The sequence below is a fragment of the Pseudomonas sp. 2822-15 genome (assembly GCF_002742515.1).
Classification (GTDB): domain Bacteria; phylum Pseudomonadota; class Gammaproteobacteria; order Pseudomonadales; family Pseudomonadaceae; genus Aquipseudomonas; species Aquipseudomonas salomonii.
In genome coordinates this window covers 1-56,111 of record NZ_LJRY01000377.1, presented here as the reverse complement: position 1 = coordinate 56,111, position 56,111 = coordinate 1, and the positions used below count along the sequence as shown (strand labels likewise).

58 protein-coding genes (1 of these 58 running past the window's edge) are annotated in these 56,111 nt (G+C 60.2%); 43 read left to right on the top strand and 15 right to left on the bottom strand.

All coding sequences use genetic code 11. The annotated features are described in order from the left end of the window. From AOA59_RS29190 to AOA59_RS29180, 3 genes are all read left to right on the top strand, one after another. Positions 1–132: the 3' end of a 2-hydroxyacid dehydrogenase gene (locus AOA59_RS29190; RefSeq protein ID WP_099489879.1), read on the top strand. Its footprint begins 858 nt before the window's first position; the window shows 132 of its 990 coding nt (coding positions 859–990); its start codon lies off the left edge, out of view; the stop codon is at positions 130–132. 71 nt (positions 133–203) lie between these two features. Next, on the top strand, positions 204–644 hold the full coding sequence (locus tag AOA59_RS29185) for a hypothetical protein (protein WP_065930996.1): 441 nt from the start codon (positions 204–206) through the stop codon (positions 642–644). Next, positions 641–1,042 (top strand): META domain-containing protein, encoded by a 402-nt coding sequence (locus AOA59_RS29180; RefSeq protein WP_058419873.1) that lies wholly within the window; start codon positions 641–643, stop codon positions 1,040–1,042. Before AOA59_RS29185 ends, AOA59_RS29180 begins: the two co-directional genes overlap by 4 nt. Positions 1,043–1,160: 118 nt before the next feature. Here the strand turns inward: AOA59_RS29180 and AOA59_RS29175 are convergent, their stop codons facing one another. Further along, positions 1,161–1,622, bottom strand: a complete 462-nt coding sequence (locus tag AOA59_RS29175; RefSeq protein ID WP_065930997.1) for a TlpA disulfide reductase family protein — start codon at positions 1,620–1,622, stop codon at positions 1,161–1,163. A gap of 117 nt (positions 1,623–1,739) precedes the next feature. On the opposite strand from AOA59_RS29175, the gene arsC reads away from it, so the two are divergent. From arsC to AOA59_RS29160, 3 genes are read left to right on the top strand one after another with little or no spacing between them, the layout of a single operon-like run. After that, positions 1,740–2,093 carry an arsenate reductase (glutaredoxin) gene (gene arsC, locus AOA59_RS29170; protein WP_065930998.1) on the top strand — a complete coding sequence of 118 codons (354 nt, stop codon included), beginning with the start codon at positions 1,740–1,742 and terminating at the stop codon, positions 2,091–2,093. After that, complete coding sequence (wrbA, locus tag AOA59_RS29165) at positions 2,090–2,704, top strand: NAD(P)H:quinone oxidoreductase (RefSeq protein ID WP_099489878.1); 615 nt, start codon at positions 2,090–2,092, stop codon at positions 2,702–2,704. Before arsC ends, wrbA begins: the two co-directional genes overlap by 4 nt. Next, on the top strand, positions 2,688–3,107 hold the full coding sequence (locus AOA59_RS29160; RefSeq protein ID WP_099489877.1) for a DUF2069 domain-containing protein: 420 nt from the start codon (positions 2,688–2,690) through the stop codon (positions 3,105–3,107). Before wrbA ends, AOA59_RS29160 begins: the two co-directional genes overlap by 17 nt. 103 nt (positions 3,108–3,210) lie before the next feature. On the opposite strand, the gene AOA59_RS29155 is transcribed toward AOA59_RS29160, so the two are convergent. Then, positions 3,211–3,882, bottom strand: coding sequence for a DNA-3-methyladenine glycosylase I (locus AOA59_RS29155; RefSeq protein WP_065930999.1), 672 nt, complete (start codon positions 3,880–3,882; stop codon positions 3,211–3,213). Between the two features lie 67 nt (positions 3,883–3,949). After that, entirely contained in the window at positions 3,950–4,774 is an 825-nt protein-coding gene (gene ttcA, locus AOA59_RS29150) for a tRNA 2-thiocytidine(32) synthetase TtcA (protein WP_099489876.1), read from the bottom strand. Between the two features lie 388 nt (positions 4,775–5,162). On the opposite strand from ttcA, the gene AOA59_RS29145 reads away from it, so the two are divergent. Both AOA59_RS29145 and AOA59_RS29140 read left to right on the top strand, forming a co-directional pair. Then, positions 5,163–5,765 carry a Yip1 family protein gene (locus AOA59_RS29145; protein ID WP_056861713.1) on the top strand — a complete coding sequence of 201 codons (603 nt, stop codon included), beginning with the start codon at positions 5,163–5,165 and terminating at the stop codon, positions 5,763–5,765. A gap of 127 nt (positions 5,766–5,892) precedes the next feature. After that, positions 5,893–6,387, top strand: coding sequence for a SprT family zinc-dependent metalloprotease (locus tag AOA59_RS29140; RefSeq protein ID WP_056861886.1), 495 nt, complete (start codon positions 5,893–5,895; stop codon positions 6,385–6,387). Between the two features lie 100 nt (positions 6,388–6,487). Here AOA59_RS29140 and AOA59_RS29135 read toward each other — a convergent pair whose 3' ends face one another. Next, positions 6,488–7,663 carry a CaiB/BaiF CoA-transferase family protein gene (locus AOA59_RS29135; protein WP_099489875.1) on the bottom strand — a complete coding sequence of 392 codons (1,176 nt, stop codon included), beginning with the start codon at positions 7,661–7,663 and terminating at the stop codon, positions 6,488–6,490. A gap of 159 nt (positions 7,664–7,822) precedes the next feature. Between AOA59_RS29135 and tusD the strand changes: the two genes are divergently transcribed. The 6 genes from tusD to AOA59_RS29105 all read left to right on the top strand — a co-directional run bounded on the left by tusD (position 7,823) and on the right by AOA59_RS29105 (position 11,259). Then, positions 7,823–8,215: a sulfurtransferase complex subunit TusD gene (tusD, locus tag AOA59_RS29130; protein ID WP_056861885.1), complete on the top strand. Its 393-nt coding sequence runs from the start codon at positions 7,823–7,825 to the stop codon at positions 8,213–8,215. 1 nt (position 8,216) lies between these two features. Then, positions 8,217–8,567 carry a sulfurtransferase complex subunit TusC gene (tusC, locus tag AOA59_RS29125; protein ID WP_065931002.1) on the top strand — a complete coding sequence of 117 codons (351 nt, stop codon included), beginning with the start codon at positions 8,217–8,219 and terminating at the stop codon, positions 8,565–8,567. Then, a complete protein-coding gene (tusB, locus tag AOA59_RS29120; RefSeq protein WP_065931003.1) occupies positions 8,567–8,845 on the top strand; it encodes a sulfurtransferase complex subunit TusB in 279 nt (92 codons plus the stop codon). The genes tusC and tusB overlap by 1 nt, the downstream gene beginning before the upstream one ends. Further along, positions 8,842–9,177 carry a TusE/DsrC/DsvC family sulfur relay protein gene (locus AOA59_RS29115; protein ID WP_099489874.1) on the top strand — a complete coding sequence of 112 codons (336 nt, stop codon included), beginning with the start codon at positions 8,842–8,844 and terminating at the stop codon, positions 9,175–9,177. Before tusB ends, AOA59_RS29115 begins: the two co-directional genes overlap by 4 nt. Then, on the top strand, positions 9,174–10,175 hold the full coding sequence (locus tag AOA59_RS29110; protein WP_099489873.1) for a glycosyl transferase family protein: 1,002 nt from the start codon (positions 9,174–9,176) through the stop codon (positions 10,173–10,175). The genes AOA59_RS29115 and AOA59_RS29110 overlap by 4 nt, the downstream gene beginning before the upstream one ends. 88 nt (positions 10,176–10,263) lie before the next feature. Next, a complete protein-coding gene (locus AOA59_RS29105) occupies positions 10,264–11,259 on the top strand; it encodes a glutathione S-transferase family protein (RefSeq protein WP_099489872.1) in 996 nt (331 codons plus the stop codon). 47 nt (positions 11,260–11,306) lie between these two features. On the opposite strand, the gene cysG is transcribed toward AOA59_RS29105, so the two are convergent. From cysG to AOA59_RS29075, 6 genes are read right to left on the bottom strand one after another with little or no spacing between them, the layout of a single operon-like run. Then, positions 11,307–12,701, bottom strand: coding sequence for a siroheme synthase CysG (gene cysG / locus AOA59_RS29100; protein ID WP_065931007.1), 1,395 nt, complete (start codon positions 12,699–12,701; stop codon positions 11,307–11,309). Continuing rightward, positions 12,702–13,982, bottom strand: coding sequence for a serine--tRNA ligase (gene serS / locus AOA59_RS29095; RefSeq protein ID WP_017137498.1), 1,281 nt, complete (start codon positions 13,980–13,982; stop codon positions 12,702–12,704). It lies immediately after the preceding gene. 16 nt (positions 13,983–13,998) lie between these two features. Then, positions 13,999–14,373, bottom strand: coding sequence for a fluoride efflux transporter CrcB (gene crcB / locus AOA59_RS29090; protein ID WP_017137499.1), 375 nt, complete (start codon positions 14,371–14,373; stop codon positions 13,999–14,001). Beyond that, positions 14,373–15,695 carry a replication-associated recombination protein A gene (locus tag AOA59_RS29085; protein ID WP_099489871.1) on the bottom strand — a complete coding sequence of 441 codons (1,323 nt, stop codon included), beginning with the start codon at positions 15,693–15,695 and terminating at the stop codon, positions 14,373–14,375. The genes crcB and AOA59_RS29085 overlap by 1 nt, the downstream gene beginning before the upstream one ends. A gap of 23 nt (positions 15,696–15,718) precedes the next feature. Next, positions 15,719–16,342 (bottom strand): outer membrane lipoprotein chaperone LolA, encoded by a 624-nt coding sequence (lolA, locus tag AOA59_RS29080; protein ID WP_065931010.1) that lies wholly within the window; start codon positions 16,340–16,342, stop codon positions 15,719–15,721. Between the two features lie 54 nt (positions 16,343–16,396). Next, the gene (locus tag AOA59_RS29075; protein ID WP_065931011.1) at positions 16,397–18,802 is read right to left on the bottom strand and encodes a DNA translocase FtsK; all 2,406 of its coding nucleotides are present in this window, start codon (positions 18,800–18,802) and stop codon (positions 16,397–16,399) included. A gap of 494 nt (positions 18,803–19,296) precedes the next feature. Between AOA59_RS29075 and aat the strand changes: the two genes are divergently transcribed. From aat to infA, 3 genes are all read left to right on the top strand, one after another. Next, positions 19,297–19,977 (top strand): leucyl/phenylalanyl-tRNA--protein transferase, encoded by a 681-nt coding sequence (aat, locus tag AOA59_RS29070; RefSeq protein ID WP_069788234.1) that lies wholly within the window; start codon positions 19,297–19,299, stop codon positions 19,975–19,977. Positions 19,978–20,033: 56 nt separating this feature from the next. Next, complete coding sequence (locus AOA59_RS29065) at positions 20,034–20,741, top strand: arginyltransferase (protein ID WP_065931013.1); 708 nt, start codon at positions 20,034–20,036, stop codon at positions 20,739–20,741. Between the two features lie 100 nt (positions 20,742–20,841). Further along, positions 20,842–21,060 (top strand): translation initiation factor IF-1, encoded by a 219-nt coding sequence (gene infA / locus AOA59_RS29060; protein WP_002553999.1) that lies wholly within the window; start codon positions 20,842–20,844, stop codon positions 21,058–21,060. Between the two features lie 218 nt (positions 21,061–21,278). On the opposite strand, the gene clpA is transcribed toward infA, so the two are convergent. Further along, positions 21,279–23,549 carry an ATP-dependent Clp protease ATP-binding subunit ClpA gene (clpA, locus tag AOA59_RS29055; RefSeq protein WP_056861703.1) on the bottom strand — a complete coding sequence of 757 codons (2,271 nt, stop codon included), beginning with the start codon at positions 23,547–23,549 and terminating at the stop codon, positions 21,279–21,281. A 29-nt stretch (positions 23,550–23,578) separates the two neighbouring features. Next, positions 23,579–23,947, bottom strand: a complete 369-nt coding sequence (gene clpS / locus AOA59_RS29050) for an ATP-dependent Clp protease adapter ClpS (RefSeq protein ID WP_005789091.1) — start codon at positions 23,945–23,947, stop codon at positions 23,579–23,581. A 219-nt stretch (positions 23,948–24,166) separates the two neighbouring features. Here clpS and cspD point away from each other — a divergent pair, with 219 nt between their 5' ends. Next, complete coding sequence (gene cspD, locus AOA59_RS29045; RefSeq protein ID WP_305886616.1) at positions 24,167–24,484, top strand: cold shock domain-containing protein CspD; 318 nt, start codon at positions 24,167–24,169, stop codon at positions 24,482–24,484. 78 nt (positions 24,485–24,562) lie between these two features. Here the strand turns inward: cspD and icd are convergent, their stop codons facing one another. Then, positions 24,563–25,819 carry an NADP-dependent isocitrate dehydrogenase gene (gene icd / locus AOA59_RS29040; RefSeq protein WP_065931181.1) on the bottom strand — a complete coding sequence of 419 codons (1,257 nt, stop codon included), beginning with the start codon at positions 25,817–25,819 and terminating at the stop codon, positions 24,563–24,565. 493 nt (positions 25,820–26,312) lie between these two features. On the opposite strand from icd, the gene AOA59_RS29035 reads away from it, so the two are divergent. From AOA59_RS29035 to AOA59_RS28915, 24 genes are all read left to right on the top strand, one after another. After that, positions 26,313–28,538 carry an NADP-dependent isocitrate dehydrogenase gene (locus AOA59_RS29035; RefSeq protein WP_099489870.1) on the top strand — a complete coding sequence of 742 codons (2,226 nt, stop codon included), beginning with the start codon at positions 26,313–26,315 and terminating at the stop codon, positions 28,536–28,538. A gap of 149 nt (positions 28,539–28,687) precedes the next feature. Continuing rightward, the gene (locus tag AOA59_RS29030; protein WP_056861700.1) at positions 28,688–29,134 is read left to right on the top strand and encodes an NUDIX hydrolase; all 447 of its coding nucleotides are present in this window, start codon (positions 28,688–28,690) and stop codon (positions 29,132–29,134) included. A gap of 59 nt (positions 29,135–29,193) precedes the next feature. Further along, positions 29,194–30,318 (top strand): tRNA 2-thiouridine(34) synthase MnmA, encoded by a 1,125-nt coding sequence (mnmA, locus tag AOA59_RS29025; protein ID WP_099489869.1) that lies wholly within the window; start codon positions 29,194–29,196, stop codon positions 30,316–30,318. After that, on the top strand, positions 30,315–30,938 hold the full coding sequence (gene hflD / locus AOA59_RS29020; protein ID WP_017137510.1) for a high frequency lysogenization protein HflD: 624 nt from the start codon (positions 30,315–30,317) through the stop codon (positions 30,936–30,938). Before mnmA ends, hflD begins: the two co-directional genes overlap by 4 nt. A 125-nt stretch (positions 30,939–31,063) precedes the next feature. Continuing rightward, entirely contained in the window at positions 31,064–32,434 is a 1,371-nt protein-coding gene (gene purB, locus AOA59_RS29015) for an adenylosuccinate lyase (protein ID WP_099489868.1), read from the top strand. 84 nt (positions 32,435–32,518) lie between these two features. After that, on the top strand, positions 32,519–33,685 hold the full coding sequence (locus AOA59_RS29010) for a cupin domain-containing protein (protein ID WP_065931017.1): 1,167 nt from the start codon (positions 32,519–32,521) through the stop codon (positions 33,683–33,685). Further along, positions 33,678–34,100, top strand: coding sequence for a GNAT family N-acetyltransferase (locus tag AOA59_RS29005; protein ID WP_069788237.1), 423 nt, complete (start codon positions 33,678–33,680; stop codon positions 34,098–34,100). The genes AOA59_RS29010 and AOA59_RS29005 overlap by 8 nt, the downstream gene beginning before the upstream one ends. Before the next feature lie 213 nt (positions 34,101–34,313). Continuing rightward, a complete protein-coding gene (locus AOA59_RS29000) occupies positions 34,314–35,051 on the top strand; it encodes a secretin N-terminal domain-containing protein (protein WP_099489867.1) in 738 nt (245 codons plus the stop codon). A 495-nt stretch (positions 35,052–35,546) separates the two neighbouring features. Continuing rightward, positions 35,547–36,872: an isocitrate lyase gene (gene aceA / locus AOA59_RS28990; RefSeq protein WP_003219577.1), complete on the top strand. Its 1,326-nt coding sequence runs from the start codon at positions 35,547–35,549 to the stop codon at positions 36,870–36,872. A gap of 553 nt (positions 36,873–37,425) precedes the next feature. Beyond that, positions 37,426–37,839 (top strand): NADH-quinone oxidoreductase subunit A, encoded by a 414-nt coding sequence (locus AOA59_RS28985; RefSeq protein WP_003219575.1) that lies wholly within the window; start codon positions 37,426–37,428, stop codon positions 37,837–37,839. Positions 37,840–37,849: 10 nt separating this feature from the next. After that, positions 37,850–38,524 (top strand): NADH-quinone oxidoreductase subunit B family protein, encoded by a 675-nt coding sequence (locus AOA59_RS28980; protein ID WP_012724951.1) that lies wholly within the window; start codon positions 37,850–37,852, stop codon positions 38,522–38,524. A 71-nt stretch (positions 38,525–38,595) separates the two neighbouring features. Next, the gene (nuoC, locus tag AOA59_RS28975; RefSeq protein WP_017137515.1) at positions 38,596–40,380 is read left to right on the top strand and encodes an NADH-quinone oxidoreductase subunit C/D; all 1,785 of its coding nucleotides are present in this window, start codon (positions 38,596–38,598) and stop codon (positions 40,378–40,380) included. A gap of 2 nt (positions 40,381–40,382) precedes the next feature. Continuing rightward, on the top strand, positions 40,383–40,880 hold the full coding sequence (gene nuoE, locus AOA59_RS28970) for an NADH-quinone oxidoreductase subunit NuoE (RefSeq protein ID WP_056861694.1): 498 nt from the start codon (positions 40,383–40,385) through the stop codon (positions 40,878–40,880). Continuing rightward, the gene (gene nuoF, locus AOA59_RS28965) at positions 40,877–42,232 is read left to right on the top strand and encodes an NADH-quinone oxidoreductase subunit NuoF (RefSeq protein WP_099489865.1); all 1,356 of its coding nucleotides are present in this window, start codon (positions 40,877–40,879) and stop codon (positions 42,230–42,232) included. Before nuoE ends, nuoF begins: the two co-directional genes overlap by 4 nt. A gap of 135 nt (positions 42,233–42,367) precedes the next feature. Then, positions 42,368–45,082, top strand: coding sequence for an NADH-quinone oxidoreductase subunit NuoG (nuoG, locus tag AOA59_RS28960; protein WP_099489864.1), 2,715 nt, complete (start codon positions 42,368–42,370; stop codon positions 45,080–45,082). Further along, a complete protein-coding gene (nuoH, locus tag AOA59_RS28955) occupies positions 45,079–46,086 on the top strand; it encodes an NADH-quinone oxidoreductase subunit NuoH (RefSeq protein WP_017137518.1) in 1,008 nt (335 codons plus the stop codon). Before nuoG ends, nuoH begins: the two co-directional genes overlap by 4 nt. A gap of 11 nt (positions 46,087–46,097) precedes the next feature. Continuing rightward, entirely contained in the window at positions 46,098–46,646 is a 549-nt protein-coding gene (gene nuoI, locus AOA59_RS28950) for an NADH-quinone oxidoreductase subunit NuoI (RefSeq protein ID WP_003174725.1), read from the top strand. A 9-nt stretch (positions 46,647–46,655) separates the two neighbouring features. Next, positions 46,656–47,159, top strand: a complete 504-nt coding sequence (gene nuoJ / locus AOA59_RS28945; RefSeq protein ID WP_017137519.1) for an NADH-quinone oxidoreductase subunit J — start codon at positions 46,656–46,658, stop codon at positions 47,157–47,159. 2 nt (positions 47,160–47,161) lie between these two features. Next, the gene (gene nuoK, locus AOA59_RS28940; protein ID WP_017137520.1) at positions 47,162–47,470 is read left to right on the top strand and encodes an NADH-quinone oxidoreductase subunit NuoK; all 309 of its coding nucleotides are present in this window, start codon (positions 47,162–47,164) and stop codon (positions 47,468–47,470) included. Further along, a complete protein-coding gene (gene nuoL / locus AOA59_RS28935; protein WP_069788243.1) occupies positions 47,467–49,320 on the top strand; it encodes an NADH-quinone oxidoreductase subunit L in 1,854 nt (617 codons plus the stop codon). The genes nuoK and nuoL overlap by 4 nt, the downstream gene beginning before the upstream one ends. A gap of 64 nt (positions 49,321–49,384) precedes the next feature. Then, the gene (nuoM, locus tag AOA59_RS28930; RefSeq protein WP_017137522.1) at positions 49,385–50,917 is read left to right on the top strand and encodes an NADH-quinone oxidoreductase subunit M; all 1,533 of its coding nucleotides are present in this window, start codon (positions 49,385–49,387) and stop codon (positions 50,915–50,917) included. 7 nt (positions 50,918–50,924) lie between these two features. After that, complete coding sequence (nuoN, locus tag AOA59_RS28925) at positions 50,925–52,388, top strand: NADH-quinone oxidoreductase subunit NuoN (RefSeq protein WP_017137523.1); 1,464 nt, start codon at positions 50,925–50,927, stop codon at positions 52,386–52,388. 238 nt (positions 52,389–52,626) lie between these two features. Then, positions 52,627–52,977, top strand: coding sequence for a toxin (locus AOA59_RS28920; protein WP_026013737.1), 351 nt, complete (start codon positions 52,627–52,629; stop codon positions 52,975–52,977). Beyond that, positions 52,967–53,281 (top strand): DNA-binding transcriptional regulator, encoded by a 315-nt coding sequence (locus AOA59_RS28915; RefSeq protein WP_065931182.1) that lies wholly within the window; start codon positions 52,967–52,969, stop codon positions 53,279–53,281. Before AOA59_RS28920 ends, AOA59_RS28915 begins: the two co-directional genes overlap by 11 nt. 281 nt (positions 53,282–53,562) lie before the next feature. Here the strand turns inward: AOA59_RS28915 and AOA59_RS28910 are convergent, their stop codons facing one another. Beyond that, the gene (locus AOA59_RS28910; protein ID WP_056861692.1) at positions 53,563–54,315 is read right to left on the bottom strand and encodes an outer membrane beta-barrel protein; all 753 of its coding nucleotides are present in this window, start codon (positions 54,313–54,315) and stop codon (positions 53,563–53,565) included. Positions 54,316–54,439: 124 nt separating this feature from the next. After that, positions 54,440–55,273 (bottom strand): arylamine N-acetyltransferase, encoded by an 834-nt coding sequence (locus tag AOA59_RS28905; protein WP_099489863.1) that lies wholly within the window; start codon positions 55,271–55,273, stop codon positions 54,440–54,442. 120 nt (positions 55,274–55,393) lie between these two features. Here AOA59_RS28905 and AOA59_RS28900 point away from each other — a divergent pair, with 120 nt between their 5' ends. Continuing rightward, complete coding sequence (locus tag AOA59_RS28900; protein WP_017137532.1) at positions 55,394–55,630, top strand: DUF6555 family protein; 237 nt, start codon at positions 55,394–55,396, stop codon at positions 55,628–55,630. Positions 55,631–56,111: the final 481 nt, after the last annotated feature.

The window sequence follows — 56,111 nt, the reverse complement described above, 5'->3', positions numbered from 1 at the left end:
TTCCCTAACGTGATCATCACCGCCCACCAGGCGTTCCTGACCCGTGAAGCGCTGGCGGCAATCGCAGCCACCACGCTGGCCAACATTGCCGCGTGGGCCGATGGCCAGCCGCAGAACCTGGTGCAAGGTTGATCAGCGGTCATATACCAGGCCCATGATAGGCCGGCACCCGTGATAGGATGCCGCGCCTATTTGGAGGATCCATGGCCGAACACGATTTCCGCTTCAGCTTGCTGAGCCCGCAACACACCCTGATCGAATGCCGCGCCCTGGTGCCGGGCCGTTACCAGGTCACCGGCAACGGTGGTTCGATCAAGCATGGCGACGTCTTGATCGTCACCCTGCGCGGCAGTAAAACCCTGTCGATGCGCCTGACCGTCGAAGGTGACGCGCGCTATTCCATCCGCCCGGCGGGCCAGTGGGTCGCGATGGCCCTGGGGCCGAAATTCGGCGAGCTGGAAATCCACACTTGGAAGGTCAACTGCGACAGCTGCGACAGCGTGCTGGAGTTTGAATTCGCCGTGGAAACCAAGCTGACCAAAGAGCCACTACCACCGGCCGCCAATGCGCGCATCAAGGAGCTGGGCTGGGCCAGCGAAGGCGACAAGCACCGTTGCCCGAAATGCCAGCAGGCTGCGCAATGAAAGGCCTGCTGCTCGCCGCCCTCGGTGTGGCCCTGACGGGCTGCGCCGCTGACGCGGTCAAGCTCAAGCAAGACCACAGCTACGTGGTGGAGTGGATTGGTGAGCGGCCATTGATGGATTACGCGCACCTGACCGTCACCCTCGGCGCCGATGGCCGCGCCTACGGCAATGGCGGCTGCAACCACTGGTTTGCGCCGTACACCGTCGAAGGCCGGACACTCAGTTTCGGCAAGATCGGCAGCACTCGCAAACTCTGCGCCGAAGCCTTGATGGAGCAGGAGCAGCGCTTCTTCCAGGCCCTGCAAGGCGTGCAGCGCTGGGATATCTCACCGATCGAGCAGACCCGCTTCTGGCCGGCTGAAGGCAAGCCGATTCGCCTGTGGCTGGAAGAAGGCTGATCCTAAGTCAGACTGGATCGGCTTTTCTGTGGGAGCTGGCTTGCCTGCGATAGCATCACCGCGGTGTACCTGATACAACCACGCCAGCCGCATCGCAGGCAAGCCAGCTCCCACAGGTTTAACCACGCAAGGCTTTGAGCTTGGCCAACACACCTTCCGCCGTCTGTTCCCCCATCAACTGTTCACGCACCTTGCCCTTGTCATCAATGATGTAGGTCACCGGCAGCGCCTCGCTGCGTGGAATATCGAAAATCTCTTCCGGGTTCTGCGCCAGCACGGTGAACTTGATCCCCAGCTTCTCGCTGGCGGCCTTGAGCTCCTCACCCTGTACGTTGTCGAAATTGACCCCGAACACGCCCACATTCTGGCCTTTCAGCTGTTCGGCCAAGGCATTCAGTTCCGGAATTTCCGTGCGGCACGGGCCACACCATTCGGCCCAGTAGTTGACCACCACCCATTGTTTGTCCAGGCGTTCGGCCGCCACTTTCCTGCCATATTGGTCAACGCCGTAATCGTTACCGCAGCCGCTGAGCAGCAGGGTTGTGATGATCGCCAATGCACCGATCAGTCGCCTAGTCATGGGGTAATCCTTCGCAAAAAAATGAACGTTGGCTGCGACCTATCGCCTCTTACGGTTTAAGGACGGGTCGCCGCGCAGGTAGAATACCCGCCACCTTACGCAAGATGCGACCCGCACATGACCGATCTGACGCTTTATCACAACCCGCGCTGCTCGAAATCGCGCGGTGCGCTCGAGCTGCTGGAAGCCCGCGGCCTGACCCCGACCGTGGTGCGCTACCTCGAAACCCCGCTGGACGCCGCGCAACTCAAGGCCTTGCTCGGCAAGCTGAACATCAGCGCGCGCCAATTGCTGCGCACCGGCGAAGATGAATACAAAACCCTCAACCTGGCCGACGCCAGCCTCAGCGAAGCGCAGTTGATTGCCGCGATTGCCGAGCACCCGAAGCTGATGGAACGCCCGATCCTGGCAACCGCCGACAAAGCCATCATCGGCCGCCCACCGGAAAACGTGCTGGAGTTGCTGCCGTGACCGCGCCCTATGTGCTGGTGCTGTATTACAGCCGCAATGGCTCGGTCAGCGAAATGGCTCGGCAGATTGCCCGCGGCATCGAGCAAGGCGGCCTCGAAGCCCGCCTGCGCACCGTACCGGCGATTTCCACCGAGTGTGAAGCCGTGGCGCCGAGCATTCCGGACGAGGGCGCGTTGTATGCAAGCCTGGATGATCTGAAGAATTGCTCCGGCCTGGCCTTGGGCAGCCCGACGCGCTTTGGCAACATGGCCGCGCCGCTCAAGTACTTCCTCGATGGCACCAGCAACCTGTGGCTCACCGGCGCACTCGTGGGCAAACCGGCTGGCGTGTTCACCTCCACCGCCAGCCTGCACGGCGGCCAGGAAACCACGCTGATGTCGATGCTGCTGCCGCTGCTGCACCACGGCATGCTGATCACCGGCCTGCCCTACAGCGAACAGGCCTTGCTGGACACCCAGGGCGGCGGCACGCCGTATGGCGCCAGCCATCATTCCGGGCCGGACGGCAAACGCATGCTCGATCAACACGAAATCACCCTGTGCCGCGCCCTCGGCCTGCGCCTGGCCACCACCGCCATGCTGCTGAAGAACGGCCGTGGCCAGAAAGCCTAAGGTCCTGCCGCCCCAGGCGTGGCTGGAACCACGGGTCAGGGCGGCACGCGTACTGAGCCTGTTGGCTTTTTCAGGGCTGGTGGCCTTGCTGTGCGTGTATTACCTGTTCATCGCCGACCTGCACGGCGCACGCCCGTGGGTGATCCTGCTGATCGAGCTGGTGCCGCTGCTGGTGCTGGCGCCGGGCATGCTATTGGGCAGCGCGCGCGGGCATTCGTGGATGTGCTTTGTGGTGAACCTGTATTTCATCAAGGGCGCACTGGCGTCGTATGACCCGAACCGCCAGTGGTTCGGGGTGCTGGAGATGCTGGCGAGTCTGGCAGTGTTTTGTACCGCGCTGTTGTATGTGCGGTGGCGGCATCAGTTGAATCGGCGGCTGGCTGCAAATTTGCAGCCTGCCTGAAGACCGCTATCGCAGCGATGCGGCGACCCGACAAGCCAGCTCCCACATTTGGAATGCATTCCCCTGTGGGAGCTGGCTTGCCTGCGATAGCCTCACCTCGGTCTCAATGATTCACCGTGTAAGCCAGCATCATCGACAGCTGGCACATCGGCCGCCCACTCTCGGCATGCCATTGGTTAAACGCGCCCTGCACCGTCGCCAAGTCCCGCAGGCTGGTCGGCGCCTTGTCGACGATCTTCTGTGCATTCAAGGCCGCGACCACGTCATCGCTCGGCACAAACGTGTCCTTGCCCACCATGCGCAAAAAGCGCGGCGCCGACAGCCCGCCCAACTGGTGCCCGTGTTTGCTCAGGTACTTCCACAAGCTGACGATATCGGTCACCGGCCAGTCGGCGACAAACGCGCCGAAGCTGCCCTTTTCCTGCTCGATGTCCAGGATCATCTGCGCATTGCGCGGCACACTTTTGAGCTTGCCCAGGTGGCGAATGATGCGCGTGTCCTGCATCAGGCGCTCCAGGTGCTCGGCGCCCATCAGCACGACTTTTTCCGGGTCGAAGCCGAAGAACACCTGCTCGAACGCCGGCCATTTGGCATCCACCACGCTGTGCTTCAAGCCCGCGCGAAATACGCGCAGCGCCAGAGTCGACAGGTAGCGGTCATCACTGATCTTGCGCAATTGCGCCGGGGTCTTGGGTACAGGCAGGTGGGCTTCCAGCTCGGCCGCTGAACCAAAGCGGTTCAGACAATATTCGTGCAGCCACTTGTAATCGCGCATGCCCTCTCCTGGCAGTTGAATGGAAAACGGCGCCCGTAAGCGCCGTCTTTCAGAGCGTTGAAACGTCTTAGAGGTTCACCACATTGACGAAGCGCGACGCGGCGCTTTCGTCGATTTTCAGGCTGGTGAAATCGAACAGGTTGCGGTCGGCCAGCTGTGATGGCTGCACATTCTGCAAACTGCGAAAGATGCTTTCGGTGCGGCCCGGGGTCTTGCGCTCCCAGTCCACCAGCATGTCCTTGACCACCTGGCGCTGCAGGTTTTCCTGGGAGCCGCACAGGTTGCAGGGGATGATCGGGAATTGCTTGAAGTCGGAGTAAGCCTGGATGTCCTTCTCGTTGCAATACGCCAGCGGGCGGATCACCACGTTGCGGCCGTCGTCGGCACGCAGCTTGGGCGGCATGGCCTTGAGCGAGCCGTTGAAGAACATATTGAGAAAGAAGGTCTCAACGATGTCATCGCGATGATGCCCCAGGGCCATCTTGGTCGCGCCGATTTCATCGGCAAAGGTGTAAAGCGTGCCACGACGCAGGCGTGAGCACAGCGAGCAGGTGGTTTTGCCCTCCGGGATCAGCTCCTTGACCACCGAGTAGGTGTCTTTCTCAACGATGTGGTACTCCACGCCCAGTTCTTTGAGGTAGGCCGGCAGCACGTGTTCGGGGAAACCCGGTTGTTTCTGGTCCATGTTGACGGCGACGATCTCGAACCGGATCGGCGCGACCTTTTGCAGGTGCAACAGCACGTCGAGCAGGGTGTAGCTGTCTTTGCCACCGGAGAGGCAGACCATGACCTTGTCGCCGTCCTCAATCATGTTGAAATCGGCGACCGCTTCCCCGGCCAGGCGACGCAGGCGTTTTTGCAGTTTGTTCTGGTTGACCGTAAGAGTGCCCATGGCGCTTGGATCCGCTAGAGGTGTGTGACGAAAAGCGCAGCATTTTACGCAAAAATACTTCAATGGGCGACGCCGATCCAATGTGGGAGCTGGCTTGCCTGCGATGGCGGTGTGTCAGCAACTAATACATCACTGATCCACCGCTATCGCAGCGATGCGGCGACCCGACAAGCCAGCTCCCACAGTAGTAACAGTGGTCACTGACAGACCTCACCGCGATTAGCGCCAATGTTTACAGCGCAATTTGCTCTAAAGCCCTACAGTTTTTCCGGTCATCACTTCCTATACTGCGACGTAAGGTCGCACAACTATCCAGGACCTTATGTGGCCATTTGGCTCGTGGGCGCTCCGATGGGGGGCGATGGTAATAACGACAGGAGTGACTGGCATGATCCATCACGTCGTGGGGCTGTTTACCCATCCCGACCAGGAATGGCGGGAAATTCGTGGCGATAAGGAAGAAAGTATCGGCCACATGTACCTCACTCACACTTTGATTCTCGCGGCGATCCCTGCCGTCTCGGCCTTTATCGGCACCACCCGGGTCGGCTGGGTCATCGGCAATCGCGCCCCGGTCATGTTGACCCAGGAAAGTGCGCTGTGGATGACCCTCATGTCCTACGCGGCGATGCTCGGCGGCGTGGCGGTGATGGGCGCTTTCATCCATTGGATGGCCCGCACCTATGATGCCAGCCCCAGCATGGCGCGCTGCGTCGCGTTTGCCACCTACACCGCGACCCCACTGTTTATCGGCGGGCTGGCGGCGCTCTATCCGCATATGTGGCTGGGGATGGTCGTGGGCACGGCGGCTATCTGTTACACGGTGTACTTGCTGTATGTGGGGCTGCCGACGTTTATGAACATCGACCCGGACGAGGGCTTCCTGTTTTCCAGCTCGGTATTGGCCGTGGGCCTGGTGGTACTGGTGGCAATCATGGCGTTTACCGTGATCGTCTGGGGGCTGGGCGTAGGCCCGATTTACACCAACTAAGCGGATCAACCGCAGGCAAAGCCACCGCAAGGTGGCTTTGTGCGTTATGCATGACCATTCGGCGCCTGACAGATTCGGAAACACCTGCTTTTGCGGCATACTGGACGTCTCTGGAGATATGGTCAGCATGCCCGAGCAACTCAATACCCGCGTCGAAGATTGTTTCCTACAAGCCGAATCCTTTTTTAAACGAAGCTTCAAACGCCCCCAGGTCAGCCTCAAGCTGCGGGGCCAGAAGGCCGGTGTCGCGCATTTGCACGAGAACCTGCTGCGCTTCAACCCCCAGTTGTACCGCGAAAACAGCCAACACTTCCTCAAGCAGACCGTGGCCCATGAGGTGGCGCACCTGATCGCCCACCAATTGTTTGGCGAGCGCATCCAGCCCCATGGTGAGGAATGGCAACTGATCATGCGCGGGGTGTACGAACTGCCGCCGGATCGTTGCCACACCTATGAGATCAAGCGCCGCCAGGTGACCCGGTATATCTACCGTTGCCCCTGTGCCGACAGCGATTTCCCGTTTTCGGCCCAGAGGCATGGGCTGGTGAATCAGGGGCGGCGGTATTTGTGCAGGCGGTGTCGGCACACTTTGGTGTACACAGGGGAAACTCGGGTGGAGTGAGGGCGCTATCGCAGGCAAGCCAGCTCCCACAGGGGAATGCATTCCAAATGTGGGAGCTGGCTTGTCGGGTCGCCGCATCGCTGCGATGACGCCAGATCAGTCACCCAACAACCTTGGCCCGCCGCAACTCGTCTATCCGCTGGGCACTAAACCCCAACTCAGCCAGCACTTCATCACTGTGCGCCCCCACCGCCGCACCAATATGCCGAGGCGCCGGCAACCCCTCGGAAAACTTCAACGGGCAGGCCAGTTGCGTCTGGGTCGAGCCATCACCCCGTGGCACCTGGCTGACCAGCTCCCGCGCCTTCAACTGTGGATGATCCAGCGCTTCACTCAGGCTCAGCACCGGCTCGACACACGCATCCACTCCGGCGAACAACTCACACAGCTCCTCGAAGCTGCGCTTCTCAAACTCGACCTGCAACGCCAGCTTCAGGGCTTTTTGCTGCTCGGGTTTGAGGCTTTGCATGGCCAGTTCCGGCCTTCCCAGCGCGTCGCACAATTGCCGCATAAACGCCGGTTCCAGGCTGCCCACCGACATCCAGCGCCCATCACGCGTGCGGTAATAATCATAGAAACTGCCGCCGTTGAGCACATGGTTCTCCCAATCAGGCTCGACCCCGCAGGCCAGGTAGCCCGCACCGGCCATGGCATTCAGGCTGAACGAGCAGTCGGTCATGCTCACATCCAGGTATTGGCCGACGCCACTGTGCTGGCGGGCAATCACGGCGGCGAGCAAGCCCACCACCGCATGCAGCGAACCACCGCCGACATCCGCCAATTGCACACCCAGCGGCACCGGCCCGCTGTCCCGGCGACCGGTGTAACTGGCCACGCCGGCCAACGCGAGGTAGTTGATATCGTGCCCGGCGCGGTCTTTATAAGGCCCGGTCTGACCGTAACCGGTGATCGACACATAAATCAGCCTGGGGTTGAGCGCTTTCAGCGCCTCATAACCCAGGCCGAGGCGCTCCATCACCCCGGGCCGGAATTGCTCGAGGACAATATCGTAGTCCTTGACCAACTCACGCACGATCTGCAGCGCCTCGGCCTGCTTGAGGTCCAGTGCCAGGCTGCGTTTGTTGCGGTTGAGGTAGGCATGGCTCGCCGAGGTCCCCTGATCATGGGGCGGCAGCACACGCAGCAGGTCCATGCGCGTGGGCGATTCGATACGCAGCACCTCGGCGCCCATGTCCGCCAGCAACAAGGATGCGAACGGGCCAGGCAGCAAGGTGGAAAAATCCAGCACTTTGAGGGACGCCAAGGGACCTGACATGGGGACTCCTTTTTCTTCTTCGAATGGCCACAGCGTAGGCCGGGTCCGGCCCGACCGGCAATCGTCAGAACAATCACCGAGAGTGACCGTTTTGATCACGGCGGGCTTTTTCGCGGCGGCGGCTTTATCATTGGCCCAGGTTTGCTTGCAGAGTGTTCCATGAAGTTTGCGATTGCAGTATTTTCCGCCGCCCATGCGCCCTCCTCGCGCCGCGCCTTGCTGTTCGCCCAGGCAGCGCTGGCCGGTGGGCATGAGATTGTGCGGCTGTTTTTTTATCAGGACGGCGTGTACAGCGCTGCCAATAACATCGTTGCGCCCCAGGATGAGCAAGACATTGCCCGCAAGTGGCGTGAGTTTGTCAGCCAGCATCAACTCGACGGCGTGGTGTGCATCGCCGCCGCCTTGCGCCGTGGCGTACTCAATACTGAGGAAGCCACGCGTTACCAACGCAGCGCGGTGAACCTTGACGCGCCGTGGGCGTTGTCGGGCCTGGGGCAATTGCATGACGCGATCCAGGCTGCCGACCGCCTGATCTGTTTTGGAGGGCCGTGAGATGGCCAAGTCTTTATTGGTGATCAGCCGCCAGGCCCCGTGGTCCGGGCCGAGTGCGCGGGAAGCGCTGGATATCGTATTGGCCGGTGGCGCCTTTGATCTGCCGATGGGTCTGCTGTTTATGGACGATGGCGTGTTCCAGTTGGCAACGCATCAGGACGCCAAGGCTGTACAGCAAAAAGACCTGAGCGCCAACCTGCAGGCGTTGGGCCTGTTCGGCATTGATGAGGTGTTTGCCTGCAGCCACAGCCTTACCGAGCGCAGCCTCGTGACACCTGCCGGCGCGCAGGCGCTGGACAGCGCCGCGATCGCCCAATTGATTGACCGTTATGACCAGGTGATGACCCTCTGATGTCGACTTTGCACGTGGTATCTCACTCCCCGTTTACCGATAGCCGCCTGGCCAGTTGCCTGCGCGTGTGCGGCGCCGAGGACGCCATCCTGCTGTGTGGCGACGGCGCCTACGGCCTGCACAACGCAGCCCTGCAAACCCGTGGCGTGAAGGTCTTTGTCCTGGCCGAAGACATGCAGGCACGCAACCTGCCGCTGCCGGACTGGGCCGACAGCGTCGACTATCCAGGTTTCGTGCAGCTGTCGATCGACTACGACAAGGTCAACACCTGGCTATGAACACCCTGACCGTAGGCGAACGCACGCTTGAGCTGGACAAGGACGGCTACCTCGTCGACCTGAATGACTGGTCCACCGACGTGGCCAATGCCCTGGCCGCCGCCGAACACTTGGTATTGACCGCCGAGCATTGGGAAATCCTCGAACTGCTGCGCGGGTTTTACGCAGAATTTCAGCTGTCCCCGGCCACGCGCCCGCTGATCAAGTACACCGCTTTAAAGCTCGGCCCGGACAAGGGCAACAGCCTGCACCTCAACAAACTCTTCAATGGCACCCCCGCCAAACTTGCCGCCAAGCTGGCGGGCCTGCCCAGGCCGACGAATTGCTTATGACCGACTTTGCCCCGCTGCCCCTTGAAACCCCCGCCGAGCACCCGTTTGCGCAATTCGTGCGCATCCTGGGCAAAGGCAAGCGCGGCGCGCGCAACCTCACCCGTGAGGAAGCCCGCGAAGCCATGGGCATGCTGCTCGACGAAAAAGTCGAAGACACCCAGCTCGGCGCCTTCCTGATGCTGCTGCGTCACAAGGAAGAGAGCCCGGAAGAACTCGCCGGTTTCACCGAAGCCGTGCGCGAACGCCTGAAGGCGCCGGCGCTGAATGTGGACATCGATTGGCCGACCTACGCCGGTAAAAAACGCCACCTGCCGTGGTATCTGTTGGCGGCCAAGTGCCTGGCGCAAAACGGCGTGCGCATCCTGATGCACGGCGGTGGCGCCCATACGGCAGGCCGCTTGTACACCGAGCAATTGCTGCAAGGCCTGCAAATCCCGCTGTGTCGTAATTGGCAACAGGTCCAGACGGCCTTCGAGCAAGGCAACCTGGCGTTTATCCCGCTGGGTGACTGGGCGCCGCAACTGCAACGCATGATCGACTTGCGCAACACCCTGGGCCTGCGCTCACCCATTCATTCCCTGGCGCGCCTGCTCAACCCGCTGAATGCGCGTTGCGGCTTGCAAAGCATTTTCCACCCCGGTTACCAGGGCGTGCACCGCGACGCCAGCGGCCTGCTGGGCGATAACGTGATTGTGGTGAAAGGCGATGGCGGCGAAGTCGAGATCAACCCCGACACCCTCAGCCATTTGTATGGCACCACCGGCGGCCAGAGTTGGGACGAAGAGTGGCCCGCCCTCTCCGCCCAGCGCCACGTCAAACCGGCCAGCCTGGAGCCCGAGCATTTAAAAGCGTTGTGGCGCGGTGACGTCGAGGACAGTTACCCGCAACTGGCGCTGATCGCGACCATGGCCCTGGCCCTGCGCGGCCTCGGCCACTCACGGGAGCAGGCGTTCGAATTGGCCCGGCAATTCTGGGATGCGCGGAATAAATCGATTTAATCGATGATTACCGCCCGGTCTTTGCGCTTTTAGTTCGAACTCAGCCCTTTAGACTGGGCTCCAACGCTTATTAGCCAAGGAGCCAGTCATGGGTTTGCTGATCGAAGGACACTGGAAAGACCAGTGGTACGAAAGTAGCGCAGACGGCGCGTTCCAGCGCGAGCAGGCGCAACGCCGCCACTGGGTGACCGCCGATGGCGAGCCTGGCCCCAGCGGCGACGGCGGTTTCAAGGCCGAAGCCGGTCGTTACCACCTGTACGTGTCCCTGGCTTGCCCGTGGGCCCATCGCACGCTGATCCTGCGCAAACTCAAGGGTTTGGAAAGCTTTATCGACGTGTCCGTGGTCAGTTGGCTGATGCTTGAAAATGGCTGGACCTTCGACAAGGCACACGGCTCGACCGGCGACAAGCTCGACGGTTTCGACTTCATGCACCAGCGTTACACCGCAGACACCGAAAATTACACCGGGCGTGTCACCGTGCCAGTGCTGTGGGACAAAAAGCTCAAGCGCATCGTCAGCAATGAATCGGCGGAGATCATCCGCATGTTCAACAGTGCGTTTAACGGGCTGACCGGCAATACGCTGGATTTCTACCCCGAAGCCCTGCGCTCGACGATCGATACGCTGAACGAGCGCATCTACCCCGCGGTGAACAATGGCGTGTACCGCGCAGGGTTTGCCACCTCGCAGCAGGCGTATGAAAGTGCATTTGATGATGTGTTTGCCGAGCTGGATCGCCTGGAACAGCACTTGGCTGAGCAGCGCTACCTGGCCGGTGAATACCTGACCGAAGCCGATGTGCGGCTGTTCACCACGCTGATTCGCTTTGATGCGGTGTATTACAGCCACTTCAAATGCAACCTGCGGCGGATTGCCGACTATCCGAATTTGTCGAACTGGCTAAGGGAGTTGTATCAGTGGCCGGGCGTGGCCGAGACGGTGGATTTTGCGCATATCAAGGGGCATTACTATGCGAGCCATCGGACGATCAACCCGACCGGAATTGTGCCGAAAGGGCCGTTGCAGAGCTTTGATGCCGAGCATGGTCGGGCGCGGTTGAGCGGCAAAGGTGTCTGGAACTGAGAACATCTTGTGGCGAGGGGGCAAGCTCCCTCGCCACAAGATCAGTGTTAAACCTGGGATTGCGCGCCTTCAAACCACTTGAGCTTCTCGCGCAACACCACCACCTCACCGACGATCACCAGTGTCGGCGCATGCACCTCATGCTCCGCCACCATGCGTGGCAAATCCGCCAGTGTGCCGGTAAACACGCGCTGGTTGGACGTGGTGCCCTGCTGGATCAACGCCGCCGGTGTATCTGCCGCGCGCCCGTGCTTGATCAGTTGCTCGCAGATGATCGGCAAGCCGATCAGGCCCATGTAGAACACCAACGTCTGCGACGGCCCCACGAGGTCATGCCAAGGCAGGTCCGACGTTCCGTTCTTCAAATGCCCGGTGATAAAGCGCACCGACTGCGCATAGTCACGGTGCGTCAGCGGAATCCCGGCATACGCCGCGCAACCGCTGGCCGCCGTGATCCCCGGCACCACCTGGAACGGGATGCCATGGGCCGCCAGTTCCTCGATCTCTTCGCCGCCACGGCCGAAGATGAAGGGATCGCCACCTTTGAGTCGCAACACACGCTTGCCCTGCTTGGCCAAATCCACCAGTTGCTGGTTGATCTGGTCCTGCGGCACGGCATGGTCGGCGCGACGTTTGCCGACGTAGATACGCTCGGCGTCACGGCGGCACAGCTCAAGAATCGCCGGGGCCACCAGGCGGTCATACAGCACCACATCGGCCTGCTGCATCAGGCGCAAGGCACGGAAGGTCAGCAAGTCCGGATCACCCGGGCCCGCACCGACCAAATAGACTTCGCCCGGCGCATACGGCGGCGCGCCATTGACCTTTTCGATCAACAGACGCTCGGCTTCACCACCCTGCCCGGCCAGTTGACGGTCGGCGATCGGGCCCTGGAAAACCTCTTCCCAAAAGGCCCGACGCTGCTGCACATCCGGGTACAAACCTTTGACCTGGGCGCGAAAACGCGCCGCCAAACCGGCCAGTTGGCCATAGGTCGACGGAATCCAGGTTTCCAGCTTGGCGCGGATCAAGCGTGCCAGCACCGGCGCATCGCCGCCGCTGGACACCGCAATCACCAAGGGTGAACGGTCGACAATCGCCGGGAAGATCACGCTGCACAAGGCCGGCGCGTCCACCACATTGACCGGCACACAGCGGCGCTTGGCATCGCTGGACACTTGCGCATTCAGCGGCTCGTCGTCCGTGGCCGCGATAATCAGCACACAGCCGTCAAGGTCTGCCTCCTGATAACCGCGCAGAATCAGGTCCCCGCCACTGCCCAGCACCAGTTCTCGCAACTGGTCTTCGATCTGGGGAGCAACCACCCGCAGCAACGCACCGGCGTCGGCCAGCAGCCGGGATTTGCGCAAGGCAATCTCCCCGCCACCGACGACCAACACACGACTGCCGCGCAGGTTATGAAACAGCGGCAGAAATTCCATTTAGCCGATGACCTCAACGCCGCCCATGTACGGCTTGAGCACTTCCGGCACGCGGATGGAACCGTCGGCCTGCTGGTAGTTTTCCAGCACGGCCACCAGGGTACGGCCTACGGCCAGGCCCGAGCCGTTGAGGGTGTGCACCAGTTCCGGCTTGCCGGTTTCCGGGTTACGGAAACGCGCCTGCATGCGACGGGCCTGGAAATCACCGCAGTTGGAGCACGACGAAATCTCGCGGTACTTGTCCTGGCTCGGCACCCACACTTCGAGGTCGTAGGTTTTCACGGCGCTGAAACCCATGTCGCCAGTGCACAGCGCCAGTACGCGGTACGGCAGCTCCAGCAGTTGCAGGACGCGCTCGGCGTTGGCGGTCAAGCCTTCCAGGGCTTCCATGGAGGTCGACGGTTCTACAACCTGCACCATCTCTACCTTGTCGAACTGGTGCTGACGGATCATGCCGCGCGTGTCACGGCCCGAGGCACCGGCTTCGCTACGGAAGCACGGGCTGTGAGCCACGAACTTGATCGGCAGTTGCTTGGCGTCGAGGATTTCACCGGCGACGATATTGGTCAGCGACACTTCGGCGGTCGGGATCAGGTACAGGTCGGCTTCGCCGTCGCGGCTGATCTTGAACAGGTCTTCTTCGAACTTCGGCAGCTGACTGGTGCCCATCAGCGCCGGCGCCTGCACCAGATACGGCGTGTAAGCTTCTTCGTAGCCGTGTTCAGCGGTGTGCAGGTTGATCATGAACTGCGCCAGGGCACGGTGCATGCGCGCAATCGGGCCGCGCAGCAGAGCAAAGCGTGCGCCGGACATTTTGGCGGCGGTTTCGAAATCCAGGCCGCCGGTCAGTTCGCCCAACGCAACGTGATCCTTGATCTCGAAATCGAAGGCTTTTGGCGTGCCCCAGCGGCGCACTTCGACGTTGCCGTCTTCGTCTTCGCCAATCGGCACGGATTCGTGCGGAATATTCGGGATGCCCAGCAGGATCGAATCCAGCTCGGTCTGAATGCCTTCCAGCTCGACTTTGCCGTCGGACAGCTCGGTGCCCATACGCTCGACATCCGCCATCAACGGCGCAATGTCTTCGCCGCGCTGCTTGGCCTGACCGATGGATTTGGAACGCGCATTACGCTCAGCCTGCAGTGCTTCGGTGCGGGTCTGGACGGTCTTGCGCTGTTCTTCCAGCGCTTCGATGCGCGCAACATCCAAGGCAAAGCCACGGGATGCCAGGCGGTCCGCTACGTCCTGAAGGTTGCTACGTAACAGTTTGGAATCGAGCATGTCGGTCTCTCGTTTATCAAAGTTTGGTCAAGGACAGGCCGGCCCAGGTGGCGAGCAGCCCGCCGAACACGCTGATGCCCAGGTAACCGAAGGCTACCAACGCTTGCCCGCTTTCCAGCAGGCGCACCGTATCCAGTGAAAAGGATGAAAAGGTCGTAAGACCGCCTACAAAGCCGACAATCAAGCCGGCGCGAACCTCAATCGGCACTTCGGGACGCAACAGGAACCAGCCGTACAACAGGCCGATAATCAGGCAACCCACCAGGTTGACCGCCAGGGTCGCCGCATAAAAATGCTTCGGCCAGTTGGCGCTGACCCAAGTGCCGGTGGCGAAACGCAATAATGTACCAGCGATACCCGCGGCGGACACGGCAAGAATGGTCTTGAGCACTACTTTCTCCGTTGTTTTGGGCTGAGACGGTCGAGTTGGGCCAGGTGATTGAGCTTTTCACCGATTTTCAGCTCCAGGCCACGGGGCACCGGCTGATAAAGCGGCAAGGGCTCAAGCTCATCGGGGAAGTAGTCTTCGCCGGCCGCGTAGGCGTCCGGCTCATCGTGGGCATAGCGGTATTCGTCGCCGTAACCCAGTTGTTTCATCAGCTTGGTCGGCGCATTGCGCAGGTGCATCGGCACTTCGAGAGAGCCGTATTCGGCAGCGGCGCGCAGGGCGGATTTGAAGCCCATGTACACCGCGTTGCTTTTTGGCGCGCAGGCCAGGTAGGTGATGGCCTGGGCCACGGCCAACTCGCCTTCCGGGCTGCCGAGGCGCTCCTGCACATCCCAGGCCGCCAGGCACAGGCTCAAGGCACGCGGGTCGGCGTTGCCGATGTCTTCGCTGGCCATGCGCACCACGCGGCGCGCCAGGTACAGCGGGTCGCAGCCGCCGTCGATCATGCGCGCAAACCAGTACAACGCGCCGTCGGGGTTGGAGCCGCGCACCGATTTGTGCAGCGCCGATATCTGGTCGTAGAAGGCTTCGCCGCCCTTGTCGAAGCGGCGGCGCGTGTCGCCAAGCAGGCTTTGCAACAGGTCGACGCCAATCTCGTTGCCGTCTTCGGCCAGGTCCGAGGCGTTCTCCAGCAGGTTCAGAAAGCGCCGGCCATCGCCATCGGCGGCGGCCAGCAGCATCTTGAAGCCTTCTTCGCTGACACTCATCTGGCGCTTGCCCAAGCCTTTATCTTCGCTCAGGGCCCGGTGCAGCAGCTTTTGCATCGCCGCTTCGTCCAGGCTCTTGAGCACATAGACACGCGCTCGCGAGAGCAAAGCGTTGTTGAGTTCAAACGACGGGTTTTCGGTGGTCGCACCAATGAATATCAACGTGCCGTCTTCGACGTACGGCAAGAACGCATCCTGCTGCGACTTGTTGAAGCGATGCACTTCGTCGACAAACAGGATGGTGCGCTTGCCGTATTGCCCGGCTTGCTGCTTGGCAACTTCTACCGCCTGGCGAATCTCTTTGACCCCGGCCAGCACCGCCGAAACCGTTTCGAAGTGCGCATCCGAGACTTTCGCCAGCAGCCGCGCCAGGGTGGTTTTACCCACGCCCGGCGGCCCCCAGAAAATCATCGAGTGCAGCGCCCCCTGCTCCAGGGCTTCGCGCAGAGGCTTGCCGCGAGCGAGCAGGTGTTCTTGCCCGACGTACTCATCCAGATTGGTGGAACGCAAGCGCGCCGCCAGGGGCTGAGCAATCGGGTCACTTCGAAACAAATCCATGGGCAGCGTTTGAAACCTCTAGTTTATTCCTGGATCACGTCGGCACCCTTGGGGATGACAAACTTGAACTTGGATGCATCCACCGGCTGGTTAGCCTTGACGCCGGAGAACAGGATATCGGTGCGTTGGCCAACACTGTCGATCAGGCGCATGTTGTTGATCACGCCGTTGCCGAACGACAGGTTCAGGCTGTCGAACAGCGTGTCCTTGGATTTGGGCTTGAGGGTGAACTCGATCACGTTGCTGGTTTGCTTGGAGGTGATGTCGAAGCTGTCGTTGATCTTCGACACATCGCCCGACAGCAGCAGCGCCGGCGTCTGGTTCAAGCGCGGGTCGAGCTTCTTGATGGTCGCCTGTTCCAGGTCCGGGTCCCACAGGGTGACCTTCTGGCCATCGGAAACGATGGTCTGCTCGGCCTTGCCTTCGGTGTGCCAGTAGAACAGCCCAGGGCGCTGCACGGCCATTTCGCCTTCGGTTTGCTGCAACTGGGTACCACCGGCATCCAGGGTCAACTGGGAGAAGCGCGCGGTCAGGGTCTGGGATTTGTCCAACAGGTTCTTCAGGCTGGCCACCGAGGCGGGATCAGCGTGGGCCGAAACAGCAGTCAGGGCCAGTGCAGGCAACAACAGCATGCGGATAAAGCGCATGGGAATCCTCATTGAGTCGTCAGGACGCGCTGCGTGTTGCCACGCAGCACGGGGTCAGTCGCGCATCTGCCCGGGGGCGATGACTTCACGCGAACCGTTGGTGTTCATGGCGGTCACGACGCCGGCATTTTCCATCGATTCGATCATGCGGGCGGCGCGGTTGTAGCCGATTTTGAGCTTACGCTGCACCGCAGAGATCGAGGCGCGACGGCTTTCGAGTACGAATGCCACGGCTTCATCGTAAAGCGCGTCGGTTTCGGCATCGTCATCACCGCTGCTGCCGCCGTCGAAGCCGCTGCCGGCCTCTTCCACGCCCGCGAGGATGTCGTCGTTGTATTCCGGCGCGCCACGCAGTTTCCAGGCTTCGACCACGCGATGCACTTCGTCATCGGAGACGAACGCACCGTGCACGCGAATCGGCAGGCTGGTGCCCGGCGGCATGTAGAGCATGTCACCGTGGCCGAGCAGTTGCTCAGCGCCACCCTGGTCGATGATGGTGCGCGAGTCGATCTTGCTGGAGACCTGGAACGCCATCCGCGTCGGAATGTTGGCCTTGATCAAGCCGGTGATCACATCCACCGACGGCCGCTGGGTCGCGAGGATCAAGTGAATACCGGCCGCACGCGCCTTTTGGGCGATACGCGCGATCAGTTCTTCAACCTTCTTGCCGACGATCATCATCATGTCGGCAAACTCGTCGACCACCACCACGATGGTCGGCAGCTTGGTCAGCAGCGGCGCTTCGTCGTGGATGCTTTCACGCTTGTACAGCGGGTCGCTCAGCGGTGTGCCGGCGTCCTGGGCTTCCTTGACCTTGGCATTGAAGCCCGACAGGTTACGCACGCCCATCTTCGCCATCAGCTTGTAGCGGCGCTCCATCTCGGCGACGCTCCAGCGCAGGGCGTTGGCGGCGTCCTTCATATCGGTCACCACCGGGCAGAGCAGGTGCGGGATGCCTTCGTAGATCGACAACTCGAGCATCTTCGGGTCGATCATGATCAGCTTGGCGTCATCCGGGCCGGACTTGAACAGGATCGACAGGATCATCGCGTTCACGCCCACCGACTTACCGGAACCAGTGGTACCGGCCACCAGCAGGTGCGGCATTTTCGCCAGGTCGGTGATCACCGGCTTGCCGCCGATGTCGTGGCCGAGGGCCAGGGTGACCGGCGATTTGAAGTTGTCGTATTCCGGGGTCGACAGCACCTCGGAGAACCGCACGATCTGGCGGTCTTCGTTGGGAATCTCGATGCCGACGGTGGTCTTGCCGGGGATCACTTCCACCACACGCACACTGGTCACGGCCAGGGAGCGGGCCAGGTCTTTGGCCAGGTTGGAGATACGGCTGACCTTGACGCCGGCGGCCGGCTGGATCTCGTAACGGGTAATCACCGGGCCTGGGTGAATCGAATCCACCGAGACTTCGACGCCGAATTCCTTGAGTTTGATTTCCAGCAGATGGCCAACCGCCGCCAGGGATTCCGGGGAATAGTTGAGTTGTTTCTTTTCGGCCGGGTCGAGAATCGAGATCGGCGGCAAAGTGCCTTCGACGGCGCTGTCGACAAACAACGGCGCCTGCTTCTCTTTCTGCACACGATGGCTCGGCTCGGGCGCTTTGGGCGGTGCCGGGGCAATCACCGGCGGCACCTGCTTCTCGCGGTCCGACATGTGCTTGCTCAGGGCCTGCTCGCGCTCGATCAAGCGTTCCTTGACCTTGGCCTGCTCGCGGCGGTCCGGCGTACTCGGGGCCACCACTTCGTTAACGCGGGTGTCCACCTCGCGCAGTTGCGCGACCATGCGCTTGCGATCAACTCGGGCCGACCACCAACGGTTGGCCGCGCCCTGGAACAACTCGAGCAGGTCCAGGGTGATCTTGCCGGTCACGTCCATCACCTTGAACCACGACAGGTCGGTGAACACGGTGAGGCCGAACAGGAACAGCGCGATAAACATCAAGGTGCTGCCCTGGATGTTCAGGGTCTTGCGCGCCAGGTCGCCGAGGCTTTCGCCCAACGCCCCGCCCGCGCCCGCCGGCAGGCCGGTAGGTGCATGAAAATGGATGTGCGCCAGCGCCGCGCCGGACAACACCAGGAACACCAGGCCGATCAGGCGCCAGGAGAACAGCCAGCCGCTCCACTGCCACGGTTCGTGACGCTGGCGGAAGATCTGCCAGGTCTTGATCGCCAGCAGCAGCGGGAAGATATACGCGAAGTAGCCCAACACCATAAACAGGATATCGGCGCTGTAGGAACCGGCGGGGCCGCCGAAGTTCTGCACGTCTTCGATCTTGCTGTTGTGGCTCCAGCCCGGATCGTCCTTGCCATAGGTGAGCAAGGCCATCATCAGGAACAGGCACAGGGCGCCGATAGCGATCAGCGCGCCTTCCTTGAGTCGGTAATGCAGGTGCTGGCGCCAGGCCGGCACGACTGCTGCTTTAGGTGTTGCGGCGGATTTCTTCAAAACGGGTCTATTCCTGCGCCTTTAGCGCGTCCATCTGTTGAATGACTGCACACTGCTCAATCCGAGCAGCTGAAAAATGAACGAATGTCGCTGAAACTACTTTTAACATTGGGTGATGAACAGGTGAAAGGGCGATAACGCCACAATGCCCGCATTGTACGGGTTTGCGTCGGCGATGCCACGTACTTGCCCTCACCCGACGGCCTGCACAAATGATGTGTCACAGCCTGTTCAATTTGAGCATGCATTGCCTTTGCTGACAAAGGCTTATGCGCTGTTTTTATCAAAGCAGGCAAGCTTGGCAATTGGCCTGCATGGCCCAGACCCGATTACGACCGCGCCTGTAGGGCAGAGTTGCAGAAACACCCGTTAACGCTATTGCGCGCCGATGCCCGATTCGGGCTGGCCCCACAGCGCCTTGTCGACAATAATCACCCCACATGCGGCAGGCGTCATACCTGCCACTCCCCTCCCCCACCGTAAGCCTGGATGCCATGCTGACCTGGTTGCAACGCGATTCCCTGACTTTTCCGCCGCTGGCCAAGGCCATGCGCGAACCCAATGGCTTGCTGGCTGCCGGCGGCGACCTGTCGGCCGAGCGACTGATCCAGGCCTATCGCCATGGCTGCTTTCCGTGGTTCTCCGACGGCCAGCCGATCCTCTGGTGGTCTCCAGACCCACGCACGGTAATATTCCCCGACGAGCTGCACGTATCACGCAGCTTGGGCAAACTGTTGCGCCAGCAGCGCTACAGCGTGACCTTCGACCAGGACTTCGCCGCCGTCATCCAGGCCTGCGCCGCGCCCCGCGCTTATGCGGACGGCACCTGGATCACCGAAGGCATCCAAAGCGCCTACCTGGAGCTGCACCGGCGCGGCTACGCGCACTCCGTTGAAGTGTGGGATGACGGCAAGCTGGTCGGCGGCCTGTATGGCCTGGCCATGGGCCAATTGTTTTTTGGCGAATCGATGTTCAGCCGCGCCGACAATGCCTCCAAGTTCGGCTTTGCCACACTGACCCGCCAGTTGCAGGCCTGGGGTTTTGTACTGATCGACTGCCAGATGCCCAATGACCACCTGCACAGCCTCGGCGCCCGCGCCATACCACGCAGTGAATTTGCCGATTTCCTGCGTAACCATTTGGACCAACCCAGCTCTGGCCCGTGGGTTTCCTAGGCGACTTCCGCGTACCTGGCATACACTTATTTCAAAGCTTAACCCGAGGGTTGATCATGACCGAGCTGGCGCGCTTGAAGTTCTATGCCACTCAAGCCCACTCTTGCAGCTATCTGCCTGACGAGCAGGCCACCACACTGTTCCTCGACCCCAGCCAGCCGATGGACGTGCATGTGTATGCCGACCTTTCGGAGATGGGCTTTCGGCGCAGCGGCGATCATCTGTACCGACCCCATTGCCAGAATTGCAATGCGTGCGTGCCTGCGCGCATCCCGGTTGCGCAGTTTTTGCCGGACCGTAATCAGAAACGCATTCTCAAACGCAACGCCGACCTGACGGTCACGGCCACCAAGCCACAGTACAGCGAAGAATATTTCGATCTTTACCAGCGTTACATCGAACAACGCCACGCAGATGGCGACATGTTCCCGCCCAGCCGTGATCAGTTTTCGACCTTCCTGGTGCGCGACCTGCCCTTCTCACGCTTCTATGAGTTCCGCCTGGATGGCCGCCTGCTGGCGGTGGCGGTGACCGACCTGCTGCCCAACGGCCTGTCGGCGGTCTACACCTTCTATGAGCCTTCCGAAGAACGCCGCAGCCTTGGGCGCTTTGCGATTTTGTGGCAAATCGGTGAAGCCCTGCGCCTGGAACTGGAGGCGGTGTACCTCGGATACTGGATCAAGAACTGCAAAAAGATGAACTACAAGACCCAATATCGGCCCATTGAGCTGCTGATTAATCAAAGATGGGTAACGCTTAACTAGAACCCCTTGGCTTAAACACCCTTTTTCGGGCACAATGCACGCCGCTTTTGCCTGGCGCAGTTGCACCGGGCCATTCACTGGATACCGAGGGCTTTACTGCATGTCGAAAGAAGACAGCTTCGAAATGGAAGGCACTGTCGTCGACACCCTGCCCAACACCATGTTTCGTGTGGAGTTGGAAAATGGGCACGTCGTAACCGCGCATATCTCCGGCAAGATGCGCAAGAACTACATTCGTATTCTTACCGGTGACAAAGTGCGCGTCGAGCTGACGCCCTATGACTTGAGCAAAGGGCGCATCACTTACCGCGCTCGTTAAGCAAGTCAATACAAAACGCCCGGTTATGCCGGGCGTTTTTGTGTGTGCGTTATTTATGCAGCACCACAAATACCTGTGGGAGCTGGCTTGCCTGCGATAGCGGTGTTTCTGCTGGTACATCTCTAGCTGGCCCACCGCTATCGCAGGCAAGCCAGCTCCCACAGGGGGGACAGCAAAAAGGCGCCTTTCGGCGCCTTTTGCTGTGTTGCGATCAGCTATCAGGCCATTTCGGCCGTGGTTTCGAACTCGAAGGTCAGCTCGCCATCCTTCAGGTCGATATGCACCACGCCGCCATGGTCGGAAAGCTCGCCAAACAGGATCTCTTCGGCCAGTGGCCGCTTGATCTTGTCCTGGATCAGACGCGCCATTGGGCGAGCGCCCATTGCCGAGTCGTAGCCGCCCTCGGCCAGCCAGTTGCGCGCCGCATCCGTCACTTCCAGCTGCACGCGTTTGTCTTCCAACTGCGCCTGAAGCTCGGTAAGGAACTTGTCCACCACGCTTTTGATGACCTCATGGCTGAGGCGACCAAACTGGATAATGGTGTCCAGACGGTTGCGGAACTCCGGCGTGAAGCTCTTCTTGATCACTTCCATGGCGTCGGATGAGTGATCCTGATGCGTAAAGCCAATGGAGGCCCGCGCAGCAGTCTCGGCACCGGCGTTGGTAGTCATGATCACGATGACGTTGCGGAAGTCCGCCTTGCGCCCGTTGTTATCGGTAAGGGTGCCATGGTCCATGACCTGCAGCAGCAGGTTGAAGACTTCCGGGTGGGCCTTCTCGATTTCATCGAGCAGCAACACGCAGTGCGGCTGCTTGGTGATGGCTTCGGTCAACAGGCCGCCCTGGTCGAACCCGACATAGCCCGGAGGCGCACCGATCAGGCGCGACACGGTGTGGCGCTCCATGTATTCGGACATGTCGAAACGTACCAGTTCAATGCCCATGGCCTTGGCCAATTGGCGCGCAGCTTCGGTCTTGCCGACGCCGGTCGGGCCTGCGAACAGGAACGAACCGACCGGCTTGTCCGGCGACTTGAGGCCCGCGCGCGACAGCTTGATCGCGGTGGACAACGCGTCGATAGCCGCATCCTGACCGAACACCGTGAGCTTGAGGTCGCGCTCCAGGTTACGCAGCAGCTCCTTGTCGGAACTGTTGACGTGCTTAGGCGGAATACGCGCGATCTTCGCCACGATGTCCTCGACTTGAGGCACGTCGATGCGTTTCACACGCTTCTCGACCGGCTGCAGACGCTGGTAGGCACCCGCCTCGTCGATCACGTCGATGGCTTTGTCCGGCATGTGCCGATCATTGATGTAGCGCGATGCCAACTCAGCAGCGGCGCGCAGGGCTTCATCGGTGTACTCGATGCCGTGGTGGGCCTCGAAGCGCCCTTTGAGGCCGCGCAGGATGCCGATGGTGTCTTCAACCGAAGGCTCGGACACGTCGACTTTCTGGAAGCGACGCGCCAGGGCACGGTCTTTTTCGAAGATGCCGCGAAATTCCTGGAAGGTGGTCGAACCGATGCAACGGATATCACCCGACGACAGCAGCGGCTTGAGCAGGTTGGAGGCGTCCATCACCCCACCCGACGCCGCACCGGCACCAATGATGGTGTGGATTTCATCGATAAACAGGATCGCCTGCGGGCGTTTTTTCAGCTCGCCGAGCAGCGCCTTGAAGCGTTTCTCGAAATCGCCACGGTACTTGGTCCCGGCGAGCAACGCGCCCAGATCAAGGGAGTAGACGACGCTGTTGGCCAGCAAATCCGGCACCTGGTTATCCACGATGCGCTTGGCCAGGCCTTCGGCAATCGCGGTTTTCCCCACGCCCGCCTCGCCCACCAGCAAAGGGTTGTTCTTGCGACGACGCGCGAGGATCTGCGCTACACGCTCAACCTCAAGCTCACGCCCCACCAGCGGATCGATCCGCCCCTGGCGCGCCAGTTCGTTAAGGTTGCTGGCATAGGCATCCAGTGGATTGCCCGAAGAAGAAGACTCACCGCCCTCGTCGTCCTGCATATCCTGCTCACCCTCGGAATGATCGCCGTGCCCTGGCACCTTGGAGATACCGTGGGCGATGTAGTTGACGACATCAATACGGGCAACGCTCTGCTGCTTGAGCAGGAACACTGCCTGGCTTTCCTGCTCGCTGAAAATCGCCACCAGCACATTGGCGCCCGTGACCTCACGCTTACCGGAGCTCTGTACGTGGAAGACAGCACGCTGCAATACCCGCTGAAAGCCCAGGGTTGGCTGGGTTTCACGGTCCTCGTCATGCACGGGGATCAATGGCGTGGTGGAGTCGATAAACTCCTGCAGGTCATGCTTGAGTTTATCGAGGTTGGCGCCGCACGCACGCAGAACGGTGGCGGCAGCTTCGTTATCCAAAAGTGCCAGCAGCAGGTGCTCGACGGTCATGAATTCATGACGCTTCGAACGGGCCTCCTTGAAGGCAAGATTGAGGGTGACTTCGAGCTCGCGGTTTAACATAGCTTCACCTCATACCCAAGTGGTCGGCGTTAACCGTCCTTCTCGATTTCACAGAGTAGCGGATGCTGGCTTTCCCTGGCGTACTGGTTGACCTGCATGGCCTTTGTCTCGGCGATGTCACGGGTAAACACTCCACATACTGCCCGTCCTTCTGTGTGAACGGCCAGCATTACCTTGGTCGCCAGCTCGCGGTTCAGGTTAAAAAACACCTCGAGCACTTCGACGACGAAATCCATCGGTGTGTAGTCATCATTGAACAAAACCACCTTGTACATCGGCGGCGCCTGTAGAGCAGGCTTCGCCTCCTGGACAGCAATGCCTGCAGAACCGTCGTCATCGTGTTCCTGATCCGGGCGATCCTGATTGAATGTTAGTCGAATCTGGCTGTTTGCATGCATGGAAAGAAAGGTTCGTCAGTGGTTCAAATACAGTGGTGGGGGCGACCTGTCAGAATTTCAACTACTGACCGACTGGTCGCCTTGACTATCGGCGAAACGGTGTTACAACCAATAGAACCCACAGTGGGTAAAAAAGGTCCGCGCAGTCAACCTTATTTATTCGGGTTAGGACGGATAAACTGGATGATACTCCAGTGATGGAGTCTGGTGCAGAGGGATATGGGTATGTCTGGCGTCAAGATCAGTGGCAAGGTCAAATGGTTTAACAATGCCAAGGGCTATGGGTTCATCAATGCGGATGGAAAATCCGGAGAAGACCTCTTCGCGCATTATTCAGCGATTACCATGGATGGGTACAAGACGCTGAAAGCGGGCCAGGAAGTGGAGTTTGAAATTATTCAGGGCCCCAAAGGCATGCATGCTGTTGCAATCTGCGCCGCTCGCGTGGCCGCACCCGCAACAGCCTACGACCCAACGCATGAAACAATGCCCACGGCAGATCAGCCTGCTCAATCAAAGAAGAAACAACCCGCCTGATCAGCTTTGAGGTAACTACCGGTAAAAAGCCGACCACCCTGACTCGTCAGAATGGCCGGCTTTTTTCATGGCCTCAATTTACATATGCGAAATCAACGCATCACCAAACCCTGACGACGACACCAGCTTCGCGCCCTCCATCAAACGCTCGAAGTCATAGGTCACGGTCTTCGCCGAAATCGCACCATTGGTGCCCTTGATGATCAGATCCGCCGCTTCAGTCCAGCCCATGTGACGCAGCATCATTTCCGCCGACAGAATCAATGAACCCGGGTTGACCTGATCCTTGCCTGCATATTTAGGCGCGGTACCGTGGGTGGCTTCGAACATCGCCACGGTGTCGGAAAGGTTGGCCCCCGGCGCAATACCAATGCCACCTACTTCCGCCGCCAGCGCATCAGACAGGTAGTCACCGTTGAGGTTAAGCGTGGCAATCACATCATATTCCGCCGGACGCAACAGAATCTGCTGGAGCATGGCGTCGGCAATCGCGTCCTTGACCACTACATTCTTGCCGGTTTTGGGGTTTTTGAACTGCATCCACGGGCCGCCGTCGAGCAGGGTCGCGCCAAATTCTTTTTCGGCAATACCGTACGCCCACTCTTTGAAGGCACCTTCGGTGAACTTCATGATGTTGCCTTTGTGCACAATGGTCAGCGAATCGCGGTCATTATCCACTACATATTGCAGGGCTTTGCGCGCCAGGCGCTCGGTGCCTTCTTTGGAAACCGGCTTGATGCCAATCCCGCAGTCCTGGTCGAAACGAATCTTGGTAACGCCCATTTCTTCCTTGAGGAACTTGATCACCTTGATCGCTTCCGGCGAACCGGCCTTCCACTCGATACCGGCATAAATGTCTTCAGAGTTTTCACGAAAGATGGTCATGTCCACATCGCCAGGCTTCTTGACCGGGCTGGGCACACCTTCAAACCAGCGCACCGGGCGCAGGCAGACATACAAATCGAGCTGCTGACGCAGGGCCACGTTCAGCGAACGGATGCCGCCGCCAACCGGCGTGGTCAGCGGGCCCTTGATGGAAACCACGTAATCCTTGACCGCATCCAGGGTTTCCTGGGGCAGCCAGGTGTCCTGGTCGTAGACTTGAGTCGCTTTCTCGCCGGCATACACCTCCATCCAGGAGATTTTGCGCTTACCGCCGTAGGCCTTTTCAACAGCTGCGTCGACCACCTTGATCATCACCGGGCTGATGTCGACGCCAATACCGTCGCCTTCTATATAAGGGATGATCGGTTGGTCAGGAACATTGAGAGAATGGTCTGCATTGACGGTGATTTTGTCGCCGACTGCCGGAACCTGAATCTTCTTGTATCCCATGCTGAACTCCATCTATGGATTGAACATCTGGCTGCATTCGAGCCTACTCCAGATATATGGCGACTGAAACCTAACGCCATGCTCATTTGCATCGAAAACAGCATAATTTGTCGCCTACAAGCCTGAAAGCAAAGGCAAAATCGCCAATCTTGAGCACATCATGCGACTTTGGTCGCAGTCTGAGCCCTGCGACCTTTAGACCAATGGACGACACACCTTTTGTATGAAGGCTCGGCGTAAGCATAGCGACCTATGTATAATGCCGCCGCTGACCAAAGAGTCACGACGGCGGACCGCTCTAGAACAAAGCCTTCCGCTACAAAGCAGGACTAATACAATAGTCCACCCGCTTGACGCTCGACTGATGCAAACCAACATCACCGCGAAGAAACCTCGACATTTCGCTCATGGATGACTTTGAACGAACGCGCTCCACCCGGCGCATCTCGAGTTTCTGCGCACGCTTTCAGCAAAGAAGAGAGTTAATCCGAATATGCCCACCCGCTCGAAGATCATCTACACCTTCACCGACGAAGCCCCAGCCCTCGCCACCTATTCACTGCTGCCTATCGTAGAGGCCTTCACCGCTTCCGCTGATATTGCTGTGGAAACCCGCGACATTTCCCTGGCCGCGCGCATCCTCGCAAGCTTCCCCGAGCAACTGGGCACCAAGGCAATCGCGGACCACCTCGCCGAACTGGGCGACCTGGCCGTTACGCCTGAAGCCAACATCATCAAGCTGCCTAACATCAGCGCCTCGACCCCGCAGCTGCAAGCGGCGATCAAGGAACTGCAGGCCCAGGGCTACGCCCTGCCGGACTACCCGGAAACCGTAACCACCGACGCGGAAAAAGAAACCCGCGCACGTTACGACAAGGTCAAGGGCAGCGCCGTGAACCCGGTACTGCGCGAAGGCAACTCCGACCGCCGCGCACCGCTGTCGGTCAAGAACTATGCGCGCAAGCACCCGCACAAAATGGGCGCCTGGGCTGCCGACTCCAAGTCGCACATCGCACACATGAGCAACGGCGACTTCTACGGCAGCGAAAAAGCCGTGCAGATCGAAGCCGCTGACGCCGTAAAAATCGAACTGATCGCCAAAGACGGCACCGCGACCGTCTTGAAAGAAAAGACCTCGGTACAAGCCGGCGAAATCATCGACACCGCCGTGCTGAGCAAAAAAGCTCTGCGCGCGTTCATTGCCGCTGAAATCGAAGACGCCAAGCAGCAAGGCGTGCTGCTGTCGGTTCACTTGAAAGCCACCATGATGAAGGTCTCCGACCCGATCATGTTCGGCCAGATCGTTGCCGAGTTCTATAAAGACGCCCTGGCCAAGCACGCTACCGTGCTGGAACAGATCGGCTTCAACCTGAACAACGGCATCGGCGACCTGTACGCTCGCATCAAGGCGTTGCCGGCCGAGCAGCAAGCGCAGATCGAAGCTGACATTCAGGCGGTCTACGCCGCTCGCCCTTCCCTGGCGATGGTCAACTCCGATAAAGGCATCACCAACCTGCACGTACCGAGCGACGTCATCGTCGACGCCTCGATGCCGGCCATGATCCGTGACTCCGGCAAAATGTGGGGCACCGACGGCCAACTGCACGACACCAAGGCGGTGATCCCGGATCGCTGCTACGCCACCATCTACCAGGCCGTCATCGAAGACTGCAAGGCCCATGGCGCTTTCGACCCAACCACCATGGGCAGCGTGCCAAACGTTGGCTTGATGGCCAAGAAAGCCGAAGAGTACGGCTCCCACGACAAGACCTTCCAGATCAAGGCTGACGGCGTAGTCCGCGTCACCGACAGCAAGGGCACCTTGCTGATGGAACAGGCTGTTGACGCCGGCGACATCTTCCGCATGTGCCAGACCAAAGACGCGCCGATCCAGGATTGGGTCAAGCTCGCCGTCAACCGCGCTCGCGCCAGCAACACCCCAGCCATTTTCTGGCTGGACCCACAGCGCGCGCACGATGGCGTAGTGGTCGAGAAAGTTCAGGCCTACCTGAAAGACCACAACACCGAAGGCCTGGACATCCGCATCATGTCGCCGGTCGACGCGATGAAGTTCACCCTGGAGCGCACCCGCAAGGGCCTGGACACCATCTCGGTGACCGGCAACGTACTGCGTGACTACCTGACCGACCTGTTCCCGATCATGGAACTGGGCACCAGCGCCAAGATGCTGTCGATCGTGCCGCTGATGAACGGTGGCGGCCTGTTCGAAACCGGCGCCGGCGGTTCGGCCCCGAAGCACGTGCAGCAACTGGTTGAAGAGAACTTCCTGCGCTGGGATTCCCTGGGCGAGTTCCTGGCCCTGGCTGCGTCCCTTGAGCATTTGGGTGTTACTTATAACAACCCGAAAGCCCTGGTGCTGTCCAAGACCCTGGACCAGGCCACTGGCCAGTTCCTGGACAACAACAAGTCGCCATCGCGCAAAGTCGGCAACATCGACAACCGCGGCAGCCACTTCTACCTGGCGCTGTACTGGGCTCAAGCCCTGGCCGCCCAAACTGAAGATGCTGCACTGCAAGCGCAGTTCGGCGAACTGGCCAAAACCCTGGCCGACAATGAGGCAACCATCGTTGCCGAGCTGAACGCCGTACAGGGCAAGCCAGTGGACATCGGCGGCTACTACGCGCCGAACCCGGAGCTGACCAGCAAAGCCATGCGCCCAAGCAACACCCTCAATGCGGCGATTGCCAAGTTGAAGTAAGGTTGTAAGGATGCAAAGAAGCCCCGGCCATGTGCCGGGGTTTCTGTTTGCGCCCTGGTTTCACTGAACAACCCCGATCAAATGTGGGAGCAGGCAAGCCAGCTCCCACACTGCACGAGTTTCTTCAGTCACTACACATTGAGGCACCCATGACCTGGCAACCCCACATCACAGTCGCCACTATCGTCGAAGACAACGGCCGCTTCCTGATGGTCGAGGAACTCAAGGGCGGCCGCGCCGTGCTCAACCAGCCGGCCGGCCATCTGGACCCGCATGAAACCCTCACCGAAGCGGCCGTGCGCGAAACCCTCGAAGAAACCGGCTGGGACGTCGAGGCCACCGGCATTGTCGGCATCTACCTGTATACCGCGCCCAGCAATGGCGTGACTTATCAGCGCGTGTGCTTTACCGCCAAAGCCTTGAAACATCACCCCGACTACACACTCGATGAAGGCATCGTCCGCGCCCGCTGGCTGACCCGTGAGGAGCTGATGGCCCTGCGCGACGACTGGCGCAGTGAGCTGATCATCCGCTGTATTGATGATTATCTGGCCGGCCAGCGCCATAGCCTCGAATTGATCCGCCCTTCTCTTTAGCCTTGCGGGCGTGAGCCTGTTAGAATCGCGTCCTTTTTCAAGACACCCGTTGAAACCCTATGCGTGATCCAGCCCCTTCTGACACACAAAAGAAGCGCGTCATCGTCGGCATGTCCGGCGGCGTGGATTCTTCCGTTTCCGCCGTTCTGCTCATGGAGCAGGGTTATGAGGTGGAAGGCCTGTTCATGAAGAACTGGGAAGAAGACGATGGAACGGAATATTGCACCGCCATGGACGACCTGGCCGACGCCCAGGCCGTGTGCGACAAGATCGGCATCAAGCTGCACACCGCCAACTTCGCCGCCGAGTACTGGGACAACGTGTTCGAGCACTTCCTGGCCGAATACAAGGCCGGTCGTACGCCGAACCCGGATATCCTGTGCAACCGCGAAATCAAGTTCAAGGCGTTTCTCGACTACGCCATGATCCTCGGCGCCGACCTGATTGCCACTGGCCACTATGTGCGCCGTCGCGACGTCGACAACCGCACCGAACTGCTCAAAGGCCTGGACCCGAACAAGGACCAGAGTTACTTCCTGCACGCCGTAGGCGGCGAACAGATCGCCAAGACCCTGTTCCCGGTCGGCGAGCTGGAAAAACCCGAAGTGCGCAAGATCGCCGAAAAACACGGCCTGGCCACTGCCAAAAAGAAGGATTCCACCGGGATCTGCTTTATCGGCGAGCGCCGCTTCAGCGACTTCCTCAAGCAGTACCTGCCGGCACAACCGGGCGAAATCAAAACCACCCACGGTGAGGTAATCGGCCGCCACCATGGCCTGATGTACCACACCATCGGCCAGCGTCAGGGTTTGGGCATCGGCGGACTGAAAGACGCCGGCGAAGAGCCCTGGTACGTACTGGTCAAGGACCTGGAAAACAATGTGCTGGTGGTGGGCCAGGGCAATGAGCACCCACTGCTGTTCTCGGGCGCGCTGCTGGCGTCGGAAATCTATTGGGTCAACCCGATCGACCTGAGCGCGCCACGCCGCCTGACCGCCAAAGTGCGCTATCGCCAGAGCGACCAGCCCTGCACCCTGGAAAAAACCGCCAGCGGCTATCGCGCCACGTTCGATGACCCGCAACGCGCGGTCACGCCGGGCCAATCGGTGGTGTTCTATGACGGCGAAATTTGCCTGGGCGGCGGCGTGATTGAAGTCGCCGAAGCCTGGAGCGGCGCGGCATGAGCCCGACCCAGGAGCAATTGACGGCACTCGGCGGGGTTTTCCTCGCCGCCGTGCTGGTCGACAAGATCGCCAAGACCGGCCAGGTGACCGAAGCAGGCCTGACCTGCATGCTCGGCAGCCTGCTGATCCGCGACCCCAAGGACACCCTGGAAGTGTATGGCGGCGATGACCTGGCGCTGCGTGAAGGTTACCGTGCGCTGATCGGCGCCCTGGAGCGCGACCCAAGCACCTTGCAACGCGAGCCGCTGCGCTATGCGCTGTCGATGCTCGGCCTTGAGCGGCAACTGGCCAAGCGCGACGACCTGCTCGAAACCATCGGCAAACGCCTGCCGCAGATTCAATCCCAAGTGGAACACTTCGGCCCGGCCCACGAAAACGTGATTGCCGCCTGTGGTGCGCTGTACCAGGACACGCTGAGCACCTTGCGCCAGCGCATCCAGGTGCACGGCGACATGCGCAACCTGCAGCAACCGAACAACGCCTCGAAAATCCGCGCCCTGCTCCTGGCCGGTATTCGTTCGGCGCGGTTGTGGCGTCAGTTGGGCGGTCATCGCTGGCAGTTGGTGATCAGCCGACGCAAATTGCTCAAAGAGCTTTACCCGTTGATGCGCAACGAATAAGTCGCAGCAACCCGCTTTTTTTATAGCCTCACGCGTAATACGCCGGTCAGTTGGCGACGGACCGGCGAATTTTTTCATGTATGATACGCGCCCCATTTCGTTGCCCGACTGTCCGAGAACACCCCATGCAGCTCTCTTCGCTCACTGCGGTTTCCCCTGTTGACGGCCGCTACGCCGGCAAAACCCAGGCCCTGCGCCCTATTTTCAGCGAATACGGCCTGATCCGTGCTCGCGTTCTGGTTGAAGTGCGCTGGCTCCAGCGCCTGGCCGCTCACCCTGCCATCAGCGAAGTGCCGGCGTTTTCCGCGCAAGCCAACGCTGTATTGAACACCCTGGCGGAAAACTTCTCCCTGGAGCACGCCGAGCGTGTAAAAGAGATCGAGCGCACCACCAACCACGACGTCAAAGCCATCGAATACCTGCTCAAAGAGCAAGCGGCCAAGCTGCCGGAACTGGCCCAGGTCAGCGAGTTCATCCACTTTGCCTGCACCAGCGAGGACATCAACAACCTGTCCCACGCCCTGATGCTGCGCGAAGGCCGTGATGACGTGATGCTGCCACTGATGCGCCAGACCGCCAACGCTATCCGCGAGCTGGCCATCCGCTTCGCTGACGTGCCGATGCTGTCGCGCACCCACGGCCAACCGGCTTCGCCGACTACCTTGGGCAAAGAACTGGCCAACGTGGTGTATCGCCTGGAGCGCCAGATCGCTCAAGTCGCGGCCGTGCCGCTGCTGGGCAAAATCAACGGCGCCGTGGGCAACTACAACGCCCACCTGTCGGCCTACCCGGAAATCGACTGGGAAGAAAACGCCCGCGCCTTCATCGAAGACGAGCTGGGCCTGGGCTTCAACCCCTACACCACGCAGATCGAACCCCACGACTACATCGCCGAGCTGTTCGACGCGATTGCGCGCTTCAACACCATCCTGATCGACTTCGATCGCGATATCTGGGGTTACATCTCCCTGGGCTACTTCAAGCAGCGCACCATCGCCGGCGAGATCGGTTCGTCGACCATGCCGCACAAGGTCAACCCGATCGACTTCGAAAACTCCGAAGGCAACCTCGGTATCGCCAACGCCCTGTTCCAGCATCTGGCCAGCAAGTTGCCGATCTCGCGCTGGCAGCGCGACCTGACCGACTCCACCGTACTGCGCAACCTCGGCGTGGGCTTTGCCCACAGCGTGATCGCCTACGAAGCCAGCCTCAAAGGCATCAGCAAGCTTGAGCTCAACGCGCAGAAGATCGCCGCTGACCTGGATGCGTGCTGGGAAGTATTGGCCGAGCCGATCCAGACCGTAATGCGCCGCTACAACATCGAAAACCCGTACGAGAAGCTGAAAGAGTTGACGCGCGGCAAGGGCATCAGCCCTGAGGCGCTGCAAACTTTCATCGATGGCCTGGACATGCCAGCCGCTGCCAAGGCCGAGCTGAAACTGCTCACCCCGGCCAACTACATCGGCAACGCGGTAGAGCAAGCCAAGCGCATCTGATCAGCGCACGACCCTTTGAGACGCCCGGCCGCGCCGGGCGTTTTTATTCCTGTCTTAAAAGTGATTTTTTTCAATAGGTTACACATGAATCCTGATATTCCTCTTCAACTTCTGGGCGGCATCACGGCACGGGAATTCCTGCGCGACTACTGGCAGAAAAAACCGCTGCTGATCCGTCAGGCCATCCCTGATTTCGAAAGCCCGATCGACGCCGACGAACTGGCAGGCTTAGCCCTGGAAGAAGAAGTTGAATCGCGCCTGGTGATTGAACACGGCGAGCGCCCATGGGAACTGCGCCGCGGTCCGTTCGCCGAAGATGCGTTCAGCACGTTGCCAGAGCGCGAGTGGACCCTGCTGGTGCAGGCCGTCGACCAATTCGTACCCGAAGTTGCCGAGCTGTTGGGGCACTTCCGCTTTCTGCCCAGCTGGCGCATCGACGATGTGATGATCAGCTTCGCCGCCCCCGGTGGCAGTGTTGGTCCGCACTTCGACAACTACGACGTGTTCCTGCTGCAGGCCCAAGGCAAGCGCAACTGGAAAATCGGCCAGATGTGCAATTCCGAAAGCCCGCTGCTGCAACACGCCGACCTGCGCATCCTGGCGGAATTCGAACAGAGCGAAGAATGGGTGCTGGAACCGGGCGACATGCTTTACCTGCCGCCGCGCCTGGCGCACTTCGGCATCGCCGAAGATGACTGCATGACCTATTCGGTGGGCTTCCGCGCACCGAGCGCTGCCGAAGTGCTGACCCACTTCACTGACTTCCTCAGCCAGTACCTGACCGATGAAGAGCGCTACACCGACGCCGACGCCCAACCGGTCAGCGACCCGCACCAGATTCAGACGGACGCACTCGACCGCCTCAAAGGCCTGCTGGCCGAGCACATGAGCGATGAGCGCATGCTGCTGACCTGGTTCGGCCAGTTCATGACCGAGCCGCGCTACCCGGAACTGGTCGCCGGTGAAGAGCTGGGTGAAGAAGACTTTATCAGCAGCCTGGAAAACGGCGCGATCCTGGTCCGCAACCCGAGCGCGCGCATGGCGTGGTCTGAAGTGGACGATGACGTACTGCTGTTTGCCAGCGGCCAAAGCCGTTACCTGCCAGGCAAATTGCGCGAACTGTTGAAACTGGTCTGCTCGGCCGACGCCCTGCACAGCGAAAACCTCGGCACCTGGCTGGCCGACGAAGACGGCCGTGACCTGCTGTGCGAACTGGTCAAGCAAGGAAGCCTGGGATTTGCCGATGAATAAGATTCACGTAAGTGTCGCGGACTGGCAAAAGGATATCGCTGAGATTCGGCGCATTCGTGAGGCGGTGTTTATCGCTGAACAATCGGTTCCACCGGAGCTGGAGTGGGATGCGGATGACGCCGACGCGATGCATTTTCTTGCATTCGAAGGCGATTTTCCGATTGGCACCGCTCGCCTGCTGCCCAGCGGCGAGATTGGTCGTGTGTCGGTACTCAAGGACTGGCGCGGCCTGAAGGTCGGCGACAAGCTGATGGAAGCCGTGATCGGCGAGGCCGAGAAACGTGGCCAGACCAGGCAGTTCCTGAGTGCGCAGGTGTATGCGGCGCCCTTTTATGAGCGACTGGGTTTCACGATCGTCAGTGACGAATTCCTGGAAGTCGGGATTCCGCACGTTGATATGGTGCGCGAGGGTTAATTCGAGACCGAGTCGCCCTTATCGCAGGCAAGCCAGCTCCCACATTTGGAATGCATTCCTCTGTGGGAGCTGGCTTGCCTGCGATAGCGATGTAAGCAACACCCCAAAATGCCCTGCCTGCCAGGGCATTTTGCCGTCTACGATTCAACTTGCGACCTGCCGGGCCGACAAACTGGCACTATCACGCCTAATTGACTCGCAGAGATAACGGACATGTCCCTACGCACCCTGCTCACCGCCCTCCTCCTCAGCGCCAGCGCCTGCGCCATCGCCGACACCGAAGTCGTCAACCTGAGCAACCGCACCAGCGCCGACCTGCTGCCCGTGGCGCAGAACTTTATCGGCAAGGACGGTAGCGTCAGCGCCTACGGCAACCAGCTTATTGTTAAAGCGGAGCCCGGCAAGATCCAGGACCTGCGCGCCTTGCTTGCACAGCTGGACACACCCGCCAAGCGCCTGCTGATCACCGTCGACAGCAACGAAAATAACCAACAAAACAGCGGCGACAGCCAAACCCGCATCATCAGTTACGGCACCGCCAGCCGCGACGGTGGCATCCAGCAGATTCAGGCCAGTGAAGGCGTGCCCGCGCTGATCCAGGTCGGCCAGAGCGTGCCACTGACCACCACGCAGCCAGACACCTACGGCCGCCCGCAAAACCAGACCCAGTATCGCAACGTCACCCAGGGCTTTTACGTCACTGCCAGCGTCACTGGCGAGACCGTACACCTGGCCATCAGTACCAACCGTGACCGAATGAGCCAGGAACGTCCCGATGTAGTGAATGTGCAAAGTACCGACACAACGGTCAGTGGCCGCCTGGGTGAATGGATTCCACTGGCAGGCATCAGTCGCGAGACTCAGGCCGATAAATCCTCTACAACCCGCAGCTACTCTACTCAGGGCCGCGACGACCTGACTTTGCGGGTCAAGGTCGATACGCTGAACTAAAGCACCAAAAACTGACTGGCGAGTCGCATTAGACTAAAGATGTAGTGCCTGAAAAAAAGCACTACAAAACATTTGACGAGCCAAAAAAGCCTGTGCATGATGGCCTCGCTCCCGCTAATCAGGGGCCCTGGCAAGGGCCTTCGGATCGCCGCTCTAAGCTACCCACCTGAGCCGATTCGTGTCTGTACCGCCCACAAGGTGTGTTTGACGTTGGTTGCGACTGGAACGAAGTTGTCCCGAGGGACGGAAGCTAACCAGGTAACCCGGCTACACACTGATGGATCGTACCAAGGCCCACGATGCCCGAAGACTGTTCGCAGTTTGCCCTTACCTGCTCAATTCCTCCTCTCGCAACGCGTTCATCCCGTCGCCTTCCCCGTCGAACCTGACTTGGCCGCCCAAGCTTCTGGTCAGCGAGCAGCCACAACCACGCACTTGATACGTGGCTGGCAAATGGAATTTTCCACCTAGACCTATGCGACGAGGTTTTCCCCCATGGCACTGACACGCGAACAGCAAATTGCAGCCCTTGAAAAAGACTGGGCTGAAAACCCACGCTGGAAAGGCGTAACCCGCGCTTATTCCGCTGCTGACGTCGTCCGCCTGCGTGGCTCGGTTCAACCTGAGCACACCTTTGCAAAACTCGGCGCCGAGAAGCTGTGGAAGCTGGTCACCCAGGGTGCCAAGCCGTCCTTCCGCCCCGAAAAAGATTTCGTCAACTGCATGGGCGCCCTCACTGGCGGCCAGGCAGTTCAACAGGTAAAAGCCGGTATCCAGGCGATCTACCTGTCCGGCTGGCAAGTGGCTGCGGACAACAACTCCGCAGAATCCATGTACCCCGACCAATCGCTGTACCCGGTGGACTCCGTGCCCACCGTGGTCAAGCGCATCAACAACTCGTTCCGCCGCGCCGACCAGATCCAGTGGAAAGCCGGTAAAGGCCCGGGCGACGAAGGCTACATCGACTACTTCGCGCCAATCGTGGCTGACGCTGAAGCCGGTTTCGGCGGCGTACTCAACGCCTACGAACTGATGAAGAGCATGATCGAGGCAGGCGCTGCCGGCGTGCACTTCGAAGACCAGCTTGCGTCGGTGAAGAAATGCGGCCACATGGGCGGCAAGGTACTGGTTCCAACCCAGGAAGCCGTACAAAAGCTGACCGCTGCACGCTTGGCCGCTGACGTTGCCGGCACGCCGACCATCATCCTGGCGCGTACCGACGCCAACGCGGCCGACTTGCTGACCTCCGACTGCGACCCGTACGACCAGCCATTCGTGACCGGCGAACGCACCCAGGAAGGCTTCTATAAAGTACGCGCCGGTCTCGACCAGGCGATCGCCCGTGGCCTGGCCTACGCGCCGTATGCTGACCTGATCTGGTGCGAAACCGCCAAGCCGGATCTGGACGAAGCGCGTCGCTTTGCCGAGGCGATCAAGAAGGAATACCCGGACCAACTGCTGTCCTACAACTGCTCGCCTTCTTTCAACTGGAAGAAGAACCTGGACGACGCGACCATCGCCAAGTTCCAGCGCGAGCTGTCGGCCATGGGCTACAAACACCAGTTCATCACCCTGGCCGGCATTCACAACATGTGGCACAGCATGTTCAACCTGGCGCACGACTACGCCCGCAACGACATGACTGCCTACGTGAAACTGCAGGAGCAAGAGTTCGCTGACGCCGCCAAGGGTTACACCTTTGTGGCGCACCAGCAGGAAGTGGGCACCGGCTACTTCGACGACATGACCACCGTGATCCAGGGCGGCACCTCGTCCGTGACCGCGCTGACCGGCTCGACCGAAGAAGAGCAGTTCCACTAAGCAGCGAGTACACGGCCAGTGCGGCCCCACGGAAGACCTAACCGCACTGCCGCTTGATCTGACGCCCCGACTGGTTCGGGGCGTTTTTTTGCCTGTTTGAAAACCCCACCTATCACCTTAACGGTGTCGAGCCTTGGTTTTTTGCGCAAAACATTGACCCAGAGCGGTATTTGCCTGAATCCAATCGGTTAAAAGATCCCCTCCAGCAACTAGCCGCAATCAAGCAAGTAACAATAACTTCCCGCGCCACACGAGAAACATTCGCTTAAACCCCGCGCAAACAATATTCATTATCATTTAGCCTATGAAAACTTCTTTACCGCTTAAACAAAACACATTTGATTAAATGCCCGCTAATCCCCGGCCCACAAGGGCTACAGCCCCAAGAAGGTGCACTATGTGCTTATTCCATCGAATAATTTCGCTACAGGAATTTTACTTGCCCGGTGTTTAGCCATAAAATCACCGCGATTGATTGCGCTGCGACATATCGTCACTGCATCGTTACTTTTTCGAGCTCAGAGACCTTTGCTCTCTGTTAAGGATTTCCAGCATGACCGAAGCGACAGGACTCATGGCCCACAACTGGGGCTTTGCCATTTTCCTCCTCGGTGTTGTGGGCCTTTGTGCCTTCATGCTCGGCGTCTCCAGCCTCCTTGGGTCAAAAGCCTGGGGCCGCAGCAAAAATGAACCGTTCGAGTCCGGCATGCTGCCTACAGGTGGCGCCCGCTTGCGGCTCTCAGCCAAATTCTATCTGGTCGCGATGCTGTTCGTGATCTTCGATATCGAAGCCCTCTTTCTCTTTGCCTGGTCTGTGTCCGTCCGCGAAAGCGGCTGGACCGGATTCGTCGAAGCCCTCGTTTTCATAGCAATTCTGTTGGCAGGCCTTGTCTACCTATTCCGAGTGGGCGCCCTTGACTGGGCTCCGGAAGCTCGTCGTAAGCGGCAAGCGAAGCTGAAACAATGAGGCTTTGGCGATGCAATACAATCTCACCAGGATCGACCCGGATGCTCCTAACGATCAGTACCCTATCGGCGAACGGGAAACCGTTTCCGATCCGTTAGAAGATCAAGTCCACAAAAACATCTACATGGGCAAACTCGAAGACGTGCTGAGTGGCGCGGTCAACTGGGGGCGTAAAAACTCCCTGTGGCCGTACAACTTCGGCCTTTCGTGCTGCTACGTGGAAATGACCACCGCCTTCACGGCGCCCCACGACATCGCGCGCTTTGGCGCCGAAGTTATCCGGGCATCACCGCGCCAGGCGGATTTCATGGTTATCGCCGGCACCTGCTTTATCAAGATGGCGCCGATCATTCAGCGCCTCTACGAGCAAATGCTCGAGCCGAAGTGGGTTATCTCCATGGGTTCGTGCGCCAACTCCGGTGGCATGTACGACATCTACTCCGTCGTTCAAGGGGTGGACAAGTTCCTGCCCGTGGACGTCTACGTGCCTGGCTGCCCGCCTCGCCCTGAAGCTTTTCTGCAAGGCTTGATGCTGTTGCAGGAGTCGATTGGCAAGGAGCGTCGTCCGCTTTCCTGGGTGGTCGGTGATCAAGGCGTTTATCGCGCCGAGATGCCGTCACAAAAGGAACAGCGCCGCGAACAGCGAATCGCAGTCACCAACCTGCGCAGCCCCGACGAAGTCTGATCCAGCCCGCTTCTTTTATAGAACGAAAACCTGGCTTCATTCTTTACGTTGACCGAAAGCGATAAAAAACCATGACTACAGGCAGTGCTCTGTATATCCCGCCTTATAAGGCAGACGACCAGGATGTGGTTGTCGAACTCAATAACCGTTTTGGCCCTGACGCCTTTACCGCCCAGGCCACACGCACCGGTATGCCGGTGCTGTGGGTGGCGCGCGCCAAGCTCGTCGAAGTCCTGAGCTTCCTGCGCAACCTGCCCAAGCCGTACGTCATGCTCTATGACCTGCATGGCGTGGACGAGCGTCTGCGCACCAAGCGTCAAGGCCTGCCGAGCGGCGCCGATTTCACCGTGTTCTACCACTTGATGTCGCTGGAACGTAACAGCGACGTGATGATCAAGGTCGCGCTGTCCGAAAGCGACTTGAGCATCCCGACCGTCACCGGTATCTGGCCGAACGCCAGCTGGTACGAGCGTGAAGTCTGGGACATGTTCGGCATCGACTTCCCGGGCCACCCGCACCTGACGCGCATCATGATGCCGCCGACCTGGGAAGGTCACCCGCTGCGCAAGGACTTCCCGGCGCGCGCCACCGAATTCGACCCGTTCAGCCTCAACCTCGCCAAGCAGCAGCTTGAAGAAGAGGCTGCACGCTTCCGTCCGGAAGACTGGGGCATGAAGCGCTCCGGCACCAACGAGGACTACATGTTCCTCAACCTGGGCCCGAACCACCCTTCGGCTCACGGTGCCTTCCGGATCATCCTGCAACTGGACGGCGAAGAAATCGTCGACTGCGTGCCGGACATCGGCTACCACCACCGTGGTGCCGAGAAGATGGCCGAGCGCCAGTCGTGGCACAGCTTCATCCCGTACACCGACCGTATCGACTACCTCGGCGGCGTGATGAACAACCTGCCGTACGTGCTGTCGGTCGAGAAGCTGGCCGGTATCAAGGTACCGGACCGCGTCGACACCATCCGCATCATGATGGCCGAGTTCTTCCGGATCACCAGCCACCTGCTGTTCCTGGGTACTTACATCCAGGACGTCGGCGCCATGACCCCGGTGTTCTTCACCTTCACCGACCGTCAGCGCGCCTACAAGGTTATCGAAGCCATCACCGGTTTCCGCCTGCACCCGGCGTGGTACCGCATCGGCGGTGTGGCCCACGACCTGCCGAACGGCTGGGAGCGCCTGGTCAAGGAATTCATCGACTGGATGCCCAAGCGTCTGGACGAGTACCAAAAGGCTGCGCTGGACAACAGCATCCTCAAGGGCCGTACCATCGGCGTCGCGCAGTACAACACCAAAGAAGCCCTGGAATGGGGCGTCACCGGTGCCGGCCTGCGTTCCACCGGTTGCGACTTCGACCTGCGTAAAGCACGCCCCTACTCGGGCTACGAGAACTTCGAGTTCGAAGTGCCGCTGGCGGCCAATGGCGATGCCTACGACCGTTGCATCGTGCGCGTTGAAGAAATGCGCCAGAGCCTGAAGATCATCGAGCAGTGCATGCGCAACATGCCGGCAGGTCCCTACAAGGCGGATCACCCGCTGACCACGCCGCCGCCCAAAGAGCGCACGCTGCAGCACATCGAAACCCTGATCACGCACTTCCTGCAGGTTTCGTGGGGCCCGGTGATGCCGGCCAACGAATCCTTCCAGATGATCGAAGCGACCAAGGGTATCAACAGTTATTACCTGACGAGCGATGGCGGCACCATGAGCTACCGCACCCGGATTCGTACCCCAAGCTTTGCCCACTTGCAGCAGATCCCTTCGGTGATCAAAGGCGAGATGGTCGCGGATTTGATTGCGTACCTGGGTAGTATCGATTTCGTTATGGCCGACGTGGACCGCTAAGCATGAACAGCACGCTTATCCAAACAGATCGTTTCACTTTGAGTGAAACCGAGCGCTCGGCCATCGAGCACGAGCTGCATCACTACGAAGACCCGCGCGCGGCGTCGATCGAAGCCTTGAAGATCGTCCAGAAGGAACGTGGCTGGGTGCCGGACGGCGCCCTCTACGCCATCGGCGAGATCCTCGGCATTCCCGCCAGCGACGTTGAAGGGGTGGCCACGTTCTACAGCCAGATCTTCCGCCAGCCGGTCGGCCGCCACATCATTCGCGTGTGCGACAGCATGGTCTGCTACATCGGCGGCCACGAATCGGTGGTCAGCGAGATCCAGAACAAGCTGGGCATAGGCCTGGGCCAAACCACTGCGGACGGCCGCTTCACGCTGCTGCCGGTGTGCTGCCTGGGCAACTGCGACAAGGCGCCGGCGTTGATGATCGACGACGACACATTCGGTGACGTGCAGCCTGCTGGCGTCACCCAATTGCTTGAGGGCTACCCATGACCCTTACATCTTTCGGCCCGGCCAACCTGATCAAGCGTTCGCCTGAGACCCACCCGCTGACCTGGCGCCTGCGTGACGACGGCGAGCCGGTATGGCTCGACGAGTACCAGGCCAAGAACGGTTACGCGGCGGCGCGCAAAGCCTTCGCCGACATGGCCCAGGACGATATCGTCCAGACCGTCAAAGACGCCGGCCTCAAAGGCCGCGGCGGTGCAGGCTTCCCCACCGGTGTGAAGTGGGGCCTGATGCCCAAAGACGAATCCATCAATATCCGCTACCTGCTGTGCAACGCGGACGAGATGGAGCCCAACACCTGGAAAGACCGCATGCTGATGGAGCAACTGCCCCATCTGCTGATCGAAGGCATGCTGATCAGTGCTCGCGCGCTGAAAACCTACCGGGGCTACATCTTCCTGCGTGGCGAATACACCACCGCCGCCAAGCACCTCAACCGTGCTGTGGAAGAAGCCAAGGCCGCCGGCCTGTTGGGCAAGAACATCCTCGGTTCGGGTTTTGACTTCGAACTGTTCGTGCACACCGGCGCCGGGCGTTACATCTGCGGTGAAGAAACCGCACTGATCAACTCCCTCGAAGGCCGCCGCGCCAACCCGCGCTCCAAGCCGCCCTTCCCTGCCGCCGTCGGCGTGTGGGGCAAGCCGACTTGCGTGAACAACGTTGAAACCCTGTGCAACGTGCCGGCGATCATCGCCGACGGCGTCGACTGGTACAAATCATTGGCCCGCGCAGGCAGCGAAGACATGGGCACCAAGCTCATGGGCTTCTCCGGCAAGGTCAAGAACCCTGGCCTGTGGGAGCTGCCGTTCGGCGTGACCGCACGCGAGCTGTTCGAGGACTACGCCGGCGGCATGCGCGACGGCTACACCTTGAAAGCCTGGCAGCCAGGTGGCGCCGGTACCGGCTTCCTGCTCCCCGAGCACCTCGACGCACAAATGTATGCCGGCGGCATCGGCAAGGTCGGCACCCGGATGGGCACCGGCCTGGCGATGGCGGTGGACAACACCGTGAACATGGTTTCGTTGCTGCGCAACATGGAGCAGTTCTTTGCCCGTGAATCCTGCGGCTTCTGCACCCCGTGCCGTGACGGCTTGCCCTGGAGCGTCAAACTCTTGATGGCGATCGAGAACGGTGAAGGCCAGCCAGGCGACATCGAGACCCTGCTGGGTCTGGTCGGCTTCCTCGGCCCTGGCAAGACCTTCTGTGCTCACGCACCGGGCGCCGTGGAGCCATTGGGCAGCGCAATCAAATACTTCCGCTCGGAGTTCGAAGCCGGCATCGCGCCTGTCAGCGCCGCCGTCCCGCCTCTGGCAAGGCCGATCGTAGTCGGCGCGTAACGCTTTAAAGGGCGAAGGGTCCGTGCCCTTCGCTTTCTCATGGGCTGACGCCGTAAAGGCTGTGTTGATGCCCATGAATAACAAGATTCCATTAGCCACGCCCGCTGACAACGGGCCAACGAAGAACTTTGAACCATGGCCACTATCCACGTAGACGGCAAAGCGCTCGAAGTCGATGGGGCAGACAACCTGTTACAGGCATGTCTCTCACTAGGCCTCGACATCCCGTATTTCTGCTGGCACCCCGCGCTTGGTAGCGTTGGTGCCTGTCGCCAGTGCGCGGTCAAGCAGTACACCGACGAGAACGACACCCGTGGTCGTATCGTCATGTCCTGCATGACCCCAGCCACCGACAACACCTGGATCTCCATCGAAGATGAAGAATCCAAGGCGTTCCGCGCCAGTGTCGTCGAATGGCTGATGACCAACCACCCGCACGACTGCCCGGTCTGTGAGGAAGGCGGTCACTGCCACCTGCAAGACATGACGGTGATGACCGGCCACAACGAGCGCCGTTATCGCTTCACCAAACGCACCCACCAGAACCAGGACCTCGGCCCGTTCATTTCCCACGAAATGAACCGCTGTATCGCCTGCTACCGTTGCGTGCGTTTCTATAAAGACTACGCCGGCGGCACCGACCTGGGCGTCTTCGGCGCCCATGACAACGTGTACTTCGGTCGCGTTGAAGACGGCGTGCTCGAAAGCGAGTTCTCCGGCAACCTCACCGAGGTCTGCCCGACCGGTGTGTTCACCGACAAGACTCACTCCGAGCGCTACAACCGTAAGTGGGACATGCAGTTCTCGCCGAGCATCTGCCATGGCTGCTCCAGCGGTTGCAACATTTCCCCGGGCGAGCGCTACGGCGAACTGCGTCGTATCGAAAACCGCTTCAACGGTTCGGTCAACCAGTACTTCCTGTGCGACCGTGGCCGTTTCGGCTACGGCTACGTCAACCGCGAAGACCGCCCACGCCAGCCGCTGTTGGCCGGTGGCGCCAAGCTGAGCCTGGACGACGCGCTGGATAAAGCCGCCGACCTGCTGCGCGGCCGCAACATCGTCGGTATCGGTTCGCCGCGTGCCAGCCTCGAAAGCAACTACGCGTTGCGCGAGCTGGTCGGTGCCGAGCACTTCTACTCCGGTATCGAAGCCGGTGAGCTGGAGCGCATCCGCCTGGTCCTGCAAGTGCTGAACGACAGCCCGCTGCCAGTGCCGAACATGCGCGACATCGAAGACCACGATGCGATCTTCGTCCTCGGCGAAGACCTGACCCAGACCGCCGCGCGTATTGCGCTGTCGCTGCGTCAGTCGGTCAAAGGCAAGGCCGAAGACATGGCCGACGCCATGCGCGTTCAGCCTTGGCTCGACGCCGCCGTAAAAAACATCGGCCAGCACGCGCTGAACCCGCTGTTTATCGCGAGCCTGGCTGAAACCAAGCTCGACGACATCGCCGAAGAATGCGTTCACGCAGCGCCGGATGACCTGGCTCGCATCGGTTTCGCCGTGGCCCACGCCCTCGACGCCAGCGCGCCTGCCGTCGACGGCCTGGACACTGAAGCCGTTGAACTGGCCCAGCGCATCGCCGACGCCCTGCTCGCGGCCAAGCGCCCATTGATCATTGCCGGTACCTCGTTGGGTTCCAAGGCACTGATTGAGGCTGCTGCGAACATCGCGAAGGCCTTGAAGCTGCGCGACAAGAACGGTTCCATCAGCCTGGTCGTGCCGGAAGCCAACAGCCTCGGCCTGGCGATGCTCGGTGGCGAGTCCCTGGACACCGCCCTGCAAGCGGTGATCGACGGCAATGCCGACGCCATCGTGGTGCTGGAAAACGACCTGTACACCCGCACCGATTCGGCCAAGGTCGACGCTGCGCTGGACGCCGCCAAAGTGCTGATCGTGGCCGACCACCAGAAGACCGCCACCAGCGAGCGTGCCGACCTGGTACTGCCAGCCGCCACCTTCGCCGAAGGCGACGGTACGCTGGTCAGCCAGGAAGGCCGCGCCCAACGCTTCTTCCAGGTGTTCGATCCGAAGTACATGGACGCCAGCATCCTGGTTCACGAAGGCTGGCGCTGGCTGCATGCCCTGCGCGCGACCCTGCTGAATCAACCGATCGACTGGACCCAACTTGACCACGTGACCGCTGCTGCTGCCGCAAGCGCCCCGCAGCTGGCCCGTATCGTCGACGCTGCGCCGTCCGCCTCGTTCCGCATCAAGGGCATGAAACTGGCCCGTGAACCGCTGCGTTACTCCGGCCGTACGGCCATGCGCGCCGACATCAGTGTGCACGAACCGCGTACCCCGCAAGACCCGGACACCGCGTTCGCCTTCTCCATGGAAGGTTACTCGGGCTCGGTCGAGCCACGTCAGCAGGTGCCATTTGCCTGGTCGCCGGGCTGGAACTCGCCGCAAGCCTGGAACAAGTTCCAGGACGAAGTCGGTGGTCACATCCGCGCTGGCGACCCGGGCACCCGCCTGATCGAAAGCACCGGGGATTCGCTGAACTGGTTCGCTGCGGTACCGCGTCCGTTCAACCCGGCCCAGGGCACCTGGCAGGTTGTGCCGTTCTTCCACCTGTTCGGCAGCGAAGAGACCTCTTCCAAAGCCGCGCCGGTGCAAAGTCGCATTCCTGAAGCCTACGTGTCGGTGGCCAAGTCCGAAGCCGACCGCCTGGGCGTCAACGACGGTGCCCTGCTCAGCCTGAACGTGGCTGGCCAGACCCTGCGTCTGCCGCTGCGCATCAACGATGAGTTGGGTGCTGGCCTGGTTGCACTGCCTAAAGGCCTGGCGGGTATTCCGCCTGCGATTTTCGGCAAAACCGTTGACGGTCTGCAGGAGGCAGCGCAATGACTTGGTTCACGCCGGAAGTAATTGACGTGATCATCTCGGTGGTCAAGGCCATCGTGATCCTGTTGGCCGTGGTCGTTGCGGGCGCCCTGCTCAGCTTCGTCGAACGTCGCCTGCTGGGCTGGTGGCAGGACCGTTACGGTCCGAACCGCGTTGGCCCATTCGGCATGTTCCAGATCGCCGCCGACATGCTGAAAATGTTCTTCAAGGAAGACTGGACCCCGCCGTTTGCCGACAAGGTGATCTTCACCCTGGCACCGGTCGTGGCCATGAGCGCCTTGCTGATCGCCTTCGCGATCATCCCGATCACCCCGACCTGGGGCGTGGCGGACCTGAACATCGGCTTGCTGTTCTTCTTCGCCATGGCCGGTTTGTCGGTCTACGCGGTGCTGTTCGCCGGTTGGTCGAGCAACAACAAGTTCGCCCTGTTGGGCAGCTTGCGGGCCTCGGCCCAGACCGTGTCCTACGAAGTGTTTATGGGCCTGGCGCTGATGGGCATCGTGGTGCAGGTCGGCTCGTTCAACATGCGCGACATCGTCGAGTACCAGGCGCAGAACCTGTGGTTCATCATTCCGCAGTTCTTCGGCTTCTGCACCTTCTTCATTGCTGGCGTCGCCGTGACTCACCGTCACCCGTTCGACCAGCCGGAAGCAGAACAGGAACTGGCCGACGGTTACCACATTGAATACGCCGGCATGAAATGGGGCATGTTCTTTGTGGGTGAGTACATCGGCATCATCTTGATCTCGGCCCTGCTGGTCACGCTGTTCTTCGGCGGCTGGCACGGTCCGTTCGGCATCCTGCCGCAGTTGGCGTTCTTCTGGTTCTTCCTGAAGACCGCGTTCTTCATCATGTTGTTTATCCTGCTGCGCGCTTCCATTCCGCGTCCACGATACGACCAGGTGATGGATTTCAGCTGGCGCTTCTGCCTGCCGCTGACCCTGATCAATTTGCTGGTGACGGCTGCCGTTGTGTTGTTGAACACGCCAGCCGGCGCGGTTCAGTGAGGATTTGACCCATGTTCAAATATATTGGCGACATCGTTAAGGGTACCGGTACCCAGTTGCGAAGCCTGGTGATGGTGTTCGGTCACGGCTTTCGCAAACGCGACACCTTGCAATACCCGGAAGAAGCGGTGTACCTGCCGCCGCGTTATCGCGGCCGCATCGTACTGACCCGCGACCCCGATGGCGAAGAGCGTTGTGTAGCCTGCAACCTGTGCGCCGTGGCGTGCCCGGTGGGTTGCATCTCCCTGCAGAAAGCTGAAACCGAAGACGGTCGCTGGTACCCGGACTTCTTCCGCATCAACTTCTCGCGCTGCATTTTCTGCGGCCTCTGCGAGGAAGCTTGCCCGACCACCGCGATCCAGCTGACACCGGATTTCGAGATGGCCGAGTTCAAACGTCAGGACCTGGTGTACGAGAAAGAAGATTTGCTGATCTCTGGTCCCGGTAAAAACCCTGATTACAACTTCTATCGTGTTGCAGGTATGGCCGTTGCCGGTAAGCCCAAGGGCGCCGCACAAAACGAAGCCGAGCCGATCAACGTGAAGAGCTTGCTGCCTTAAGGAAGAAAGATGGAATTCGCTTTCTATTTCGCGTCCGGTATTGCAGTGGTGTCCACGCTTCGCGTGATCACCAACACCAATCCTGTGCACGCCCTGCTCTACCTGATCATTTCGTTGATCGCCGTGGCCATGACGTTTTTCAGCCTCGGCGCACCGTTCGCCGGTGTGCTGGAAGTGATCGCCTACGCCGGCGCCATCATGGTGCTGTTCGTGTTTGTGGTGATGATGCTCAACCTGGGGCCGGCCTCGGTCGCCCAGGAACGCGTCTGGCTCAAGCCCGGCATCTGGCTCGGCCCGGTCATCCTGGCAGCGCTGCTGCTGGGTGAACTGCTGTATGTGCTGTTCGCTCACCAGAGCGGCCAGGCCATCGGCCACACCACCGTAGACGCGAAAGCCGTGGGCGTCAGCCTGTTCGGCCCGTACCTGCTGGTGGTCGAACTGGCTTCGATGCTGCTGCTCGCGGCAGCCATCACCGCCTTCCACTTGGGCCGCAACGAAGCCAAGGAGCAATGACGATGCCTGCTATCCCTTTGGAGCATGGTCTGGCGGTCGCCGGCATCCTGTTCTGCCTCGGCCTGGTCGGCCTGATGGTTCGCCGTAACATTCTGTTCGTGTTGATGAGCCTGGAAATCATGATGAACGCCGCCGCACTGGCGTTCGTTGTTGCAGGTAGCCGATGGGCGCAGCCGGATGGGCAAGTCATGTTCATTCTGGTGATCAGCCTGGCAGCCGCCGAGGCCAGTATCGGCCTGGCGATCCTGCTGCAACTGTATCGTCGCTTCCACACGCTTGATATCGACGCTGCCAGTGAGATGCGCGGATGAACATGATCTTTCTGACTTTCGTATTTCCCCTGATCGGTTTCCTGCTGCTGTCGTTCTCCCGTGGACGCTGGTCGGAAAACCTGTCTGCCCTGATCGGTGTGGGTTCCATTGGCCTGTCGGCCATCGTGGCCGCCTACGTCATCTGGCAATTCAACGTGGCGCCGCCGGAAGGCGGCCACTACACCCTGGTGCTGTGGCAGTGGATGTCGGTGGACGGCTTCAAGCCCAACTTCGCCCTCTACGTCGACGGCCTGTCGATCACCATGCTCGGCGTGGTGGTGGGTGTAGGCTTCCTGATCCACCTGTTCGCGTCCTGGTACATGCGCGGTGAAGCGGGCTACTCGCGCTTCTTCTCGTACACCAACCTGTTTATCGCCAGCATGCTGTTCCTGGTCCTCGGCGATAACCTGTTGTTCCTTTACTTCGGCTGGGAAGGCGTGGGCCTGTGCTCGTACCTGTTGATCGGTTTCTACTACAGCAACCGCAACAACGGTAACGCGGCTCTCAAAGCCTTTATCGTCACCCGCATCGGCGACGTGTTCATGGCCATCGGCCTGTTTATCCTGTTCCAACAGGTGGGCACGCTGAACATCCAGGAACTGCTGGTGCTGGCACCGCAGAAATTCCAGGTCGGCGACTTCTGGATCACCCTCGCAACCCTGATGCTGCTGGGCGGCGCCGTGGGTAAATCCGCGCAACTGCCGCTGCAAACCTGGCTGGCGGACGCGATGGCCGGTCCTACGCCGGTGTCGGCGCTGATCCACGCTGCAACCATGGTAACCGCCGGTGTCTACCTGATCGCGCGTACCCACGGCCTGTTCACCCTGGCGCCGGAAATCCTGCATCTTGTAGGACTGGTCGGTGGTGTGACCCTGGTTCTGGCGGGCTTCGCCGCGCTGGTACAGACCGACATCAAGCGTATCCTCGCCTACTCGACCATGAGCCAGATCGGCTACATGTTCCTGGCCCTGGGCGTCGGCGCCTGGGACGCGGCGATCTTCCACCTGATGACCCACGCCTTCTTCAAGGCCCTGCTGTTCCTTGCATCCGGTGCGGTGATCGTTGCCTGCCACCACGAGCAGAACATCTTCAAGATGGGCGGCCTGTGGAAGAAACTGCCATTGGCCTACGCCAGCTTCATTGTCGGTGGTGCCGCCCTGGCAGCCCTGCCGTTGGTGACCGCAGGTTTCTACTCGAAAGACGAAATCCTCTGGGAAGCCTTCGCCAGCGGTAACCAGAACCTGCTGTATGCAGGCCTGGTGGGTGCGTTCATGACCTCGCTGTACACCTTCCGTCTGATCTTCATCACCTTCCACGGTGAAGCCAAGACCGAAGCACACGCAGGCCACGGCATCTCCCACTGGTTGCCACTGTCGGTGCTGATCATCCTGTCTACCTTCATCGGCGCCATGATCACCCCGCCGCTGGCCGGTGTACTGCCGGAAAGCGCCGGCCATGCCGGTGGCGCTGCCAAGCACAGCCTGGAAATCGCCTCGGGCGCCATCGCCATCGCAGGTATCCTGCTGGCTGCCCTGCTGTTCCTCGGCAAGCGTCGCTTCGTGACGGCGGTGGCCAACAGTGGCATTGGCCGCTTCCTCTCGGCCTGGTGGTTCGCTGCGTGGGGCTTCGACTGGATCTACGACAAACTGTTCGTCAAGCCATACCTTGCGATCAGCCACCTTCTGCGCAAAGACCCGCTCGACCAGACCATCGGTTTGATCCCGCGCGCCGCCAAGGCCGGTCACACCGCCCTGAGCCGCAGCGAGACAGGCCAATTGCGTTGGTATGCAGCTTCCATGGCCGTCGGTGCCGTGCTGGTGATCGGCGCCATCGTGGTGGTGGCGGTATGACCATGTCTATGAACCTTGCGAACATTGCCTACTTTGCGAACTTGCAAAAGGAAACGAGCCCGTCATGATTCTGCCCTGGCTAATCCTGATCCCCTTTATCGGCGGCCTGCTCTGCTGGATGGGTGAACGCTTCGGCGCCACCCTCCCCCGCTGGATTGCGTTGCTGACCATGTCCCTGGAACTCGCGCTCGGCCTCTGGTTGTGGGCGCACGGTGACTATTCATTCGCTCCGGCACCGGGTGTCGATCCAACCTTCGCGCTCGAATTCAAGCACGTATGGATCCAGCGCTTCGGCATCAACGTGCACCTGGCCCTCGACGGCCTGTCGCTGTTGATGATTTTGCTGACCGGCTTGCTGGGTATCCTCTCGGTACTTTGCTCCTGGAAAGAAATTCAGCGTCACGTGGGCTTCTTCCACCTGAACCTGATGTGGATTTTGGGCGGCGTTGTCGGCGTGTTCCTGGCGCTGGACCTGTTCATGTTCTTCTTCTTCTGGGAAATGATGCTGGTGCCGATGTACTTCCTCATCGCGCTCTGGGGTCACAGTTCTTCGGACGGCAAGAAAACCCGGATCTACGCGGCGACCAAGTTCTTCATCTTCACCCAGGCTTCCGGCCTGATCATGTTGGTGGCGATCCTGGGTCTGGTACTGGTCAACTTCAACAACACCGGTGTGATTACCTTCAACTACGCCGACCTGTTGAAGACCAAGATGTCCCTGACCACCGAGTACATCCTGATGCTGGGCTTCTTTATCGCCTTCGCGGTGAAGCTGCCGGTGGTGCCGTTCCACTCCTGGCTGCCTGATGCTCACGCCCAGGCGCCGACCGCAGGTTCCGTCGACCTCGCCGGTATCCTGTTGAAGACCGCTGCTTATGGTCTGCTGCGTTTCGCCCTGCCGCTGTTCCCGAATGCCTCGGCCGAGTTCGCGCCGATCGCCATGACCCTGGGTCTGATCGGGATCTTCTACGGTGCGTTCCTGGCTTTTGCGCAAACCGACATCAAGCGTCTGATTGCCTTCTCGTCCGTTTCCCACATGGGTTTCGTATTGATCGGCATCTACTCCGGCAGCCAGCTGGCGCTGCAAGGCGCAGTGATCCAGATGCTGGCCCACGGTGTTTCGGCCGCCGCACTGTTTATCCTCAGTGGTCAGCTGTACGAGCGCCTGCACACCCGTGACATGCGTGAAATGGGTGGCGTGTGGTCGCGCATCGCGTACCTGCCGGCCATCAGCCTGTTCTTCGCCGCCGCATCCCTGGGCTTGCCGGGCACCGGTAACTTCATCGGCGAGTTCCTGATCCTGATGGGTTCGTTCGTGCACACGCCGTGGATCAGCGCCATTGCTACCTCGGGCCTGGTGTTTGGTTCGGTCTACTCGCTGATCATGATCCACCGCGCCTACTTCGGCCCGGCCAAGTCCGACACCGTCCTGCAAGGGATGGATGCTCGCGAACTGATCATGGTGCTCGGCCTTGCGGTGCTGCTGATCTACATCGGTGTGTACCCGCAACCGTTCCTGGACACTTCTGCCGCGACGATGCATGGCGTGCAGCAGTGGATCGGCACCGCCTTCTCTCAACTCGCTTCGGCCCGGTAAGAGCGCTATGGAATTCACGATCCAACACTTTATCGCGCTTGCGCCGCTGCTGATTACCAGCCTCACCGTTGTGGCGGTGATGCTGGCAATCGCCTGGCGCCGCAATCATTCGCAAACGTTCCTGCTGTCTTGTGCCGGGCTTAACCTGGCCCTGCTGTCGATCATCCCGGCACTCAAGGTCGCGCCATTGGCCGTGACCCCGCTGATGATGGTCGATGACTTCGCGCTGCTGTACATCGCGTTGATCCTGGTTGCCACCCTGGCCTGCGTCACCCTCGCCCACGCCTACCTCGGCGAAGGCGGCACCGGCTACCCAGGCAACAAGGAAGAGCTGTACCTGCTGATTCTGCTGGCTGCGGCCGGTGGCATCGTGCTGGTCAGCGCTCAGCACCTGGCCGGCTTGTTCATCGGCCTGGAACTGCTGTCGATCCCGACTTACGGCCTGGTGGCCTACGCCTTCTTCAACAAGCGCTCCCTGGAAGCCGGCATCAAGTACATGGTGCTGTCGGCTGCCGGTTCCGCATTCCTGTTGTTCGGTATGGCCCTGCTCTACGCCGAAGCCGGCAACCTGAGCTTCACCGGTATCGGTCACGCCCTGGCGGCCACCAACATGCCCGCGCCGATTGCCCAACTGGGCCTGGCGATGATGTTGATCGGCCTGGCGTTCAAGCTGTCCCTGGTGCCGTTCCACCTGTGGACCCCGGACGTGTACGAAGGCGCCCCGGCGCCAGTGGCTGCGTTCCTGGCCACCGCGTCGAAGGTTGCCGTGTTTGCGGTGATGGTGCGTTTGTTCCAGATCTCGCCTGCGGCCAACACCGGCGTGCTGAGCACCGTGCTGACCGTGATCGCCATTGCGTCGATCCTGTTCGGTAACCTGCTGGCCCTGACCCAGAACAACCTCAAGCGTCTGCTGGGTTACTCGTCCATCGCGCACTTCGGCTACCTGCTGATCGCCTTGGTGGCGAGCAAAGGCCTGGCCGTGGAAGCCATGGGCGTGTACCTGGTTACCTACGTAATCACCAGCCTCGGCGCATTCGGCGTAATCACGCTGATGTCCTCGCCGTTCAAAGGCCGTGACGCCGACGCCCTGTACGAATACCGCGGCCTGTTCTGGCGCCGTCCGTACCTGACCGCCGTGCTCACCGTGATGATGTTGTCCCTGGCCGGTATCCCGCTGACCGCAGGCTTCATCGGCAAGTTCTACATCGTGGCTACCGGTGTTGAAGCCCACGAATGGTGGCTGGTAGCGTCGTTGGTACTGGGCAGCGCCATCGGCGTGTTCTACTACCTGCGCGTGATGGTCACCCTGTACCTGATCGAGCCAAACCTGCGCCGTGTAGACGCCGAGCTGCATTGGGAGCAGAAGGCAGGCGGCGTGATGCTGCTGGCCATCGCCCTGCTCGCGTTCTTCCTGGGCGTATACCCACAACCGTTGCTCACCCTGGTGCAGCACGCGGTGCTGGGCGTTTGATCGCTTAGATTGAAGCAGTAAACAAAACGGCGCCTTCGGGCGCCGTTTTGCGTTTCTGAGGATCAATTCTTTCGCCTGCTCATACTGTAGAAATTTCCTTCATCTACTACCTATTCGTCTGGCATCTACTCGCTGAAGGCGGCCTTATGGTGGTTGCGTTTTAGGAAAGTTCCCACAGCCCGGTCACTTGACCCAAGGCGCGTGGGCCACCACACTATACGCAGGCTACGTACAGAACATGGATGCTCTATTTATCGAATTGCCGGCCTTTGAACGGCATCGCAGGGACTATCTGAGTGACGAGCTATTCCAGGGCTTTCAACAGGAGTTGATGAAGAACCCGCAAGCAGGCGACGTGATCGAGGGAACCGGCGGGTTGCGCAAGGTCCGTTTCGTCGACGAGCGACGCAACAAAGGCAAACGCGGGGGCTTGCGGGTCATTTACTACTGGTGGTCGGGCGGCACGCAATTCTGGTTGTTCACCCTGTACGGCAAACACGAACAGGACGACCTTACCCCCAACCACAAGAAAGCCCTAAAACACATGCTGGACAGGGAAATCAAAGCGAGAACACATCATGAAACGTGAAATCTTTTCCGAACTGGTCGAAGGCTTCGACGCCCTGGCCGAAGAGCGCCAAGGCAAAGTCACCCTGCGGACCCACAAGGTCCATCTCAACAACCTGGCCCCCCTGAGCGCCGACGAAGTGGTGGCCGTGCGCCAACAGCTCAACCTCTCGCGCTCGGTGTTCGCCATGTACCTGCGCACCAACGTGCGCACCCTGGAAAACTGGGAACAAGGCCGGGCCAAGCCCAATGCCCAGGCCACCACCTTGATCCGGCTGGTGGCGCGCTTTCCGGAAACCGTGGCACAGCTGGCTGCACTAGGCTAAACAAGCACCTCGTGGTAATCCGGCTTGCAGTGCTGAACGGCTGGTTGTGGCGAGCGGGCTTGTTGTGGCGAGCGGGCTTGCCCCGCGTTGGAGCGCGCAGCGCTCCCAGCAAAAAACAAAGTCACCCCGCTCGCGGGTAATGCCCGACCCGATCGGCCCAACCCCAAGCCGGTTATCACGTACGTACCAGGCAATCGGCGCGCTTTTTAATTCGCCAAACAGCAGGGCTTGGGCGGGCAATCGAATGCGGGGCGTTGGCCGCCCCGCATTCAAGCGTGCGCTTAGAACGCGATACCGACTTTAAAACCGTACTCGTCGCGCTTGAGCTTGGTGTTGTCGGCGACATAGGAGTCGTCGTCGAGCTTGTATTCGGTACGCGTGTAATACAGGCCCGCCATCACCGGCAAGTCACCTTTCTGGTTCATCAGCAGGCTGACTTCGGCGTACGGGTTGGTGCGGTCCTTGAGGTCCACCGTGTCGCTGCCCAGGCCATCGACCTTGAGCTTGGCCCGGCCGTCGATGGTGCGGCGGGCACCGGCTTCGACGCGCAGGGTCATGTCATCGAACTGGTGGTTGTAACCCAGCGCGGCCTTGGCGAACGGCGATTTGTTGGTGAGCTTGACGTCGTAATCGTTGGTGTCCGGCTCGTAACGGGTCCAGCTGTAGCCACCACCGACGATCACGTCGACGAAGTTGCGCGCGTCCAGCGCGGCACGCCAGCCAAGGTCCAGGTCAGCCTGGCCTTCCTTGAGTTTATTGCTACTTTTTTCGCCGTATTTGGCTTCGATACCGGCTTGGTAAATAAAGCCGGACTCGGCGGTGAGCTTGTTGCCGAAGTTGTAGAACAGGCCCGCTTCGGGCATGTGGTCCTTGTCGCTTTCGCTGCCACCTTCGAGTTTGAAGTCGTTATAGCTGCCCTGCAGGCCCAGGACGGAAATCGGGCCAGTCGGTGCTGCGGCGAACACCACAGCAGGCGCGGTGACCAGCGCCAGCAGCGAGGAACCCTTGAGGAATTTTCCGAATAGCTTGGACATCGTTTTACATCTCCTTGTCTGGTGAGCAAATTATTCAGGAAACGGTTCGAACCTCGGTGTTTGCCAAAGGTTCGAATTAATTTGCATTGACATGAAGGTAAAACGGTTCAGCGAAGGCTCTAGCTCAAGGCTCCCTAGAATTTGCCATTACTAAGCTATCAAGGGCTTGGCGAAGTTGCGGATGCTTCGGCAAACAAATACCGAAGGTGCCCTGCAGCAATTCCAGTAACTCATCGGCACTTTCGACTGCGCGCTTTTCGCTGGGCTGGTCAAGGCAATGAACCGCGTAATTGGCATTGGCCAAGGTATGCCGTTTACCCGGCGCCAACCGCGCAGCTTTCAGTTGCCCGACGAAAACGGAAGCCGGGTGCGTCGACACGTACCAATTGCCGATGGTGTAGTCGATATCGGCCTGCACTTGCAGGTCGAACACATATAAGCCTCGCCATTCCTCGCCCACCAGCGCCCACAGGGTGTAATCGGCACCGTTGAAGGTCAGGCGATAAGGTTCATGGGCGGTGGCCTGGGGCACCTCGGTGTCCAGCTGCAACGGGCTGCTGGGCACCATGCCGCCGAAGCCGACATCGGTGACATAACGCACGCCGTCCAGGGTCACCAGGCTCAGGCGATGGGTGCGCCCGGTACGTGCATCAGGCGGCCCGCCCATCACCACCCAACCGGTCAGCCCGCGGGCGTCGAAACCCAGCTCCTGCAACAGCGCCAGGAACAGATAGTTAAGCTCGAAACAGTAACCGCCACGCCCGTCCAGCAGGACCTTTTGCTCAATGCTGGGCAGATCGATCGACACCGGAGCATGCAGCAATGTCGACAGGCTCTCAAAGGCGAAGGTGCAGACGTGCCGCAGTTGCAGGTCCTGCAGGGTTTTAAGCGTTGGGGGCGGGGGCGAGTCGTAGCCCAGACGCTGCAGGTAGAGCTGGCTGTGAGTCAATCGGGACATGGCGCGATCCTTGGGCGCGTGACGAGTGCGTCACTATGCCGCGCCAGCGTGCGGCTTGTCATTTTGAGTGAACCTTTTAGAAAGCCCGCCTATCCATCTATAACAAGACAGGGAGGCAACATGAGTACCGCAAAAATCTACACCATTCACTATCAACTGCACGGTCAACCGAAATCCTTTGTGGTGCGCGCCGAAGTGATGAATAACGCTGAAGCGTGGCATTGGGCGGCGGTTGATGCCGATATTGCCCATGTCAGCCGCATAGGGCGCGTGGGGCATGAGCAGGTCAAAAAAACTACCCGGCCCTGGGCGGAGAAGTTTGGGATCAGCGAGGTTACCTGGGTGCCGCCCAAGTAGGTTTCGTTTGGATGTGATCAGGCCCCGCTTTTGCGGGGTTTGGTTTTTGGGGGTGTTGGTGGTGGTGTGCATATCCGTTATTTAGGTAACGGCGGCCTAGGGTTCCGCCCTGACGGCGGGTCACTTTTGCAAGGACGCAAAAGTAACCAAAAGGTACACGCCCCAACACTCGGTGCCTCGCTGTGGCTCGGCATGCCCGCAATCCGACAGTGATTTGGGGGGCCGCCGCCACGCGCCATCCATGGCGCGGGGCGGCTAAACCGGCATCCCTGCCGGTTTACCCCCCAAATCACTGTCAGATTCCGGCCATCGTGTTTGACGGGGCGATTTTAGATCAAGATCAAGATCAAAAGCGCAGATCAAAAGACCGCTGACTTCGTCATCGAAAAGGATGTAAGGGCCAGAGCAACAGCAACAGCAACAGCAACAGCAACAGCAACAGCAACAGCAACAGCAACAGCAACAGCAACAGCAACAGCAA

Bases quoted from the DNA above. Each gene is read 5' to 3' on its own strand.
- AOA59_RS29005 (WP_069788237.1), top strand. From the start codon at position 33,678: ATGAATAAGATTCACGTAAGTGTCGCGGACTGGCAAAAGGATATCGCT.
- mnmA (WP_099489869.1), top strand. From the start codon at position 29,194: ATGCGTGATCCAGCCCCTTCTGACACACAAAAGAAGCGCGTCATCGTC.
- AOA59_RS29145 (WP_056861713.1), top strand. From the start codon at position 5,163: ATGATCCATCACGTCGTGGGGCTGTTTACCCATCCCGACCAGGAATGG.
- nuoC (WP_017137515.1), top strand. From the start codon at position 38,596: ATGACTACAGGCAGTGCTCTGTATATCCCGCCTTATAAGGCAGACGAC.
- AOA59_RS29155 (WP_065930999.1), bottom strand. From the start codon at position 3,882: ATGCGCGATTACAAGTGGCTGCACGAATATTGTCTGAACCGCTTTGGT.
- AOA59_RS29115 (WP_099489874.1), top strand. From the start codon at position 8,842: ATGAACACCCTGACCGTAGGCGAACGCACGCTTGAGCTGGACAAGGAC.
- AOA59_RS29065 (WP_065931013.1), top strand. From the start codon at position 20,034: ATGACCGAGCTGGCGCGCTTGAAGTTCTATGCCACTCAAGCCCACTCT.
- nuoK (WP_017137520.1), top strand. From the start codon at position 47,162: ATGCCTGCTATCCCTTTGGAGCATGGTCTGGCGGTCGCCGGCATCCTG.
- nuoI (WP_003174725.1), top strand. From the start codon at position 46,098: ATGTTCAAATATATTGGCGACATCGTTAAGGGTACCGGTACCCAGTTG.
- nuoL (WP_069788243.1), top strand. From the start codon at position 47,467: ATGAACATGATCTTTCTGACTTTCGTATTTCCCCTGATCGGTTTCCTG.
- arsC (WP_065930998.1), top strand. From the start codon at position 1,740: ATGACCGATCTGACGCTTTATCACAACCCGCGCTGCTCGAAATCGCGC.
- AOA59_RS28985 (WP_003219575.1), top strand. From the start codon at position 37,426: ATGACCGAAGCGACAGGACTCATGGCCCACAACTGGGGCTTTGCCATT.
- icd (WP_065931181.1), bottom strand. From the start codon at position 25,819: ATGGGATACAAGAAGATTCAGGTTCCGGCAGTCGGCGACAAAATCACC.
- AOA59_RS29030 (WP_056861700.1), top strand. From the start codon at position 28,688: ATGACCTGGCAACCCCACATCACAGTCGCCACTATCGTCGAAGACAAC.
- nuoG (WP_099489864.1), top strand. From the start codon at position 42,368: ATGGCCACTATCCACGTAGACGGCAAAGCGCTCGAAGTCGATGGGGCA.
- nuoN (WP_017137523.1), top strand. From the start codon at position 50,925: ATGGAATTCACGATCCAACACTTTATCGCGCTTGCGCCGCTGCTGATT.
- purB (WP_099489868.1), top strand. From the start codon at position 31,064: ATGCAGCTCTCTTCGCTCACTGCGGTTTCCCCTGTTGACGGCCGCTAC.
- cysG (WP_065931007.1), bottom strand. From the start codon at position 12,701: ATGGAATTTCTGCCGCTGTTTCATAACCTGCGCGGCAGTCGTGTGTTG.
- AOA59_RS29105 (WP_099489872.1), top strand. From the start codon at position 10,264: ATGGGTTTGCTGATCGAAGGACACTGGAAAGACCAGTGGTACGAAAGT.
- hflD (WP_017137510.1), top strand. From the start codon at position 30,315: ATGAGCCCGACCCAGGAGCAATTGACGGCACTCGGCGGGGTTTTCCTC.
- tusD (WP_056861885.1), top strand. From the start codon at position 7,823: ATGAAGTTTGCGATTGCAGTATTTTCCGCCGCCCATGCGCCCTCCTCG.
- nuoH (WP_017137518.1), top strand. From the start codon at position 45,079: ATGACTTGGTTCACGCCGGAAGTAATTGACGTGATCATCTCGGTGGTC.
- cspD (WP_305886616.1), top strand. From the start codon at position 24,167: ATGGGTATGTCTGGCGTCAAGATCAGTGGCAAGGTCAAATGGTTTAAC.
- nuoJ (WP_017137519.1), top strand. From the start codon at position 46,656: ATGGAATTCGCTTTCTATTTCGCGTCCGGTATTGCAGTGGTGTCCACG.
- AOA59_RS28980 (WP_012724951.1), top strand. From the start codon at position 37,850: ATGCAATACAATCTCACCAGGATCGACCCGGATGCTCCTAACGATCAG.
- ttcA (WP_099489876.1), bottom strand. From the start codon at position 4,774: ATGGGCACTCTTACGGTCAACCAGAACAAACTGCAAAAACGCCTGCGT.
- AOA59_RS29010 (WP_065931017.1), top strand. From the start codon at position 32,519: ATGAATCCTGATATTCCTCTTCAACTTCTGGGCGGCATCACGGCACGG.
- infA (WP_002553999.1), top strand. From the start codon at position 20,842: ATGTCGAAAGAAGACAGCTTCGAAATGGAAGGCACTGTCGTCGACACC.
- AOA59_RS28905 (WP_099489863.1), bottom strand. From the start codon at position 55,273: ATGTCCCGATTGACTCACAGCCAGCTCTACCTGCAGCGTCTGGGCTAC.
- AOA59_RS28910 (WP_056861692.1), bottom strand. From the start codon at position 54,315: ATGTCCAAGCTATTCGGAAAATTCCTCAAGGGTTCCTCGCTGCTGGCG.
- AOA59_RS28900 (WP_017137532.1), top strand. From the start codon at position 55,394: ATGAGTACCGCAAAAATCTACACCATTCACTATCAACTGCACGGTCAA.
- AOA59_RS29085 (WP_099489871.1), bottom strand. From the start codon at position 15,695: ATGGATTTGTTTCGAAGTGACCCGATTGCTCAGCCCCTGGCGGCGCGC.
- tusB (WP_065931003.1), top strand. From the start codon at position 8,567: ATGTCGACTTTGCACGTGGTATCTCACTCCCCGTTTACCGATAGCCGC.
- AOA59_RS29180 (WP_058419873.1), top strand. From the start codon at position 641: ATGAAAGGCCTGCTGCTCGCCGCCCTCGGTGTGGCCCTGACGGGCTGC.
- nuoE (WP_056861694.1), top strand. From the start codon at position 40,383: ATGAACAGCACGCTTATCCAAACAGATCGTTTCACTTTGAGTGAAACC.
- AOA59_RS29175 (WP_065930997.1), bottom strand. From the start codon at position 1,622: ATGACTAGGCGACTGATCGGTGCATTGGCGATCATCACAACCCTGCTG.
- AOA59_RS29035 (WP_099489870.1), top strand. From the start codon at position 26,313: ATGCCCACCCGCTCGAAGATCATCTACACCTTCACCGACGAAGCCCCA.
- tusC (WP_065931002.1), top strand. From the start codon at position 8,217: ATGGCCAAGTCTTTATTGGTGATCAGCCGCCAGGCCCCGTGGTCCGGG.
- nuoF (WP_099489865.1), top strand. From the start codon at position 40,877: ATGACCCTTACATCTTTCGGCCCGGCCAACCTGATCAAGCGTTCGCCT.
- clpA (WP_056861703.1), bottom strand. From the start codon at position 23,549: ATGTTAAACCGCGAGCTCGAAGTCACCCTCAATCTTGCCTTCAAGGAG.
- AOA59_RS29185 (WP_065930996.1), top strand. From the start codon at position 204: ATGGCCGAACACGATTTCCGCTTCAGCTTGCTGAGCCCGCAACACACC.
- AOA59_RS28920 (WP_026013737.1), top strand. From the start codon at position 52,627: ATGGATGCTCTATTTATCGAATTGCCGGCCTTTGAACGGCATCGCAGG.
- AOA59_RS29110 (WP_099489873.1), top strand. From the start codon at position 9,174: ATGACCGACTTTGCCCCGCTGCCCCTTGAAACCCCCGCCGAGCACCCG.
- clpS (WP_005789091.1), bottom strand. From the start codon at position 23,947: ATGCATGCAAACAGCCAGATTCGACTAACATTCAATCAGGATCGCCCG.
- nuoM (WP_017137522.1), top strand. From the start codon at position 49,385: ATGATTCTGCCCTGGCTAATCCTGATCCCCTTTATCGGCGGCCTGCTC.
- aat (WP_069788234.1), top strand. From the start codon at position 19,297: ATGCTGACCTGGTTGCAACGCGATTCCCTGACTTTTCCGCCGCTGGCC.
- AOA59_RS28915 (WP_065931182.1), top strand. From the start codon at position 52,967: ATGAAACGTGAAATCTTTTCCGAACTGGTCGAAGGCTTCGACGCCCTG.
- AOA59_RS29000 (WP_099489867.1), top strand. From the start codon at position 34,314: ATGTCCCTACGCACCCTGCTCACCGCCCTCCTCCTCAGCGCCAGCGCC.
- AOA59_RS29135 (WP_099489875.1), bottom strand. From the start codon at position 7,663: ATGTCAGGTCCCTTGGCGTCCCTCAAAGTGCTGGATTTTTCCACCTTG.
- AOA59_RS29140 (WP_056861886.1), top strand. From the start codon at position 5,893: ATGCCCGAGCAACTCAATACCCGCGTCGAAGATTGTTTCCTACAAGCC.
- lolA (WP_065931010.1), bottom strand. From the start codon at position 16,342: ATGCGCTTTATCCGCATGCTGTTGTTGCCTGCACTGGCCCTGACTGCT.
- aceA (WP_003219577.1), top strand. From the start codon at position 35,547: ATGGCACTGACACGCGAACAGCAAATTGCAGCCCTTGAAAAAGACTGG.
- serS (WP_017137498.1), bottom strand. From the start codon at position 13,982: ATGCTCGATTCCAAACTGTTACGTAGCAACCTTCAGGACGTAGCGGAC.